We start from the raw sequence: 56,693 nt of genomic DNA, 5'->3' as shown, positions 1-56,693 counted from the left end.
TCTGCGCAGCCGCTGGGCATCGGAGAGACGGTAGGCGGTGTTCGCGTCAACCTGCAGCGCGATGTCGCCGAACCGCTCGCGCACCGCCTTGACCGGCTCGAGGTCCCACCCGGGCTGGATCTTGAGTTTGATGCGCGCGTAGCCCTGGTCGACGAAGTCGGCCACCCGGCCGAGCAGGTCGGGAATCGACTTCTCGATGCCGACGCTGACCCCCGAGGGCACCGAGACGCGGGTCACACCGAGCTGCGCTGCGAACGACATGTTCCGAAGCCGCAGCTGGGCATCCAGGATCGCCATCTCCAGAGCGCCCTTGGCCATGCGGTGGCCGACCACGTGCTCAAGTGCCGCGCCGACCGTCGATGCCGACACGGCGTGACCCGCGGCCTGCCACTCGAACAGCGCGGGCACGAGGAATCGCCGCAGGACCTCTCGTGCTCCCTCAAGGTATTCCGGCGAGTAGAACGGCTCGGCGAGGGCGACGCACTCACCCCACCCTGTCACGGTGCCGCCGTGGTCTGAGGCCGTGACCCGGATCAGGAGCGGAAGGCGCTCCGTCTGGGTGGAGAACGAGGTGGTGAACGGGTGGATCAGCGGCATCCGGACCGTGATGAGCTCGACACGCTCGATGTGCATTCTCAGGTGCTCCTCGTGAGGCAGTAGTGACCCCGGCGGTCGAAATCGACGACGACCCAGCCTTCTTCCAGCAGCCCACCCAGCGCCCGTCGTAGCGCGAGCCGCCATGAGATCGCGAGCTCGGGTTCGTGGCGCCGTAGAGCCTCGATGTCCGAGGGGATCTCCACGACGCATCGGGTCAGCGACTCCGCCCGGCCGAGGTCGAGCTGGGGTCGCCGGTCCACGGACCTCAGTACGGCGGGGCCGTGCTTCTTCTCGGCTCGTGAGGGCGCCGTGGCCTGCCCGATGTGCCAGGCCACCATGATCCGGTCGCTGTGCTGGCCCTGGTTGAGCCCGTCACCCATCGGTCCGTAGAAGTCGGGCAGGTAGACCTCGACCTCACAGCCGAGCTTGTGGAGGTTGAAGTACGCGTTCCGGGCCACCAGGGGGTCATAGGTCCACGTCACGCGAGTGACACCGCGGGCCAGGCACCAGTCGCGCTGGTGGTGCTTGAGGGCTCTGCCCCATCCTGTGCCCGCCGCGTCTGGTCGCACGCCGGCGATGTGGGAGTGCAGGGCATTCTCCCGGGGCGGGTAGAAGAACCCGACGCAGACCGCCATGAGCTCATGGCCGCGGAAACCACCGGCGACGTAGTTGCCCGCGTGCGCGAACGCCGTGAGGAGCTCCGGGCTGACATGCGACTGGGTGTTTTGGACCTTCCAGATCTGCGCCACGAGCTCGGAGGCGGCAGACATCTCCTCCGGGCGGTGAAGCAGCCGCAACTCCATGGAGGTCGAGCTCGGCGCCTGGGTCGTCATGAGCACTCCTGCCGCAGGAAGCGGGATCCGTTGTAGACGCCGCCGGCGACGGGCCGGAACTGCTTCTCCCCCGCGAGCTCAGCGGTGGTGTAGGCGTAGCCGCCCGGGATGTTCGAGGCATGCAGCGCGACGAACTCCGGCTCTGCTGCCGTGCCGTCGCGCAGATGCCCCTTCCGCTCCCACAGTGTCAGTCTGAGACCGTCCGCGTCGGGGGCCACCTCCGCGCGATAGCCAGCGCACTCCCAGGCGCCCTCCAGCGGTTCGGGCGGACGTGTCATGTCGGCCCGGACCCGGACCGGGGGCAGACTGCCGTCGATCGACGACGTGACGTCCGCGAACAGCTCGTAGAAGAGACCATCCGGTTGACCACCGCTGGTCAGCAACGCCACCGCGTAGTTCGTACCGGGGATCAAGCGCAGGTATGAACGTTGGCCGATCGTGCCGCCGTCATGGCCGTATACGAAGGTTCCCCGCCAGTCCTCGAGGAACCAGCCCAGTCCCCAGCCTTGGACGGTGGCGACGCTCTGTCTCAGATCGACATGCTCGATGGTCATCAGGCGAGCGCTGCCGGCTGACAGCAGACGAACGCCTTCCCGGGTCACCCCTCCGCGCAGTGACATCTCCGCGAACGTCAGCAGGTCGCCGACGCTCGCCACGATCAGGCCCGCGGGTCCCATGGATCGGGTGATCGACCACTGGGGCACCGGGGCCGACTCGTCGCCGAAGCCGGCGTGGCCGGTCGCCGTGGCGAACTTAGGTGCGTCCTCGCTCAGGGTGATGGTGTGCCGCAGGCCCATCGGCTTGATCAAATAGTGGAGCAGCGCCTCGTCCCACGTCATGTCGCGGAGCACCTCGACGATGCGGCCCGCGACGACGAAGCCGGCATTGCAGTAGGAGAACCTCTCTCCAAGCGGGTGGATGTGAGAGACGGCGGCGAGGTGCTCCACGTACCGCGCGACGCAGTCGTCTCCCCTCCCGGTGTCGGTGAAGACGTCCCCGTCGATGCCGCTGGTGTGGTTGAGCAACGCCCGTACCGTCACCGAGGGCGACTCGTCATCGGCCAGCCTGAAGTCCGGCAGGATTTCGCGCACGGGAGCGTCGAGATCGAGCAGCCCCTCGTCGACGAGCTGCATGACGAGCATCGTCGTCCAGACCTTCGTGATCGACCCGATCTGAAAGACGGCGTCGTCGATGACGGGTTCCCGGGTCGAGACGTTCAGGACCCCGGAGCTGACCGTGATGCGATCGAAGACCGTTCCGCTCCGATCGAGCTGCACGATCCCGAGTTGCGCCCCGACGACTCCGTGCCGTTCTCGGAGGAGGTCCAGACGGCGGCGCCAGTAGTGCTCCCCACGTGGGGCCGGCGACAGCGCGGCCGGCCGTGCGGCGGCGCGGGTGTGCAGCTCGACCCATTCCACGACCCGGGCGTGGTAGTCGACGCGGTGATCGACCTCGCCGTCGGCGATGAAGAGGTGGCTGCCTCCTGGATAGACCACCAGGCGAGTCGGCACACCCTGGATCCGCAGTGCCGAGAACCACTGCTGAGCCTGTCCGATCGGGCAGGTGTTGTCGTTCTCGCCGTGCAGCACGAGCGTGGGTGTCTTCACCTGCTCGACGCGTGCGATCGGAGAGCTCTCGATGAGCCGGACCACGTCTGTCGGCGCGGCACCTGCGGTCGCCGAGGCGAAGAAGCCTTCCGGCAGCAGTCGCTGACCGGCGATGGAGGCGAAGTCGCAGATCAGGCCGCCGGCCACCGCGGCCGCGAACCGGTCGGTGTGGGCGGTGAGGGCACAGGTCGCGACGCCGCCGTAGCTATAGCCGGCGACAGCGAGTCGCTCGGGGTCGGCGATCCCCTCGGCGATCAACTGGTCGATCGGCTCGATGAAGTCCGCCAGATCAGCTCGTCCCCAGCCGCCGTCGACGGCTCGGTAGAACTCCTCGCCGTACCCGTCGGATCCACGGGGGTTGAGCGTGAGGACACGCCACCCGCGTGCGGCGAGGAGCTGTTGGTACAGATGGATCTCGTCGGCCACACCGGCCCAGGCGTTGTGCGGCCCACCGTGGATGTCGAGCAGGAGCGGAGCGGTTCCGGTCGTGTCCGGTGCCGCCATCAGCCACCCGTGGACGACGACGCCATCGCTGATCGTGAACTCTCGTGGCTCCGGTCGACAGAGCTGGACCCCGGGGAGGCTCTCTTCCATCAGCGAGGTGAGGACCTCGACTTCGCCGGTGGCGAGGTCGACGATCGCGACCTCGGCGAACGACTCAGGAGTGGTCAGGACGATCGCGGCACGGGGTGCCTCGGCGGCCACCGAGAGCGCGGAGACGACCTGATGCGGCTCCGCGACGATCGGCCTGCCCTCTCCGCCATCCGGACCGACCCCGTACAGATGGGTCCAGCCACGGTCACGCAGGCAGAAGACGATCTCGCTGCCGTCGTGGCTTTGCGCCGGGTGGCCACCTGGGTAGCCCGTCGCGCCCGGCAGCACATTGCGGTCCAGCCCAGCCGTGACGTCGGTGTCGGGCCTGCCGTCGCCGTACAGCCGGAGAAGCCGGGCATGACCTGCCACCATCGCGGGTGATCCCACGGCGAGCAACGACGCGCCGTCGCGAGCCCACATGACCGGACCGGTCACTCCTGTGGCCTGTCCGAGCACCTGCACCGGAGCGAGCGGGTCGTCGACCTCGACCGCGTAGGCGCGGCGTTCGAGCTCGACGTCCGCGCGGTGGGCCATGGAGGCCGTGAATGCGAGGCGGTCGCCGTCGGGCGACCATGCCGGGCCGTCCGCGTCGTAGTCGCCGTCGGTGACCTGTCTGATCTGCCTGGATCCCAGGTCCATCACGAAGATCTGGCGGCGGACACTGCCGATCCAGCCGATCTCGTCCGCCTTCTGGTCGAGCGTGTCGATGACGATGGGCGCAGCGGCGTCGCCGGGCGCGCGGTTCACGGGTGCGGAGAACGCGACCCGGCGACCGTCCCGGCTGACGGCCGCGGCCCCGGCCCCCAGCGGCAGCTCGGTCAACCGCGTCGGCTCACCCATGTGCGGCAGGAGATGCAACTGCGGGAATCCGTCGACATCGCGCAGGAACATGATCCCCGTTGGGACGATGCGAGGTGCTCGATCCGTCGGCCCGTGGGTCAGCGGCTGTGGCTGAGAGTCGCGGGAAACCGCCCACAGCGAGGTCTCCGTGCGGTGGTCTGCCGCCTGGCGCCGCGTGAAGACGACCGTTCTTCCATCCGCCGTGATCGCAGTCTCGGGAACGGTGACGACCTGACGGACGTCATCGAGACTGCACAGGCGAGAGTTCATAGAGTGGTTCCTTTGCCGAAGAGAGGGGTGCCGATCCGGGGGACGGCACGGATCAGCTCACGTGTGTAGGGATGTTCGGGGTGGTCGATCACCTCGGTCGCCGATCCGACCTCGACGACCTGCCCGTCCTTCATGACCGCGACGTCGTCGCACAACTGCCTGACCACAGCGAGGTTGTGGCTGATGAAGAGAACCGTCAGATCGAGGTCCCGCTGGACACGCATCAGCAGATTCAGTACGGTTCCCTGCACCGAGACGTCCAGCGCTGAAGTGATCTCGTCAGCGAGCAGCACCCGGGGCTCGGCGGCAAGCGCCCGCGCGATCGCGACGCGTTGACGTTGACCCCCCGACAACTGCATGGGCAGATCGCCGGCACGGGCCGGGTCGAGCTCGACCATCTCGAGAAGTGCGGCCACCTCGCCGCGCCGGTGAGTGTGATCGCGTCGCGTGGATCTTCCGCGTACGGCAAGCGCCTCCTCGATCGAGGCGCCGATGGACATCCTTGGGTTCAGGCAGGAGTTGGCGTCCTGGAAGATCAGCTGCACGGTGCGGCGAACGGACGCGGCGCTCCCCCGGGCACCGACGACATCGGTGCCGTCGACCAGGATACGGCCCGTATGCGCCTCGTGCAGGCCGACGACGGCGCGAGCCAGCGTCGACTTGCCCGAACCTGACTCGCCCACCAGCCCCACCGTCCGGCCGCTCGGCACGTGGAGACTCACCCCACGAACCGCCTGATGGGCGGCGGGTCCGTGCCCGTACCTGACTCCCACGTTCTCGAAGGCGAGGTCGCTCACACCGACCCCTCCCTTACGGCGTCGAGGGGAAACTCGGCACCCTCGGTGATCGTGGCGAACTCGGTGCCCGGGACGGCGTCCATGTGCGGCACCGCCGCCACCAGCGCCCGGGTGTAGGGATGCGCCGCGCGTCCGCTCGCGAGATCCTCGGTGCTCAGGCTCTCCACGATGGCTCCCCGGTACATGACCAGGACCCGCGTGCAGAATGACGAGACCAGCGAAATGTCGTGCGAGACGAACATGACGGCCGTCCCATGCTCACGGTTCACCCTCCGCAAGAGCGCCAGGACCTCCCGCTGCACCGTGACGTCGAGGGCCGTTGTCGGCTCGTCGGCTATGACCAGCGCCGGTTCGCCCATGAGCCCCATCGCGATCGTGGCTCGTTGCCGCATGCCACCCGAGAACTCGTGGGGATACTGGCGGGCGCGGCGAGCCGGGTCGGAGAGCCGTACCGCGGCAAGCCGGTCGACCGCACGCCGGCGTGCCTCGCGCCGGCTGAGGCCGCCGTGCAGCAGACCGACCTCCGCGACCTGCGTACCGACGTGAAGGGCGGGGTTGAGCGAGGTCGAGGGATCTTGGAAGACGAATGCCAGCCGCGTACCGAGCTGTTGGGCCAGCGACTTGGAACGCGGTCTGCCGGGCACCTTGCCCCTGACGACCAGTTCCGTGCCGTCGAACTGGACCGATGACGCCGTCACGTGAAGTGGCTCTTCCAGGAGTGACGCGACCGCCATGCAGGTCAGTGACTTCCCCGAGCCCGACTCACCGACGATGCCGACGATCTCCCCTCGATCGATGTCGAAGCTGACGCCACGAACCGGCGTCGCCCATCCATCCCCCCGGGGCGCCTCCACGCGCAGGCCGCGGACGCGGAGCACGGGGTCCTCCGCGACCTGCGGGACCGGTGCCGCCGCCGTCGAGCCGGTGGTCTTCCGCCGCCGGCGGCGGCCGGAGGGCCGGTGCAGCCCGAATGCCCGGGCGAGCACCTCGCCGGCGAGCGCGAACGTCACGCCGGCGAACACGATGGCGGCGCCTAGCCCCAGAGACGGAGCGGGGTTCACGTAGATGGCTCCCATGCTCTCGTTGAGCATGCGGCCCCAGTCGTAGTCCGGCGCCTGTACGCCGAGGCCCAGGAAGGACAGCCCCGTCGCCGCGACCAGCGCGGTGCCGGCGCCGATGCTGGCGTTGACGATGAGCGGGTCTCGCATGTTGGGCAGGACGTGCCGTACCAGGATCCGCGCTCGGCTGACGCCGAGGATGCGAGCGGCGGCCACGAAGTCGCGCCCGGTCACCGACGCACTGAGGGTCTGAGTGAGCCGGGCGTAGGACGGCGCCATGGCCAGGCCGATCGCCAGTGTGACACTGGTGGCGCCCACACCGAGGGTGATCGACACGACGATGGCGAGCAGGAGAGCCGGAAAGGCGAGTGCCACGCCGATGGCGCTGTTGACCAACCGCCCCAGCCGCCGGGGCGCGATCGTCGGCAGCAGGCCGATGACCACACCGACGAACACGCCGAGGGCGGCCGATAGGAGGGCGGTGACGATCGAGAGCTGGGTCGCGGTCAGCACCCGCGCGAGAACGTCCCGGCCACCCGCGTCGGTGCCGAGGAGGTGGTCCGCGCTGGGCTTCGCGGACAGTTGGGTCAGATCGGCCTGCCGCGCGGCCTCGCCCCACAGCACCGGTCCGAACACCGCGAAGAACGCGACCACCATCAGGGCGGCCAGCGCGCCGATGCCGAGGGGAGAACGCAGGACGGTCAGGAACCTGCGGCGAGACGAGACCGCCATGGGCATCGGCTCGCCCACCGCGGCGGCCGGCCCCGCCAGCGCGGAGTCGGGAGAGGACATGCTTGTCACTGCCATCACGTGTCCTTCAGCGCTGAACGCGGGTCAAGGCAGACCAGGACGATGTCGATCAAGAGGTTGGAAACGAGGACGATCAAGCCGTAGACGATGACGATCCCCTGCGCGAGCGGAAAGTCCTTGCTCCGCACCGCGTCCACGATCGTGAGCCCGAGTCCGGGCCACGAAAAGATGGTCTCGATCAGCACCGTGCCCGCGACGAGGGAGCCGAGCACGATTCCGGCGACGGTGAGCGAGGAGGTCACCAGGTTCGGCAGAGCGTGGCGGAAGTACAGGCGCCACCTCGACATGCGCTTCGCCCGCGCCGTCCGGATGTAGTCCTGCTCGAACACGGTGAGCGCCTCGACCCGGACGATCCTCGAGACGCCCGCGGCGACCGCGATCGACAGTGCCAGGACGGGCAGCACGTACGAGCTCGGATCGGTTCGGCCCGCCACGGGCAGCAGGTGGCTCTGAACGGCGAAGAAGTACACCAGAGCGACTCCCATGAGGAACTCGGGGATGACGGCGAACAGGCCGCTCGCCGAGGTGTAGGCCAGGTCGACGGTGGGTCTGCGGCCGCCTCGGGTGAGCGCGGCGACGACGATGCCGAGCGGGATCGACACCAGGAGCACCAGCGCCAGCGACAGGAACGCGAGTTCCAGGGTCGCCGGCAGGCGCTGCTCGATGATCGTGGTCACCGGCAGGTGAAGGGAGAAAGAGTCTCCGAGATCCCACGTGAGCAGCCCCTTCCAGAAGTTCAGGTACTGCGTCCACAGCGGGTCGTTCAGTCCCAGGCTTTCGCGTTGTGCCTCCACGACCGCGGCCGTCGCGTTGATTCCGAGGGCATTGCGGACCGGGTCTCCTGGGATCAGCCGGACCATCAGGAAGACGACGGTCACCAGGGTGACCACCGAATACGCGAGCCGCACCAGCCGCCGCACGATGAAGGCCCCCAGTCGCCCACCTCTGCCCCGGAGCGTTCCGGTCGCGGAATCCGGTCCCGCCCCGGTTCCCGTCAGCAGGGTGACGGTCGGTTCCGTGGTCACTTCAGCACGCGGATCGCCGAGCCGCCGACGGGCAGGTAGAGCGCCGTCGCGCCATTGAAGTACATCTTGTACGGCGTGACGGACACCGGTATGAGGTCAGCGCTTGTCATCAGGGTTTTCTCCGCCTCGGCCCAGGCCTTGCAGGCATCGTCACCGGTCCGCCCGCCGGCCGCGGCGACGCTGCGGTTGTAGTCCTTGTTGTCGATGGAGGCGAAGTTTGTCCCCGCAGGGGCGGCAGGTCCGGAGAGGTACTGCGGGAAGATGGCCGGTGTGCCCGTCTGGAGGTTGAGCCCCAGCGATGCCGTCCAGCCCGACGGGTCTTTGCCCGCGAAGGTCCGGCTGATGATGTAGTTCTCGTCACCACCGTCGAGTTTCACGGCGGCGCCGGCGGTCTCCCACTGCTTCGCGACGTATTCCGCGGCGGCGCTGCCCGTGTCCGTGGAGTTGTCGTAGACAAGTGTGATGTCGACCGGCTTGCCCACCGCGCGCAGGGCCTGGCCGGCGGCGTTCGGGTCGTGGGAAGGCAGGTTGCCCTGGACGGTGTCGTAGGCGCACCGGCTCGGGTGTTCGGAGAGCAGCGATTTCGCCCGTTCGCCCTTGCCGCCGGTCAGAATCTTCGTGAGGGTGTCGAGGTCGATCGCCTGGGTCAGTGCGCGCCGTACGGCGGCCTCAGCGGTCGGGAGACCTTGATGGTGGTTGTAGACGATCATTCCGGACATGGCCGGCGTCGGCTGCGACTTGAGAGCGGCGAGGCGTTCCTCGTCCTTGCCGCTCACTATGGCCGCGTTGAGTTGACGGGACAGCAGCAGGTTCGCTCTGGTCGACGGGCTCGGCACGATCTTGGTCGTCACGGTCTTCGGCATCCCCGGCGTGTTCGAGGTGCTGTTCTTGGGGCCCCAGGTGTAGCCCTCTCGGCGGGTCATCGTGATCGAGTCTCCGGCCACGACGCGATCGATGACGAACGGGCCGGTGCCGTCGCTCCCCGCGGAGAGGCTCTTGGGGTCCTTCAGGCCGCGCTCGCACACCAGCTGCTGCTCGCCGATGTCGTACAGCATGAAGGGCCGCGGCTTGGAGGTGGTGACGGTGAGAACGTTCCCCTTCGCGCTCGCCTTGGCATCTGCCGGCACGACGGATTCCAGGCGCGGCGACTTGTTGGCGGGGTCGACAATCCAGTTGAGGTTGTCAGCGGCGGTCTGCGCGGTGAACGGCGTGCCGTCGGCGCAGGTGATGGCGTCGTTCAGGGTGTAGGTGACCTTGGTCGGGCTTTCGGTCCAGCTCTTCGCCAGGAAGGGCGCGGGCTTGGCCGTCTCGGCGTCGAGGAAGATCAGCGTGTCGTAGGAGTACATTCCGACGATCTGCGCGTTGACGAGGTTGGTGACGAGCGGATTCAGGTCGCCTGGGTCGGAGTCGATCGCGAACGCGAACGTGCCGTCCGTCGCGAAGCCCGCCTGGCCCCCGTCCGAGCCCGAGCCCGAGCCGCCGCAAGCCACAAGAGCTGGCAGAGCGATGAGGAGGGCTGCGAAAGCAGCGGCGCGTCGATTCATGGCAGGCCCGCCTTAAGGTCCGAGTCGGGGTGTGACGTGGAACACCAAGACTCACCTGCCTGGTCGGAGAGGCGCATCGTACGTCCGCCTGATCTGCGTGCACGGACCTTGGACGATCGACCAACCCGGGACCGGCTGATGCGGTCCCGGTCGCTACGCGGGTGGCCGCGGCGATCGCCGACCGGGGCCGAGTCGGAGTTGCAGCATCAGAGCGAATCGTTCGTCGGGGTCGGCCAGATCCACGCCGCCGATCGTCTCGATCCGGCCGAGCCGGTATCGGAACGTGTTCTTGTGCACGTGGACGGCTCGTGCCGCGGCGGCGACGTCCCCGAAGTGCTCGAGCCAGCTCTGGAGTGTCGGCACCAGCTGGGTGTCGTGTTCGGTGTCGTAGTCCTCCAGGTCGGCGAGCGGGCCGGTCAGTTCCATGCGGTCGGCTGCCATCAGGTCGCCGAGGCGGAGCAGGAGGAACTCGATCGCCACATCCGCCAGTGACGCGACGCGTCTGCCCGCGCGCGGATTGGAGCTCAGCACCCGCATCGCGGCATCGGCATCGCGCCGGGATGAGCCGAGTTCGCTGACGTCCTCGACGATGCCGCCGAGTCCGGCGCAGAACTCGGTGGCGGTGTCCAGACGGGCGATGAACTCGGCGGCCAGGTCCTTCATGGCGGCCAGCGCCGGGGCGGCCGCGGCACGCACAGGGACGACGGCGTAGACCGCGCCGCCGAGTTGGGCGACGATGGCCCGCGGATAGGTGGGCCTGAGGTGCGTCCGAAGCGCGGAGGCCGTTCGCTGGATGTCGGCCGCAGTGCGGACCTCGTCGTCGTACTGCAGCGGCCCCAGGACCAGGACGCATGCCGGCGACGAACCGAAGGCCAGCTGCTGCGCGGCTTCGCGCGCGCCGGTCCCTCCCTCAAGGAGCATGGACAGCAGGGCGACTCCGAGTCGTTGGGAGGCATCGGCGCTGACGCGGGCACGCAGCATCTCGAGCGCGATCACCCGTGCTGTCTCGATCATGGCGGCCTCCCGCTCGGGGGTGAGCGGCCCTGCCACGGCGGCCCAGATGGAGCCGAGAAGCTCATTGCCCGCCTGGACCCTCATCGCCGCCCGAGGACGGGTGCCGGGGGCGGGGTTCTGCATGAACACCGGTCGCTCCGAGGCGTACACGCGGCGGAACATGCCCTGTTTTCTCTGGTATTCGCTGTAGATCTGCGGCACCTGGAGGCCGAGGATCGTCAGGCGGCGCGGCTCGTCGGCGCCGGCCTGGTCAGCCGAGAAGGCGACCACCCGCGACGACAGATCCTCGATGGTGACCGGGGCGTCGAGGAGAGCCGACAGCGAGTTCGCCAGGGCGAACAGGTCTCGGTCCGCATCGCCGCCGACAGCGGGCGCCCCATCGGCACCGAGAAGCAGAGCGCCGTTCAGCAACGTCGCCACCTGGATCCACGATGCGCCCTGCACCAGGCCGAAGACGGACACCTTGCCGCGCTCCGCCTCGCGGGCGACCTCCTCGTCGACGGCCAGCGGCTCCCGGACCACGAGGGCCGTGGCCCCGGCTTCGCCCAGCGCTCTGACCAGGGTGACCAAGCTGTCGTCAGCCGCCACGCCGACGCCCAGCACCACTGCGTCCGGCGGGACGTCGGGTCGGTCCAGAGGATCGTGAAGGATGACGGTCGTCACGGCACGAGCCGGCTGACGTGGCCCCGCCTTGATGGTCAGCAGCGTCGAGCCGAGCCGCTCGACCACCCGCCCCAGGTCCGCTGGTCTGCTCCTACCGTCTTGCATTGTGTGATCGTACATCTGTGTCCGATTTGATTCGGTCGATCGACCCAGTGTTGGCGCGAAAGCCTCGACAACAATGGGAGTGACGCGTGGCACCGACGAAGGAGCAGCTCAGCGATGAAGGCGTACATCTCCGTCGACATGGAGGGCGTCGCCGGCATCGCGACCCTCGACCAGATCGTGCGCGGCGGGTACGGCTACCCACGAGCCCAGGAGCTCATGACCGAGGAGGCCAATGCCGCGATCGCGGGCGCCTTCGACGGCGGAGCGACGAGCGTGCTCGTGAACGACTCCCACGGGACGATGGACAACCTGATCCACGAGCGCCTCGACCCGAGGGCACGGCTGGTCTTCGGGCAGCCCAAGGCCCAGTGCATGGCCGAGGGCCTGACCGAGGACTGCGCCGTGGCGCTCTTCGTGGGCTACCACGCGCCGGCCGGCACGCCCGGGCTCTTGGCGCACACCTTCTCCGCCTACTTCGGTGAGGTCAGAGTCAACGGATCACCGGTGTCGGAGGCCGAGGTCAATGCCCTGTACGCGGCATCGCTCGGTGTCCCGGTGGGCCTGGTCACCGGGGATGACGTCATCGGCGCGATCGCGACCGAGATCTTCCCCGAGGCCACGATCGTGACCGTGAAGACAACACACGGATTCTCGGCCACGGACTCCGTCGCGCCGAGCGTGGCGAGGAACCTGGTGCGGGAAGGGGCCGCCGATGCCGTGGCCCGCGCGTCGGCACTGAGCTGTCCGCCGCCGCCCCCGTCGTTCGAGGTCGAGGTCGACCTGCCCTCGCCGGTGGCCGCCGAGCTCGCCGCCTGCATCCCCGGCTGCGCCCGGACGGCCGACCGGACGGTGTCGACAGTCCTCACGGCGTCGGCGGATCTCCTCGGATTCATCACAGTCCTGTACGAACTCGCGGCGAGCAGCGAGCGCGCGCGTCAGGTGCTCTCCGCCCGCCGTTAGAACTCTGCGAGTTCCTCGATGAGGGTGGTGAGCAGTCGCGTACGCGGGAGGATCCACGCGATCTCCGCGTGCTCGTCGCGGGCGTGGGCGCCGCCGCCGACGGCACCGAGCCCGTCCAGGGTGGGCACTCCCATACCCGCGGTGAAGTTCCCGTCCGATGCGCCGCCGACCGTCATCTCCTCCAGCGGAGGATGACCGAGGCGGCGTGCGATTCGTTGCGCCTGGCTGAACAGCGCCGCCGCCGCGCTCCGTTCCATGGGCGGCCGGTTGATTCCGCCCCGCACCCGGATCTCCGCCGGGACGAGAACCGGCGCGACCTCGCGGATCGCCCGGTCCACGCGGTGCTGCTCCTCGGCGGTGCCGGCCCGGACGTCGACAGCCACAGTGGCCGTCGCGGGCACGGTGTTGGGCGTCGTGCCCGCGCTCATCACCGTCGGGGTGACGGTCGTACCGGCCGCCGGGTCAGCGAGCTGGGCGATCGCCAGCACCACCTCGGCGATCGCGATGGTCGCGTTCACGCCCTTCTCCGGATCGAGACCGCTGTGCGCGGCACGACCGAGCACTTCGATCCGGTAGAGGGACACGCCTTTGCGCCCCGTCTTCAGTGCGCCGCCCGGGCCGGCCGCCTCCAGCACGAGGGCTGCCCGGCAGCGGCCTGCTTCCTGCTCGATCAGTGCCCGTGATGTCGTGGATCCCAGCTCCTCATCGCCCGTCATGAGAAGGGTCACCTGGTCGAGGACGCCGGTGCCGCGGCATCGCCGCAGCCACGCGAGAGCGTGGATCGCCTGGACGAGGCCGAGTTTCATGTCGAAGCAGCCCGGGCCACTGACGACGCCGGCAGTTTCGGTGTAGGGCAGCTCGTCCAACGTGCCGAGCGGCCAGACGGTGTCGTGGTGCCCGAGGAGCATGACCTTCGGATCGGCCCCGCGCAGCAGGACATGGTCGACTCCGTCGACGCACAGGATCTCTGGCCGACGCCCCAAGCGCTCATGAACCAAGTCCGCGACCACCCGCGCGGAGCGGCCGACCGCGTCCAGGTCCGTCGACGGCGACTCGGTACGAACGAGTCTGCTCAGATCCTCGAGGAGGAGCGACAGGTTCCCGGACACCTCCGGCCCGGTGGAATCCTCGGGTGTCGGCTTTTTCCTCATGAGCCGGCAGCGTTCGCGAGCCGGGTGCGCAGGAACGCGGCGAGCAGGTCCGCGGAGTGGTCGTCGAGGTTGGTGAGGACGACGACGGTCATCGCGGTCGCCGGATCGTGGCCGGCGAACGATTGGAATCCGGGCAGTTCGCCGTTGTGGCCCCACATGCCGTCGAAGTTCGCGATGCCGAGGCCGTAGGTGATGGTGCTGTCGGGCACCGGGTGGGTGCGCATGAGTTCACGCCGGGTCTGCTCCTGGAGGAGGTCGCCGCGCACCGATGCCTCGATGAGCAGTCTCAAGTCGCCCACGGTGGACACCGCGTTACCGGCGGTCCACGCCCAGGACGGGTTGACGCGCGTCGCGTCGACGAGTTCGCCGTCCCGGCGGTGGTACCCACGCAGCCGAGGATCCGGCAGGGCGGCGGCGTCGTGCGTCAGCGGCGGGAGCTCGGTCTCCCGCATGCCGAGGGGGTCGAAGACCAGCCGGCGCGCGACGTCCTCGACTCGTGCGCCGGTTACGTGCTCGATGAGCATTCCCAGCATGATGTAGCCGGCGTTGCAGTACGCCCAGGAGGTGCCGGGCTCGAACTGCTGCGGGTTCCGCAGGGCGACTTTGAGCAGCTCGGAGGGAGTCCAGAGCCGGTCGGGCTCGAGGAGCAGACCGGCGACGAACTCCTCCGAGGTGTAGTCGGGCAGGCCCGAGGTCATGTCGAGGAGACGGCGAACGGTGACTCCTCGCGGGATCTGCGGCTCTGCCAGATGGGCCTGTATCTCATCGTCCAAGGAGAGGTCTCCGGCTTCCACCAGGCGCAGGACGATCAGCGCCACGATGGTCTTCGTGAGGCTCCCGATCCTCATGCGGCTGCCGGCGGTGAGCCGCACCCCGGTGGCCAGATCGCAGACGCCGAGCGCACGGGTCCAACTGCCGTACGACGGACCGCTCACGTGGACGACGGCACCCGGGATGCCCAATCGCCGGCGCTCTCCGTCCAAGGCGCCGAGCAGGTCTGGAGTCGAGGACGCATACGCATCCGATGCATTCTCAGGCAAGCGGAATCCTCACTCGTGGGTGTTATGCCGACCTTCGCATCATTGTCCTCACCAGGTATCGGCGCATTGTGCCGAAGGCCGGAAGCGGCGCGAATCCCTCGTGCGATCGACCGAATGCCCGGGAGAGAGCTCTGACTACTGTGAGGCCCAGAAGACGGGGGCCGGTCACCTTGGGAGGAGAATCGCGTTGTCGAGCGTTGAGAAGGACGAGCTCGCGGAGTCCGGCGACACAGGGATCGTCGGACCGCCCGATTCCATCAGGCAGCTCCCGCGTTTCGCGGGGCCCTCCACGTTCGCCCGCCTGCCGCGGCTCGACGAGGTCTCCCGGGCCGACGTCGCGATCTTCGGCGTGCCGTTCGATGCCGGTACCACCTACCGGCCAGGCGCACGATTCGGCCCGGAGGCCATTCGCGCCGGCTCCAAACTCCTGAGGCCCTACCACCTCGGGCTCGAGATCGAGCCGTGGTCGAGGTTGCAGATCGCCGACGCCGGTGACGTCGGCGTGACTCCCTTCGACATCGCCGAGGCGGTGAGTCAGATCGAGTCGGCCGCTCAGCGGCTCTATCGAAGTGCTGACCGGATCATCACTCTGGGCGGCGACCACACCGTCGCCCTCCCGATGCTGCGAGCCGCCCATCGGCACCACGGCCCCGTGGCACTCATCCACTTCGACGCCCATCTCGACACCTGGGACAACATGTTCGGTGCGCGGCTCACTCACGGCACTCCGTTCCGCCGGGCCACCGAGGAGCGACTGCTGGCGGTGAACCACTGCGCCCATGTGGGCATCCGCCACACAACCCCGGCCGCCAAGGATCTGGAGGACGACAGGGAGCTGGGATTCGCGACGATCTCCACACTCGACGTCGCGCGGCGCGGCATCGAGCACGCCGCCGACCGGCTCCGGGAGAGAGTGGCTGATCGGCCGGTCTACATCAGCATCGACATCGACGTGCTCGATCCCGCCCATGCGCCCGCGACCGGCACCCCTGAGCCCGGCGGGCTGAGCACCCGGGAGCTTCAGCTGCTGCTGTACTCCCTCGCGGACCTCGACATCGTCGGTGCGGATGTCGTCGAGGTCTCACCCGCCTACGACCACGCTCAGATCACCGCGCTGGCCGCCGCCGGCCTCACGTTCGACCTCCTGGCCATGGTTGCCCGGGGAAGGTAGTCATCGGAACGGCCCCAGTCCGGGCCGCGATCTCGATGGCGGGCACGCCGTTTGTCAGCGCTCTTGGCGAACGCGACCACCGAAGGGGTCGTCCGCGAGCCCTCGGTGTTGGTGACAACGGTCGGCTCACCGCCTTCCAGCACGCACACGACCGAGTTCGTCGTGCCCAGGTCGATACCGACGGGTCGGGTCATCACCGGCCTCCTTCCTTGCGGCCCTCCTCCTCATGGCACCAGCTCCGCCTTGCGCGGTTCACCGCCACCACAGGCGCGCCGTGGGCCAGCCGAGCCGCGGCACCTCACGCGTATCCCTGCGAGTCAGGCCCCACCGGGTGGCGCCCATCCGCAGCAGCACATGTTCCAACGGCGCAACAGCAGAAGAACGCTCCACGATCACGACCGCCACATCAGCCGCGTGAGCAGGAACACGCCGGCGGACGGCGTGCGCGGACACGTCGAGGCCAAGGTCCGGCGTGTGGGTGACCCGGACAGAAACAGGCCGCCCTTCGAGTCGGGCGCCGCCTCCGCGCGTGGCGTCGTAGGCTGCGCGCCGGGCGGGGTCGCGCAGCACGGCATAGGCATCGATCACCTCAGCGAACCGTTCCCGTTCCGCCGGCCCGGCGGGGCGAACATCAGGATGCAGGACGCGCACCAGTCGGCGGTACGCGGAGGTGATCTGCTCCGCAGAGGCCGACGATTCCACACCGAGCACCCCGTAAGGGTTCCGCTGGGCTGCTTGGGTTCAGGATCCGGCGCGATAGCGGGTGAGCATGAGGGCGACGGCTTCGTCCACGATCGTGGTGTCGGTGGGGTCGGGCGGGACGAAGTCGGTCCGTACGAGTTGAGGCCACAGGAGCTGGCCGCAGATCATGCCGAGGAACTGTTCGGCCACTGCGGATGCCGGCTGTGTCTGTCCGTCGGCCGAACGGAAGTCGAGTGTGCCGGCCTGCGCTTCGGCGTCCAGGTAGTCGCGGAGCCGGTCGAAGAAGGGTCCGCGGTCGATGGCGAAGCCGGTGCCGACGATGTCGGCGAGTTCCGGCATCTGGGGAAGTTCGGTGATGATGAGGCGGCACAGCGCCGCCGTGCCGGGCCGCGAGACCAGGCAGGCGTAGTCGCGGCCGATGTGGTCCAGACCGTACCGGGGATCACCGGGCGGGGGCGGTTCGGCGTACTGCACATCCAGCTGCCACTGTTCGGAGGTGACGGCCGCGAACAGCGCAGCCTTGGAGGGGTACCGCTTGAAGAGGGTGCCGGTGGAGACGCGGGCCTCCCTGGCGATCTGGGCCAGGGATGTCTTGTCGTATCCCCGGGCGAGGAAGAGGTCGCGGGCGGCGCGGATGATGCGCGCGCGGTTCTCCGCTTTGATCTGCGCGTGATACCCGGCCTGGCACGTATCGCCACCGGTTTCCGCTCGGTCACGGTCCGCCGCCGTCATACCCACGCCCCTCGCCCGTCTCCCAGCCGTATCCTCGCTGTCAGAGGACGGTCTGGCCGCCGTCCAGGATAAGGTCCTGGCCCACAGTGAAGGCGGAGACATCGGAGGCCAGGTATACGACGGCTTCCGCGACCTCCTCGGGCATACCCATGCGGCCCAGCGGGATGCCGGAGCTGATCGCCTCCAGAACCGCCGTCTGCTGCGCGGGGTCCTCGATCCCGAGCTTAGAGTACAGCGGGGTGTCCACCGGGCCGGGACTGACCGCGTTGAACCGGATGCCGTGCGACCTGAGCAGGTCCGCGTTCCACGACCGCATCAGGGAGCCGACAGCCGCCTTCGTCGCGGCGTAGGCGTTCGACCGGCCATAGCCGCCGTGCGCGCTGCTGGACGCGTTGAGGATGACCGAGGACGGGTTGGCCAGCACGGGCATCAGGGCCTGCGTGAGAAAGAAGATGCTCTTGACGTTGATGTCGAAGAGCCGGTCGAAACTGTCCTCCGTGTGGTCCTCGAACGGCCGCCAGTCCGAGACGCCGGCGTTCAGGAACGCCACGTCCAGCTCCCCGAAGTGCTCACGCACCCGCTCCGCCAGGCCGCGCTGCGCATCGAGATCGCGGGCATCGGCCTGCACCACCGGCACCTTGTCCCCGAGGATCTGCCGCGCCTTGTCGATGCTGGCCGGGGTTACGCCTGTGACCAGCACGTCGGCCCCCTCCACGATAAAACGCTGCGCGGTCTCCAGACCGATCCCACTCGTGCCGCCGGTGATGAGGGCGCGCTTGCCCGCAAGACGATTCATGTTGATTGTTCCTTGCCGAGTCGTAAGGTAAGTCGATGGACTCACAACGCGAAGGTACGCCCGCACCATCCTTAAGGCAAGTCGATCAACTTACCATCGGTGGCCTGGGGCGGTTCGGCCACCCGGAGAAGGTGGGCGACACCGGCTCGAAGGCCATGTCGCCATCGTCGGCGAGGAGCCGGGTAATGATGGTGGTCTTCCCGACGACGTCTTTCAGCTTTGCGGGGCGCAGGCGGTCGGCGACTGGCCGGAGGGTTCCTCGTCGAAGAGCGGCAGGGTCACTACGGTCGGTTCCATCGGTCTCTCGAGTCGCAGGCGGGCGTGTGCGGACGGGGCGAGCCCTTGCACGGGACGCTGACGAGCGAGGGCTCGCCGTTCGCGGGGAAGCTCGCGGCGCTCATCGGTCGCGTCGCTGCGGCCGCTCGGCGACCAGGTCGTAGGAATCCTCGACCGCGTCGGTGATCAGCCGCTCGGTGATGCCGGGTCCCGGCCCCAGTGAGATCCAGTGGTGTTTGTCGAGGTAGCGGCCCGGTGTGATCGAGGCGTAGGCGCGCCATGACTTGACCATGACACGGCGCGGACAAGATGGCGACACGGCTGGTCGACAGTGGATTGCGGTTGACCGGCGGGTGAGTTGCCGAGCGTGCTGCGAGACCCGGTGGTGTGTCACGCGTGTTGTTGATGGTGATCCCTGGCATCTCCGACGCCTCCGTGGCGTCCCTCGGCGAGACGGCACGACAGGTCATCGCGTGATCCGCCCGCGCGCCGGGCTGACCCCTTTTCGTCCCCTCAAAGGAGTTGTTGTCTTGAAGCGCATGTCCGTTGCCGCCGCGACCGCGGCAGCCCTGCTGCTGGCCACCGCCTCACCCGCGACGGCCGCCGGCGCCGCTGGCGCCGCCGCGGTCGGCGACGCCCAGCAGGCCATGGAGAACCTCGCCAAGACGCCCGGCGTCGTGGGCGCGATCGGCGGCGCGTACGTGGACGGCAAGGCCGCCGGCCAGGGCACCGCAGGGTCGCGGCTGCTCAACGGCGAAGGCGGCACGATCCCGGCCGACTCCCGCTTCTACATCGGCTCACAGACCAAGGCGATGGTGGCCACCGTACTCCTCCAACTCGTCGAGAAGAGCAAGCTCGGCCTGGACGACAAACTCGCTGACCTGCTGCCGGAGGTGGCCGCCGACGGGCCGGTGGAACGAGCCGACGAGATCACCGTCCGGCAACTGATCCAGCACACCTCCGGCATCCCCGACTGGTGGTCCCTGAGCGGCTCGACCGAACCGGCGTTCGACGTCTTCGACTTCACCACCTACTACCGGCCCATCGACATCGTGGAGACGACGCGCGGCTTGCCGCGCACCGGCGAGCCGGGTGAGAAGTTCACCTACTCCAACACCAACTTCACCCTCATCGGCATGATCATCGAGCAGGTGACAGGTCACACCCTGGCCGACGAACTCGACCGGCGCCTGTTCCGCCCGCTCGGCATGACCCGGACCTACGCGCTCACCAAGCCCCCGGAGGGCATCAAGGGCCCGCACGGGCACGGCTATTACGCTGACTCCACCGGCACCCTGCGCGACATGCACCGCGCCAACGCCAGCTGGGGCTTTGGCGCCGGCAATGTCGTCTCGACCACGCGTGACGTCAGCATCTTCCAGCGGGCCTTCGACCAGGGCAGGCTGCTGCCACCGTCGCTACGGAAGGTCCTCGCCGGTGGCTCAGCCGGCGGCGATGGCAGCGGCAGCGCGCGGCAGGGCACGGAAACGTGCGAAGAAGACCTGAAGCTGCAGGGCGGCTCGGGACTCGGCTACACCACACTGATCCTTTACTCGACCGATGGCCGGCGGCAGTTCGAGATCTCCGTCACGCGGAGCACCACCGACGACGCCATCATCCCCGAAATGATCAAAGTCGGCCAAGCCGTCCTGTGCCCGACGGGTTGAGGCTCTCCGCGTCGACGACCATCTCACGCCGGGTGCATCTCCCCCCGCCCGGGCATCTCTCCCAAGTTCGACAAAGACAGGATCGCCCAGCCAGGCCAGGCGCGGGGATGAATTCCTGGATACCTGAGCTCCACACCCACTCCTCGTCCGCCCCGCCGCTGTCGATCAGCTCGGGGATCTCACCAAGCTGCCGCAGTCCTTCGGACGGGGCGGATGAGGAGGCGGGAGTACCTGGACGTCGAGATGGCATGGCCGAGCGGCGGGCGGCTGGGCCGCGTCGGAGTTTTGACCGGAACGACGCGCAGCCGGTCGACCGCGGCCGACTGGCGCCAGACTCGGGCTCGACCAGTCCACGCCGTTCCCCCAGCAGTACGACAAGTACAAGGCGATCCGGCTCGCGTACGTCTTCTCGGTGTTGAACGCTCGGCCCGCCGCGCTCCCGCCAGGTACGCGCACGCCTCGACATGCAACCCGAAGCTCTCATCGACCACCACCCACCACACCGACTCATCGGCGCCCCCACCGCCCGCTCAGGGCGGTAGTACCGAGGCAGCACGCCTGACATGCCTGAAGGGAGGAGCGACTGTGGTGATTAGGCGAGGAGGGTTCGGGTGAGGGCTTCCACCCGGGCTGCGGTGTCGCCGGCGAGTGCGGGATCGGCCAGCGCCTCCTCGACTGGAGGCTCGTTGATCGCGCCGGCGGTCGCGTCGATCAGCAGATGGTCCAGGCTCGGAAAGTACATGTGCGCCGTGTGCCGGGACACGGCGGCGGCCGTGATCTCGTCGATGGACGGTGTCGTTCAGGCGGACCCCCATGGCTGCCTTGGCGATCTGTAGTCCCTTGGCGTGGGAAAGCATGGGTGACGGCGAGTCGGGTCACCGTCACCCGAGCGTCGGGATGCTACGCGGGCGGCTGGAGGACGGTGACCACCTGGGTGGTGCGCGCTGACTCGATGGTCGAGTTGCCGAACAAGTGGACGGAGTACGTGTGTTCCCCGGCCGTGGCCGGCGTATCGGAGAAGCTGAACGACCCGTCGGCGGCGGAGGTCAACTTCACTAGGTGCTCCGAGGTGACGGTGCCATCCGGGCTGACGACCTTGCGCGAGACGGTGATGATCGCCCGCTGGAAGGTGAAGCCGTCGGCGCCGAAGGTGCCGCTGAACTCGAGTCGCTCGCCGACGTTGCCCGTCGCCGGTCCGGTCACGGTGAGCGTCGGCTCGTACAAGGCCACCGTGACGGTCACCGAGGAGCCACTACCCAGGAACCATGAGTTGCCCGGCCAGTACACCTGATACTTGAACGCCCCGGTGGACGGCGGGGCGTCGGTGAATTGGTAGGTCCCGTCCGCCGCCGTGGTGATCTCCTGGAACGGCCTGGAGGTGCCGTCGGGGAGCCAGCGGTACAGTTCGAGCGTCTGTACGCCGGGTGGCAGTCCGCTGCTCAGCGTGAGTCGTCCGCTGAGGGTCGACTGCTTGAGCGCGGTCACCTTGGAGGGAGCCGTCAAGGTCAGCGTGGAGGAGTGGTAGGGCGAGGGCGGCAGCCGCCAGAGGTGCATCCGCCCGGTGCCGGGCTCCTTCAAAACCGCGAAGGTGAGCGTGCCGTAGAACTCGATGCTGCCCGCCACCACCGCCTTCCCCTGCTGGGCGGCTGTGTAGATGACCTCCGCGGTGGTCGCGTCGTACACCACGAGCTCCGCCGCGTCGCCCGCGGAGGAGTTCCAGCCGCCCACCACATAGGCGCCGTTCGGGCTGGCCGCGACAGCGGTGGGGAGGCCGTGCTCGCCGAATCCGCTGCTGTCGTAGGCGCGGCCCTGAGTCATGGCTGTCGTGTCCCAGGCGTCGAACTGGCGGGTATCGTCCAACGTCGACAGCGCCGTCGACCCGTACTCGGCGAGTGCGAGATCCCGCAGGGCCGGCAGCCCGTTCGCGTCTCCGCGGATCTCGCCGCGCGAAGTGGCCGGCGTGGTGCTGATGTCGTACACCTTGACTGTGGCGGGGCTGACTCCCGGCTCCCCGGCCACCAGCGTGTTCCCGGCGACGGCGACGAGCGGAGCCTGGGTCGTGGCCGGCCCGACCCGGACGGGGGTGGGTATCGCCGCCGCCGGAATGAGACCGAGAACGCCTCCCCCGCCCGCTTCGCCGCAACCAAATCCGATCCACAGCCGGCCGTACGACTGCGCCAGGCTCGATGGGCACGGGTACGCGGTGAGGTCGATGCGTTTGGTGATGGCGAGCGTGGTGGTGTCGATCTCGATCACTTCATGCGAATCGCGCAGCGCCGCGTACACCTTCCTGCCGGTCTCCGGCGAGGCCAGGGCGACAGCACCGGACAGGCCGGGGATCGTGTTGATGACCTTGCCGTCGATGGACGCGACCACGATCTGGTCGCCGGCGGCGACGAAGACCTTGCCGCCGCGCGCCACCACGTCTCCGCCCTTCCCGGCGACGCCGAGGTCGGTGACGGTCGCGGCGGCCGAGGCGGTGGGCGCCTGAGTGACGAGCAGGGCCGCCGTCAGGAGCAGGGTCCCGGCCCAGGCGACTAATCGGCGGGACAGAGGAGCACGGGCAGAGGTTGATCGGCGCACAGGCACTCCGTTCTGGAGGAGGAGGGGAGCACCCCGGCATGACTACGGGACCCGCTCCCGCTGACGATCTTCGTAAATCGAACTCATATTCGCATAGTGCGGGATTGCCGTCTAGAGCATCGGTCATGAGGTGCCGGCAAGAAATGCGCCACGAGCCTGTTGATCTTGTTGTGACTTGCCTGGTCAATGGCGGGCGGACATGACACACCCCCGATGCACATCGACAAGTTGGTCGAGCACTGGACGATCCTGGGTGAAGAGCGCGACCTCGTCGCCGGCAAGCGCGGTGCCACGCGCCTCGCCTTCGCGATCTTGCTGAAGTTCTCCATGCAGTACGGCCGTTTCCCGCGCGGACGCTCGGAGCGCCCGACCAGGTCGTCGAAGACGTACCAGGGCCGGTGGCCGATGGAGTCCGCGTGCAGGGCCGTCTGCGCCAGGTGCTCGCCGACCTGGATGAGTGTCTGGTCGGGCAGGGCGACGCCGCATCATAGCCGGGACCGCCGGAGCTGTTCGCGCCATGGATCGCGGCACCCCCGACGACTGCAGCACGGCCGTGGACGCATACCCTATGTGACCGGTATGTGGGGCTTCGACACGACGACCGGCAGGTTCGCCGGCCCGACGAACCAGGATCGGACCCGCCAGGCGCTGATCAACTGCGAGCACGTCCTGCGGACCGGAGGCGCGACCCGGGAGGACGTGGTGGAGGTGCACGTACTGCTCGCGCGTGCGGGGAACTTCGAGGCGTTCAACAAGGAGTACGCGACGATCGAGTGAATCACGCCGGACTCGCGCCAGAGCCTCCGCTCGTCCTCGAAGGGCGAGCGGAGGCCCCTGATCGGTCAGCCAGCGCCCAGGTACTGGACGGCGCCGCTGCCCAGGAACTGGTAACTCCGAATCGGCTTCGAACGCGCAAGGCACGAGCCCCAGACGGGGTTATACGCATAGCACAGGCTCCACTGGGTCTTCACTCGGTAGAGGTTCCAGCCGACGCCATAGTTCGGGTAATTGCTGCAACCCTCGTAGTTGTAGGTCGTGTAGTCGTCATAGCCGTAGCAGAAGGAGTTGGCGTACCTGACCCATCGTCCGTCGCCGCACCAGTCCACGTCAGTTTTTCCGTACAGGCGCGGCCACGAGAACGTCCCGTACCCGAACCAGTAATGCCAGCAGCCATTGGCCTTCACGGCGGCTGTTCCGCCGATGCTCTCCTCAGGCTCCGTAGGCTTCATCCCCGACGTCGTGGCGTCTTCCAGCCTCGGCGTGGTCATGGTCAGGTTGTCCATGTCCACGTACTTGTCCAGGCCCTTCTCCTTGATCTCGTCCGCGGTGAGCGCCTGGGCAAAGTAGGTATCGCCCGCTTCGTCCGTCCAACTCACGACCGGCGGAGTGGGAGTGGGATCAGGTGTGTCATCCGCCGACGCTGCCCCGACCATGGCCGTCCCGGCTAAGAAGAGAGTCATCGCGAACGTGACCACCCGGCGTGCCAGCTTTTTCGTTTGATACATCTTTTGGCGCCTTTCTTTGTAACGGGTTCTCCGCTGATCTGGATATCAATTTCGACTTTTTGACGGTGGCGCCGGAGAGGGGCAGATATGCTCCCGCTCGGGCTACCTGGTGCTTGTACTGTTGATGATGAGACTGTGAGTGGACCGTCAACAGGGTGGTAACCGGCCATTTGCCGGTCATACAGAGGGGACGACCGGCCGCGCGCTCGCCCAGTACGACGGGATCGGGCAGCGCCACGGTCATCCAGATCGGCTCGCGGCGGTCCCGGGTCGCGTTGACAGCCAGGTCGATCTCGGTGAGCGAAAACCGGTGCGTGATCAACTGCTCGGCGTTCAGGGCGCCACCCGCCAATTGATCTTGCTGGTCATGATCTCTGATCGATCAAGGGTGGTCGTCGTGGACGGGCGACTGGTTACCGGCCAGAACCCGGCCAGCGCAACCCTGCTCGCCGAGCGCATCGTCGAACTGCTCGGGTAACTGACCGCACGAGGAAGTCGGCAGGCAGGATGTCGCACGGGCTGTAGTAAGGCTTGAGGGGCCGGGGACGGTACCGCCACCACGCGGCCGCGATCACGATCCACCGCCGCTGGCCCTCGAAAGGCCTGCTGTTCCTCGACTCGTTGCTGTCGCTGAACGAGCCCGTCCTCGACTATTCCAACACCGGTGATGTCCTGGCCGACCTGCGCCGGCACATCTATGCGGCTATAGACCTGCTGGCCAATCCGCCATGGGGGCCCGCCCTGCCAGGCTATGGTCGGTAATGCGTCCAGGACCAGGGGCAGGTCTCCCCCGGTTTCCGGCCTTGGGGCACAGCGGTTAACGCTAAGCCGGTGATCACGAGCTTGATGCAGGTCACGGGGTCTACCGCAGCTCGGTGTTCGGGTGCGGCTGGGCCTGAGGCCGTTCGCGCAGCTCGATCTCCTCGGCCTTGAGCGGCTCCCCGGGCCGGCGGATGCGTACGGCCTTGGGCCGAAGGGGCAGGATCTCGTCCACCGCGGCGGCCTCGGCTTCCGCGAGTGCCCGGTAGAGCCAGGCGACCGACGGCGACTTGCCCGCGTTCTTCCCGGCCTTGATGGTGAGCTTCTTCACGATGTCGGGGACGGGGACGCCCTTGTCCTTCAGTGCGACGGCGAAGGTGAGCATGTCGTCGTCGATGACCTTCGGCCGTCCGCCGTGGTTGCCCTTGGACGCGGCGATGACCTGGCCTTCGAGGGTCTTCTCGCGGATGTAGTTGCGCTCAATCTGCCCGGCGACGGCGAGCACGGCGAAGAACATGGCGCCCATGCCGTTGGGGTCGTAGATTCCGGTGAGCGGGCCGGTGAGGAGTTCGAGCTGGATGCGATCATTGGAAGGTAGTGATAGAGATTCCGGGTGACAACGACGCTCGAGTTCCCCGTTCTGCTGCGACTGATCGACGAACGGTCGACCGCCTTCCGCGCCGCGGTCGCCTCCGCGCCCAGCCTTGACGTACAGGTGCCGACCTGTCCCGAGTGGACGCTGTTCGATCTGGCGCAGCACATCGGCGAGGGGCGCCGCGACTGGGCCGCCACCGTCGCCGCAGGGCCTGCTCCGGCCAAGTCGGCAGCGGATGGCGCTTCCGTTGCGCCTCGGGAGCGCGAGGCGCTGCTGGCCTGGTTGGCGGAGTCCACAGAGCAACTGGTGGACGCACTGCGGAAGGCCGGCCCGGATCGCGGTTGCTGGACGTGGTGGGAGACGTCGCAGTCGCCGCAGACCTCAGGTGCCGTAGCTCGGCACCAGCTCCAGCAGATGGCGGTGCACACCTACGACGCCCAGATCACCGTGGGTGCCCCGCAGCCGCTGCCGGCCGAGGTGGCACTCGACGGTGTCGACGAGTTCCTGTCCACCTGCGTCGCAACAACGAGTGCCTGGCCACACAAGCCCGCTGTCGTCGACTTCCACGCCTCCGAGGGCCGCTCCTGGCGCCTCTCGCTCTCCGCCGACGGCGCACGGACCGCCCGTCTCCCCGGGCCCGGCACCATATCGGCCACCGCTGCCGACCAGGACCCGGACGCGGCCAACGCCTCCGCCTGGGGCACGGCCGACGAGCTGGTCCTCATCCTGCACGACCGTATCCCGATCGACTCGCTGAAGCTCGACGGCGACCGACGTGTCTTCGACCAGCTCAGCGCCTGGGACCCGGATGAGTAGGACGTGACGATGCGCCCCCTCGTACGCCCCGAGGCATGCCTCCCGGCAACGGCTACAGCCACGCCGTGGTGGCCTCGGGGCCGCTGGGGGCAGACCGCCACGGCTGCGAAGCGGCTGACCACGGGCGGCGGCCCACAAGCTGATCGGCGCGCCTGGTCGGCACCTGACGCCGTCAGTTCTCCGCGTCGTCCTCACTGGGCGTCGATGCAGCGGGGCGTCCAGAGCACGATGGCGTTGAGGACCAGGCCGAGCGCGCCGAGCTGGTCCGGCCACCACGTCTCGATTACGACAGTAACGGGCCGCGGGCAGCGCGGTAGTTGCTGGTCAGCGTCGTTGGCGTTGGGCGGCGCGGCATGTGTTGTTGGGCGGCTGGGATGCGGGTGGCGTATACCCGGTGCGCTTTGCGCGCGGTCAGTCCGGCGCCCTCGGTCGTGAGGGCGCTGCTTTGCTGTAATGCGGCACGGTGGAGCGCGAGCGGGGCGGTGACGAGACCAAGTGGCCCTGGCCGCGGTTGTGGAGTAGGACGCCAAGCCGCCCAGCTAGCTCGGCCGTTGCGCCAGGGTGCAGGACCAGCGGCCGTCGTGCCAGCCGCAGGTCTGCTCGTAGCCGGAGCGGAATGACCCTAGCCAGGGGATGTCGTCCTCGTAGCGCGTGGGCGGCGGTGTCGGTGCGAAGTTCCCCGCGTCGTCAATGCTGCCGCTCCCGTCGTAGCGTGCGACGGTTGGATAGGGGTAGACCGGCCGGGTTCGTACGACGGTGTCGTCCTGGCGCTTCGTGGCGACGAGCCGGTCGGGTGCGACGCCGTTCTCGACCCAGTCGAGGGTGGGGGTGAGCGCGTCGATCGCGTCCGGCCCCTGACCGTCACCGCAGTGGGCGACGCCCGGCAGCATGAACAGGCGGGCGAACCGCTGCGTGGCGTCCGTCCCGCCCATGCGCTCGGTGAGGGCGTGGTAGTAGGCGATCGTCCCGTACGGCGAGATCGCCTGGTCTGCCCAGCCGTGCCAGAGCAGGAGCTTGCCGCCCGCGGCGCGGAAGGCTGTCAGGTCGGGGTCGCTCGCGTCGTAGACGCCGGCCTGCCGGTAGATATCGCGGAACGTCGCCGAGTCGTAGTGCAGGTCGCGCAGTGTCGCCGACGGCCGGGCGGAGGGGTAGGCGAGGTACTTCAGCGCGTTCGTCGCGTTGCCCTCGGCCACGGCCGGGGCGCCGGTGGCGGTCGGGGTGACCCAGCGGGCCCAGTTCGCTTCCGAGCCCACGGGCTCGCCCCCCGGATACATCCGCCGGCCCCGCTCGTCGCGTGGCCCGTCGTACAGCTTGCGTACGGCATCGATCTGCGCGTCGGTGAGGCAGTCCGCGCTGTCGGTTCCTGTCGCGCAGCGCAGGCTCCGCGGATCGAACGCGCAGGCACGCGGGTCGTCGATCTGGCCGTCGGCCAGGCCGTCCCGTGCGTCGCACTCGCGCATGACGGCGGCGTGCAGCGCGGGAAGCTTGGCAGCGGTCATGATGGGCCGGCCCCGCGCGTCGGTGTTGGCCGTGGCGTGCCAGCCCGCGGACCACACGATGAGCGAGGTGAGCAACGACGCCGGGGCGCCGGCGATGATGCCGTCGAAGTCACGCGGGTAGCGCTGCGCCTCGGCCATCCCCTCGTGGCCGCCCTGCGAGCAGCCGTCGAAGTAGGAGTAGCGCGGGCCTTGCCCGTAGTAGAGCGCGATGAGCCGCTTGGCGACGAGCGCGACGACGTGGTCGGACCGGTAGCCGAAGTCGACCCGGAGCTGCGGATCGGCACCGAACGTGCCGTCGAAGCCGGAGACGCCGACGTGCCCCCCGTTGCCGGTGGCTATGACGAAGTCGCCGCGGGTCAGCGGCACGCACCCGTCCGTCGCGTCGGCGTAGATGTCGACGCTCCCGCAGAACGCCCCGCACCCGGTCTGCAGATACCGCTGCCGCCACGTCTCGGTGGGGAGGAGGACGTCGAACTGGATCTGCGGCGCCGCGGTTCCCTTGACTTCGCAGGCCGCCCAGCCGACCGGCGAGGTCGTCGCGGTCGCGGACCCGATGACCGCCGGAGCGCCGGGCGTCCCCGACAGGTCCTGCCCGGCGAGGGCCGCGCAGTCGATCCTCGGCAGCACCACGGGAGGGCCGGAGGACGAACCACGCGCCTCGGCGGGCGCCCCGGCCACGGCCGTACGGGCTGCGGCCTGGCCACCGCCGGCCATCACGAGGACGGCGAGGACGGCGAGCAGAACCGGTAGCGCCCGGACTCCAGCGGTGCGGCCGGCGCGGCCCGGCGTCCGACCCCGTACACAAGCGAGCAGTTCTTGCGTCATCGCCATACCTGATCATGACTGAAGGCGGGGATCGGCGCTACCGGGCGGCTGGGGACACGTTCGGGAGCGGCGGGCCTGGTAGGGACTTCGGACGGCATTCGCGCAGGTGAGCCCGTCGTCCGAGAACGTGTACGTTTCCGGACAGGCTGCGGCGGGACTCGCATCGTCGCAGGTCAGAGACCCTGCGGCCCGCATGCGCAGCTCGACCCCGGGGACGGCGACGGAACGCCGACCGGTGATCATCGCTGGTGTGTCGTGGGCGCGGGCCGGTCATGGCATCACGACGAGTCGCCTGCCTTTGAGGTCGGTTCGCTGCCAAGCGGCCGCGATGTCGCTCAGCGGGACCTTCTCCACGTCGAAGGTGAGCTCGCCGGACCGCGTCCACGTCACGACCTGCTGGTACGCCTGGTCCATGGTCTGCGGGTCGAGGCCCTTGGCCGCGCCGTAGATCTCCACGCCGGAGGTGCGCAGGCTCGACCCGGCGATGGCGACCTCGCTGCCGACCGACTCGCCGATCTGGACCACCCGGGTCGGCTTGCCGAACGCGAACGACCGCGGCACCAGGGCGCGCAGCAGGATCTCGGTGGGCCTGCCCCACAGGTAGTCCATGACGACGTCGTAGCCGTCTCCCCTGGCGTCGAGGTACGCCTGTGCCAGCGCCTCGTCGGAGACCGCGGTGTTGATCACCGTGTCGGCCCCGATGGCCTGTACCTCGCGCAACTGGTCGTCGTCGCGGCCGGTGGCCACGATCCGGCCGGCGCCCAGCAGCCGGGCCGCCTTGACCGCGAGCCGCCCGGCGACCCCGGTGGCGCCCTGCACCAGCACCGTCTCCCCGGGAACGAACCCCGCGGCCGTCTTCATCGACATCGCGGTGACGGCCGAGGCCATCACCGCGACCACGGCCGGGTCGATGCCGTCGGGGATCGGCAGGTAGGAGCCCTGGGGCACCACGGCCTTCTCAGCGAGCGCGCCGTAGGGCAGGCGGATGTTGCCGAACCCGACGAGCGTGCCGTCCGGGAGGGCGCCGATGCCGTCGAAGGCGGGGATCAACGGAAGCCGGCCGATGTACTTCTCGCTGGCGTAGTGCGTACCGGCCGCGATCGCCTTGTCGACGTTCTCGACGGCGACCGCCTTGACATCGATGATCACCTCACCGTCGCCGGCGACCGGATCGGGGAAGTCCTCATAGCGCGGGATGCCGCCGACCTCGTGGAGCACCGCTGCCTTCATCCCAGCTCCTGCCCGAACAAGCGAGCGATCCGCGTCTGCCACGCCGCCAGGACACGAGGCGGACGGGCCGACGAGTGGTTGAACCCGTGGTGGTGCGAACGGTGGTGGGTGAGCGAGTGCCGCCTCCCATGGCCGTGGCGGGCTTGGCCCTGGTGCCCGGCCGGCCGCTCGGTGTGCGCGGGAATCCCCGGAATGCGATGGGTCGCCCGGTGCAGCAGGTCGCGGAGCGAGTGCTGGTGTCTCATCGTTGCCTCCTCTGGCGCGTGGCTCTCTATCACTGATAGAGGACTCTATCACTGATAGACTCCGGAAGGGAGGTGCCGGAATTGGCTTTGGACAAGCAGCGGATCGTCACCGAGGCCGTCGCGCTACTGGACGCAGAGGGTCTCGACGGCGTGACCACGCGCAAACTGGCCGCCCGGCTCGGCGTACAGTCGCCGACCCTTTACTGGCACATCCCGAACAAGGCGGCGCTGGTCACCGCGATCGCCGAGGCGATCCTTGAGCAGCAGTTCCCCGAGCCGGCGCCGCCCGCGCCGCAGGAGCACTGGCCGGACTGGCTGATCGGCCTGGCCGAGCGGCTGCGCCGCGCGCTGCTGGCCCACCCGGACGGAGCCCGGATCATCGCGGCCTCCCAGCTGTCCCTCAAGATGGCCGCCATCTCCGAACTGGCAATGAGCACACTGGTCGGGCGGGGCATCCCCCTGCGGCAGGCTCGCCTGATCGTGTTGACGGTGTTGCGCTTCACCGTCGGCTACGTCCTGGAGGAACAGGCCGGCCGCCCCGACGCGGACGCCCTGGACGGCTTCGACATGGCCGCGTACGCCACGGCGTACCCCACCGTGATGGCCGGCGTGACAGAGTACTTCCAGGCCGGCCACAGCGTCGATGATCTGTTCCGCGACTGCCTGGAACAGATCATCCATGGTCCTGCGGCGCGGTCCGGGGCCTCACCGACGAAACCCGGACCCTGAACGAACGGCTTCAAGCCGCCCTCTCCAACGCCCGGTTCGCCGAACTCGAAGCTCAGGCGAAGAGCCTCGAACTGGTGATCGTAAGATCTACGCACATATATGTTCGTCGCCGAAGGCCAGACGAGGGGGCAGCCGTGGGGGTCTGCATCTACATCGACGTCGTCAGGGACGGAAAAAAGCTTGGCAGCTACGACCTCGACAATAGCGCGCACTACCTTCGCGTGGGGCTGGAGGCACTGGGGCTCGACGGCGACGAGATCGTTCACGGGGTGGGGGGTCCGGACGGCGTCGACACCGAGGGGTCGGAGGAAGGATTCGTGGGCCGACTCGCCCCCGAACAGGTCAGAGCCTTCTGGGAGCGCCTTTCGCCCATCACTGCCGAGCAGTTCATGACGGCCCTACGGACGAGCGAGAACGTCAACGGCGACGACGAGGAGTACTTCACGCTGTACTTCGCCGACCTCAAGGAGACATACAGCGCGGCCGTTCACGCGGACGCGGGTATGACGATGTCCTGGTACTGACGGCCCGCCCCGATCCCCAACACGCCGATCAAGAAAAAGGGATCTCGGATCAGCGCTCGGTCGGCCAAGCCGCGCCAGAAGAGCGCCGCACGGCAGAGCCTGGCCGGCGGCGGAGCCTGATCGCGCCCCGGCCCCCTCGCTGGGCCAACGAGCGCCGCGGGATCATCCGAGCAGGCGCGAGCGGCGGATTCGGGCGTCCGGGTCCACAGCGTCGGCGATCGCCGCGGCCCGCTTCCGGACATCGGCCGGTAGCGCGTCCGGCACGCCGGCCGCGCCCTCGACCCACGAGCCCGGCGTCGGCGATCGACCAGATGGATCGCGCCCGAGCGAACCCTGCTTCGATCCGTTCGCGGGAGAACAGGTTGAGCGGCGCGACCGCGTGGTAGATGAAGTCGCCCGGCGGGGCCACAACGGCCCCGGTGCGCCTGACCGGCGCGCCCGCCACGTGGCGGATCTCCATCATCACGATCGGGGCGTCGTCTGCCGCGGCTGTCGACAGGAGCGCTTCGGCGATGACAGGGGTCGATGCGTCGAGCCACCGCGCGTCACCGATGGCCGGGGTTGCCGTGGGTGGATCGAGGTGGATTCGAGCAAGTCCCGCCGCGTCGGTGGGGCCCCAGCTGTCGGAGACCGGCTGCGCTGCCGCCCGCATCGCCTCGAGCAGCGGAGTCGCCGCGACAGGCCCGTCAGGATCGGCGATCGCGAGGTGAACTGCGCTCCTCCCGTGCAGCTCCTGCGGGAACGGGGGCAGAGGCGGCACGTGAAGCACCGCGATGCTGGAGGAAACGCCGCTACCGACTGTTGCGATGGTGCTCGACCATGCTGCGAGGAGTTTCGGTAGCGCGTCGGCATGCCACAGCAGTGCTCCGGCGTGCAGGTCCGCCGCTGGGACGAGGTCGAACTCCAGCGTGTGAGCGATCCCGACTCCCCCCGCTCCGCGGAAGGCCCACATCGCCGCTCGATCGACCTCGTCGCCGGCATCGTCGGCAGCGGTACGGGAGCGACCGCCGCCGTCGACATAGTGGACGGCACGAAGCGCTCCACTGGCAAGTCCATCCCGCCGGACAAGCCAGCCGATGCCGCCGCCGAAGGTGTAACCGGACACGGACACACTCGGGGCTGAGCCGGCTAATCCGAGCAAACCGTGCTGTCCGGCGGCGGCGTTCACCGCAGACCAGGTCGCGCCGGCCCCGACCACGGCGACGCGCGACTCGGGGTCGATCGACACGTCGGTGAGCCTCGAGGTGTCGAGGAGGACCACCCCCTTGCCCACCGGCGCGCCGGCTCCGTGGCCGGTCGCCTGCGGCACGATCTCCAGTGGCGTGCCCGACGACCGCGCGAGCGCGGCCACCTCATCGAGCATGGGCGCGATGTCCTCCGGACGGGAGACGACCGCGACCCGCGCGGGCCGCTGCTTGATGGAGGAGTTGCGGGGCCGGGTGGCGGCGGCGTAACCGTCTGAGTCGGCGTCAACGAGCATGCGCTCATCGTACGGGAATAACGGAGGTTTTCCTCCGCTTTAAGGGTCATCTACTCAGATTGGATGACTCATGACTCAGTTTCAGCAGCCCATCGCCGTGATCGGTGCGACCGGACAGCAGGGCGGCAGCGTGGTGGATGCTCTGCTCGCGCGGAAGCAGGCGGTTCGCGCCCTGGTTCGCGACGCCGAAGCCGCGGGCGCACGTGCTCTCCGAGCCCGCGGCGTGGAGGTCGTCGCGGCCGACCAGGAGGACGGCGAATCGCTCCAGCGGGCACTCACCGAGGTCGCGGCACTGTTCTTGATGACGACGTTCGAGGGAGCGGACGGCACGGAGGGCGAGGCGCGCCGCGGTGTGACCGTCGCGGATGCCGCAGCACGCGCGGGCGTGCCGCACGTCGTGTACTCGTCGGTCGGCGGGGCGGAGCGAGCGACAGGGATCCCGCACTTCGAGAGCAAGCACCGGGTCGAACAGCGGCTTGGCGAGGTCGTAGCGACGAAGTTCGTCCGCCCGACGTTCTTCATGGAAAACCTGGCGCCGCAGCTCGCCGACGGCGGGAGTGGGGAGCTGGTGCTTCGCCTGCCGGTCGCGGGTGACGTTCCGCTCCAGATGATCGCTGTTCGCGACATCGGCGCCGCCGCCGCGCGTCTCTTGATCGCCCCTGATGTCATCGATGGTGACGCGGTCGAACTCGCCGGCGATGAGCTCACCATGGCTCAGGTGGCCGACCGGGTCGCATCCGAGCTCGGCCGGCCGACGCGATACGAGGGGCTGCCGATCGATGTGCTCCGTGATGACGAGGACATGCGAGCGATGTTCCAGTGGTTCGCCACCGTCCCCGCCTACCAGGCCGACTTCGACCTCACGCGCCACCTCGTCCCCGACGCGCGCGACTTCGCGGCATGGGTATCCGGCCAGGGTCCCGCGCGCGCCGGGAACTGACGCGTCGAACTAACCGCGATCGGGTGCGATGCCGCGCAGGAACACCGCGCGCAACTCGGCGGCCGCCTCGGCCCAGCCGGGCACGTTCGACATCGGCTGCGCGAGCATCGCCCCGAAACGCACCACAGTCCCCGCATTGACATCCGTGCGGACCGAACCGTCCTGATGGCCGCGCTCGAGGATGGCGCCCATGGTCTGCTGCATGCGCGCGCGCAGCTTCGCGGACTCGGTGCCCTCGGTCATGGGCGCTCCGTGGAGCGGAAGCACCAGTTCGTCGCGATGAGCGAAGGTTTGATGGAGGAACCGGCTGATCGAGTCATGACCGGTATCGCCGGACGTCAGCGCGTCCTCGGCCTCGGCCAGGATCAGACGGTAGGCGCGGACCGCCATCGCCTCAAGCAGCGCCTCCCGGTTCGGGTAGCGACGGTAGAGCGTCCCGATCCCGACCCCCGCCTCGGCGGCGATCTGCTCCAGCGGAACGAACTTACCCTCGGCCAGCCCCGCACGCACAGCTGCGGCGATCAGCCGCTCGGTGTTCTCCGCCGCATCCTTCCGGAGCTTGCGCGGTCGCGTGGAGGTCATGAACAACACATCCTACGTGAGTGTTCGCCCCCTCACCGGATCTGGATGACGTGCTTGCCGCGGACGCCACCGGCTTCCAGGGCCCGGTGGGCATCGGCGAGCCGGTCGAGAGGGTGGACGGTGTCCACGACGGGGACGATGTCGCCGTGCTCCGCGTAACGGGTGATCTGGGCCAGCAGTTCGGTGTCGGGGTTGCCGCTGAAGACGCGGATGCGTCTGCTGCCGTGGAGGGTCGAGGCGAGGATGGAGGCGAGGCCGGCGAGAGGGCTGTCGAAGTCAAGGTTTCCTCGAAGCCGCGCGCGAGGTGTTCGCGGCCCAGGGCGTTGACGCCCCTATGAGCGCCGTCGCCCGCCGCGCCGGCGTCGGCGTGGCCACCCTCTACCGCCACTTCCCCACCTGCACCGTGCTGGCCGGCGCCGCCTTCGCCGAGCAACTCGCGCTGTGCGCGGCGGAGTGTGCCGAAGAGGGTCTGGCGCGGCTGGTCCAGCGTGCCCGCGAGAGCGGACAGCTGCGCGACGACTTCGACCCCGCCGATATCACCCTCCTGCTCCTGGCCAACAGCGGCCTCGCCGGACAACCGAGACAAGCCGCCCTCGCGGCCTCCCGGCGCCTGCTGGCCTATCTCTTCCAGGCTTTCCAGGTACAGCGCCCTGGCTGTCTCCCGCCTCCCGCGGCGATGGGCCCTGCGCTCGCGTAGCTACGGCCGGCGGACCTCGAGGGCCCCGCGGCTACCTCGGCGACGTTTAGAGGGGAGCCTCCCAGGTGGCGGTGATGTCGCGGGCGACATCACGGAGGAGGTCGATGAGCATGTCTGCCAGTGGTGTGAGGCCGGCGTCGGCTTTGGTCACGGCGTAGAGGTGGCGGTAGGGCCTGGGGTGGGCCAGTTCGCGATGGGTGGTGCCGGGCGCATGGGTCAGGGCCAGGCGCGAGACCAGGGCCACGGCGATGCCGGTGCCGACGAGGGCCTGGGCGACGTCGTAGGACTCGGTCTCGAACCGCACGGTGGGAGTGAAGCCGGCCTCGCGGGCGGCGTCGTGGAACTGTTCGCGGGCGGCATGGCCGGCCAGGATGGAAACCCACGATTCGTCGCGCAGTTGTTCCAGGTGAAGTTCGGTGTCCGCGGGCTGCCCGGTGGCCAGTGGGTGGTCATCGGGGAGAACCACGACCATCGGGTCCAGCAGCAGCGAGTGGCCCCGTAGGTGTGGGAGCGGCGTGAGCGGTGCGCCCCAGGACGCGACGATGGCCAGGTCCAGGCGCCCCGCGCTGATCTCGTCCGCTCCGCGTCCGGACACCACGTCCACGACCGAGACGTCGGCGTCCGGATGGCGGTGCCGCAGGGCCGTCAGGGCGGGTGGCAGCAGGTGCAGGGCAGCCGCCTGGAACGTGCCGATCCGCAGACGGAGCGACAGGTGGCCGAGCAGTGCGGCCAGTTGCGCCTCGGCCTTGTCCGATGCCTCCTGCACGGTTCGGCCGTGGGAGGCCAGCAGCGCACCGGCCGCGGTGAGCGTTGCTCCGCGAGGACCACGGATGACCAGGGGCACCTGCCAGTCGCGTTCGGCCTTGGCCACCTGCTGGGTGACCGCCGCGGGCGTGAGTTGGAGCGCGTGAGCCGCCGCCGTCAGGGAGCCGTGCCGCTCGATCAACGCGAGAAGCCGCAGCTGTCCCGGATCCACCAGCATTCACTAATCCTAACGCTGCACCTTTCTCTTTTAACTTCTCTTACGGGTACGGGCGAGGAAGACTCGTGGGACACTCATCGGCCGCAATCCCCGGAAGGGGTTCTTTCTCCATGCCCACGCATGTGCCCGTTTTCATCGCCACCACCTTGCTGCTGGCGATGCTGCCAGGCGCGAGTCAAGCCCTGATGATCCGGCAGGTTCTGGAAGGCGGGCAACGCACGGTCCGAGGCACGCTCGCGGGCAACGCCACCGGCTTCCTGCTGTGGTCCACGGCCGCCGCGGCCGGGCTGTCCGCCGTCCTGCTGGCCAGCCCCACCGCGTACGCGGTGCTCCGGATCGCCGGCGGCATCGTGCTGATGATCCTCGGGGTGAACACCCTACGGACCGCGCTCACCACCGTCCCCACTCCCCCGGCCTACGAGGGCGGGCGCCGCACCGGCTTCACGGGCGGATATCTCACCGGCCTGATCACCAATCTCGGCAACCCCAAGGCGGGCGTGTTCGCCGTCTCGGTGCTGCCCCAGTTCGTGACCGCGAATGGCCCGGTGTTCCTGTCAACCGTCGCCCTGGGAGCCCTGTGGGCGCTCGTCAGCGCCTCCTGGTACACCTTGCTCACCTGGGCCGTCAGCCGAGGGCGCGCCCTGGTGTCGCGGCCGAGCGTCCTGCGGGGACTCAGCGTGACCACCGGCGTCGTCCTGCTGGGGCTGGGCGCCGCGGTGGCAGCGGGTTTCTGAGGGCCGGGCCGGCATTTCCTCCAGCGCCCGACTCGACTTGTGACCTACCGGCCGGCGGGCCGCCATCGGCTCAGGACCGTCCTGTCCCGCGGGCTGGTGGTTTCGCGGCCGGTTGTCGGTGAGGATGGGGGTGTGTCCGCGCGGCTGTCCTGGTTGGCTTCGATGCGACGCTCGCGCAGGGTTCCGGCCGCGGTCGCGATCGTCCTGGTGGTGCTGGGCGTCGTCGCGACCGCCGTCTCGCTGGACGCGCCGTCCGACGGCAGCATCGTGCGGCTGGGCTGGTCGACGTGGCGTCTCGACGGCGTCGTGGTGGACGTGCCGGCCGCGCCCTCGGGGCCTGGGCTGCGGACCGGGGACCTGGTGATCGCCGTCGCCGGCAGGCGCCTGGCCGACGGGCTCGGCGCCGTCTCTCGTCCCGGCCTGGGCGCGAGCGTCCCGTACGGCGTGGCCGGCCAGGACGCGGTCGTGGCGGTACGCGTCGATCGGCCCGATCCGTACCCGCTGCTCGTGCAGGGCTGGGGCAATCTCGTGTTCGTCCTGGCGCTGGCGGGACTGGCGGCCGCGCTGTACCTGCGGCGGCCCGAGGCGCCCGCGACGGCCCCGCTGCTCGTGCTCGCGGCCGGGCTGCTGGGCAGCACGCTCACCGTCGCCGTCGGGCTGCCCGCACTCGCGCTGGCCACCGGCGGCCCTCAGCTCTGGCTGTTCCACATCAACGCGATCGTGTCGTACTCCATCGGCTGGGGAGCGTTCCTGGCCTTCGTGCTCGCGTTCACGGCTCGCCAGCCTCTGTCGCCCCGTACCCGCAAGACGATCGCCGTCGCCTACGCCGCGCCCCTGGCCGCCATGGCCGCGTGGAGCGGGGTCGCGGCGCTGATGGCGCCCGACGCGCTGCGGTGGCTCGGCCTGCTGCACAGCGGTCAGACGGCGGTGGTGGCGCTGGTACTGGTGGCCGGGACGGTCTGGGGCGCGATCAGCTATCGCGGCAACCCGGATCCGCTGATGCGCGGGCGCACGCGCTGGATGCTGGGCGGCGGCGCGGCCGCGGCCGTACTCGGCATCGCGGGCTGGCACCTGCCGGAACTGATCACCGGAACGCAGCCGCTGCCGTGGGGCGCGCTCGGCCTGACGGGACTGCCGTTCGTGGCCGGGATCGGGGTCGCGCTGCGCCGCCACCGCCTGTTCAACGTCGAGAGGCTGGCCAACCGCTCACTGGTGTACGCCACCGTGGTCGCGATCCTCGTCGCCGGGTACGCGGCCGTGGTCGCGCTGCTGGTCAGCGTGCTGCGGCTGTCGGGCACCGTGGCCGCCGCGCTCGCCGCGGCCAGTGCGGCGCTCGCGCTGGCGCCGCTGCGCAACGCGGCGCAGAGCACCGTCAACCGGGTGATGTACGGCGACCGCCACGACCCGGAGGGGGCGCTGACCCGCCTCGGGACACGGCTGCAGGCGGTACTGCTGCCCGCCGAGATGCTACCGGCGATCGTGGAGACCGTGGCCCGGTCGTTACGCGTGCCGTACGTGGCGATCGACCTGGTGGACGGCGCGGGCGAGCGCCACCCGGCGGCCCGGCACGGCGTCGCGGCGGGCCAGGTGCACGCCGAGCCGCTGCGCTACCACGGGACGCTCGTCGGGCTCCTGCTGGTCTCGGCGCGCGGCTCGGACGACCCGCTCGATCCCATCGACCTCAGCCTGATCGCCTCGCTGGCGCAGCAGGTGGGAAGCGCGGTGCAGGCGGTACGGCTGCACGACGACCTGACCCGCTCCCGCGCCGAGGTGGTGGCCTCGCGGGAGGACGAACGCCGCCGGCTCCGCCGCGACCTGCACGACGGGCTGGGACCGACGCTGGCCGCGATCGGGCTCAAGGCCGCGCTGGCGGCCCGCGCCGTACCGGGTGACTCGGCGGCGCGTTCCCTGCTCGGCGAGATCTCCGCGGAGGCGAGCGCGTCGCTGAGCGACATCCGGCGCCTGGTCGAGGCGCTGCGCCCGCCCGCGCTGGACGAGCTGGGCATCGTCGGAGCGGTACGCTCCCGAGCGGCGAGCCTGGCGGGAGCGATGCCGATCGAGGTCATCGGCGAGGAAGGCTTGCCGCCGCTGCCCGCCGCGGTCGAGACGGCGGCCTACCGGATCGCCGTCGAGGCGATCACCAACGCGGTCCGGCACAGCGGCGCGACCGGCTGCACCGCCGAGATCGCGCTGGCGGCCGACGGCGTCGAGGTGACGGTACGCGACGACGGCCGCGGGCTCGATCCTGAGCGGGCACCCGGGGTGGGGCTGCGTTCCATGCGCGAGCGGGCCGCCGAGGTCGGCGGGCAATGGTCGATATGCTCCCTGCCCGAGGGCGGCACCTGTGTGCGCGCCTTCCTGCCGGCGGATCTGGGCGAGTCTGGGAGGGCACGATGATCCGGCTGATCCTTGCCGACGACCACCCCGTGTTCGCGTCGGGCCTGCGGGCCCTGCTCGACTCCGAGGAGGACATGACGGTGCTCGCCGTCGCCGCGACCGGCGAGGAAGCGCTGCGCTCGGCGATCGAGCACCGGCCCGACGTCGCGGTGCTCGACGTCAACATGCCCGGCGGCGACGGGCTCACGGTCACCTCCCGGATGCGGGCCGCCGGCCTGCCCACGCGTGCGCTGATCCTGACGATGTACGACGATGACGAGAACGTCCTGGCCGCTCTACGGGCCGGCGCCCACGGCTACGCGCTCAAGGGCGCCGGCCCCGAGGAGATCACGGCCACGGTCCGCGCGGTCGCCCGCGGCGAGGCGGTCTTCGGCGCCGGCGTGGCGACGCGGCTGCTCGCGCACTTCTCCAAGGCCGTCGTGGCTTCCCCGTTCCCGCAGCTCACCGAGCGGGAACATGAGGTGCTCGGGCTGGTGGCACGGGGCCTGGACAACACGGCGATCGCGCGGCGCCTCGGCGTGAGCGGCAAGACCGTGCGCAACCACGTCTCGAACGTACTGACCAAGTTGCAGCTGGCCGACCGGCCTGCGGCGATCGTACGGGCCCGCGAGGCGGGACTCGGCGGAGCGCCCGAATCCTCATGAAGGCCCCTTTCGCCCGGGAACAACCTCCCGGATCGACTGGGACCCGGGACCCATGACGACGGGACACGGTATCGCCCACCCTGAGGGTGACCGATCGACGAGCCACCCTCAGGAAAGGACGATCCCATGCGCGGGACCCGAAGGACACTGGGCGCCATATCGACCGCTGCGGCCCTGATCGCGGGGCTGACCTTCGCCACCACCGGAACCGCCCACGCGCAGGACACCACCGCCCTGGCCACCAAGACCTTCTACTTCGGAACGATGCGGGCGGGCGACTGCACGATGTTCTCGGGTGCCCGATGGACCCTGACCTCCACCGGCAAGGCCTCCTTCGACGGCACGGTCACCAGCAGTGATGACGGCGACGCCTGGCTGATGTGGGCGAAGATCAAGGACGAGAACGGCGCCGTGCTCGGCTGGCTGCGACACACCCGCTCTAACCCCACGAACCTGACGAAGTTCGTCATGAACATGCCCAGCCACACCGAGCCGTACCGGTGGCAGATCAAGGACACCGAGGCGGAGTTCGACCCCGGCCTGTTCCCGCTCATCAAGCACATGTCGCTGAGCAAGCACTGCTGAGCCCGCACCGCCGGCCCTGACGACGAACATGAGAGCGCGGGCGCTCGGCGGGCTGGGCCTGCTGGCCTCGGCGATGCTCTGCCTCGCCGGGACCCTGACCGCATGCGCCGAAGTGATGTGGGGGGCCGGCGCATGGGCCGGGGTGGCGGCGACCGCGACGGTGTACCGCGACATCGCGCGGCACGCCGGACGGGGGCGGGCCGCCGTCGCACTGGCCCTGCTCGGGGTGGTCGCCTCGGCCTGGATGGTCGAGGCGACGCTGCGGGTCGCCGGCGGGCGGTGGGTCGCGGCGCAGTCCGTCCCGCGGCTCACCTTGGCCTACGCCGCCGCCGCCGGCATCGCGCTGCTGGCGTACGGGCTCGCCCGCGCCGGACTGGTCCGGCCGGCGGCTGGAGCGGTCATCGCGTTCGCCGCTCTGCTCGGCCCGCTCACCGGCGATCCGGGAGCCCCCTACCTCCTGGGTGCCGGGCCCCTCGGCGCCGCTCTGCTCGCCGGCGCCATCCGAACACGCGTTTCGGCACGGAGGTCGCGGGACGGCCCGGCCTGATCCATACGATACGAAAGGAAAGATCGTCATGACCAACCCGAACTTCTCATCGTGGCAGAGCCAGAACAACGCCAACCAGAACGCGGCCAGGGCGGCCCAGTGGGCGCGCCAATCCGCTCAGGACTCGGCGCGGCTGGCGCGCCGCTCCGGCCGGTCGAGCTTCGTCGGCAACGTGATCGCGCTGCTGATCGTCATCGCCGTCCTCGTCGTCGCCGCGCCGTTCGTGCTGGAGATCATCGGCCGCGTCTAGCACCGACTCGGGAGTCAACGACGAGCGAGCTTTCCCATGGGTCCCTTTTATTCCCAAAGGTGATCCAAAAGTGAATGAGGTGCATCATGCGATGCTATTTCCGGATCTTGGTGGGACGGCTGGGTCGTGCTCGGGCCAACGGCGTCTATGCCCACGTGGAGTGCAGCAGCGACTGACGTGCCCAGGGGCGGCCGCGCGCCGCCCCACCCACGCTCCCCGAGGTTGGTATGAGCGAGACCGGAATCCCAGGCCCTCGCGGACAGTGGCCGGTCGGCCAACTCCCCGCCTACGAGCGCGACCGCATGTCCTGGCTGTGCCTCACTCGCGGGGGCCGCCCCGCCCCTCTGTCCCGGCTCCCCGGCTGTTTTGTCGGATCGGGCTGCGAGACACCGCGCATGCGTGATCACGTACGGTCGCTGCTCGTCCAAGGAGCACTACGCGAGCAGCGTTTCGACCTCGATCGCGGTCGGTGTTGCGTTCCGTGTGCAGCCCGTGCAGGTGTTGGCGGGTGGCCCTCAGGGTGGTCTTGGTCTCGTCCAGCTCGGCCTCCAGCCGAGCCCCGCGCTCGGTGGCCTGCTGTCGTTGCTCGGTCAGTCAGCGCTGCTCGGCGTGCGCGACCTGGAGCCGGGCGGAGTGCTCGGCGGCGGTCTGTCGAACTGGGTGCGCAGGTTTGTCTCGCGCTGGGAACAGCTGTGGCGTGGTGTGCCATGGAGCGTGCGTATGAACCCGGGCGTCAGGGAGGAGCTGCCGTTCTCTCCCGGGAACTGGGAGAAGAGCTCGCCCTCGCTCCGGGCCTGGGGACGGAGCCGGAACTGCTGTGGCTGATGGATGCGCGGGTAACACGGCCAGGAAAATCACCTTCGCCCCGCAAGCTCCACCTGATCTATCGCCTCCACGTCAGCGCGGAGGTTCGCCGCGCTCTGGCCTCCTGGATCTGACGCGTCCCGCCCAACCGAGAGGCCGTTCTTGAGGCGGCCGAGCTCCCGCAGTACGTCAAGGACCGCCTGCGCCGGCGGCGCCCCAGCGGACGATCTCGCCGTCCACGATCGTCCGTTCTGGGAGGTGTTCCCATACCGCGAACACGACTTCGGGAACATCTCGTTGAGCCGGGTGCCGTGCCGCGAGGAGAGCTGTACCCCGCCGTCGCCGTCGGACCTCGCTAGAGCCCTGTAGCCGTCATATCTCGGCTCGTAAAAGGCACCCCCGCGCCGAGCCGACGGGCTCAGGCAGGTAGCCGACGGCGAGTGCCAGCATAGGACCGGCAGTGCGAAGCGTAGCCATGATGCTCCCCCTCGGGTTCAACCGACACGGGGGTGCGATGAGGGAGTTTACCCAGGTCAAAAGCGGTGCGCAGTCAAGACATAGCAAAGGGGCCCCGCGGAACACCGCAACCCGCCGCCTCGCCGGCGTTACGGCTCATCGGCCACGTCAGCGTGGTGTATGGGCTGGCATTCGGCCCGGACGGCCGCATCCTGGCCAGCCCGTGCGTCGGTATCTGCCTCTGCCGCCATCGCGCGATCGGCCAAAACGCCCGGCCACGCTATCGATGCAACATGCCTTCAAGATCGGTCACACGCCTTACGAGCCTGAAAGGATCATCTCACCTCTGACCCTGCGAGAAGAGGCCAAGAACCCCAGATAGCGATCGATCGAGGTCGGCTGGGATGTGGTGCAGCGGTCGGAATCTGCTCCTGCTTAGTCTGCCGTGAGTCCGCGGTTCTTGACCGCCTGCACGGTTGAGTAGCCACTACTCATGCCGTACCGCCGCAAGGTCCTCATCGTTGGGCGCATGCGTCATCCACCACATTTCAGCCGATTGGTTGTCATCCCGCTGGTCGTGCTCTGTCTCATCGCGCTCAACACGGCGATCGTCTCGGTGGCCCGTGCCGCTACAGACGTCACCATCACGCTGACCATCAACCACGTCCAGCAGCACGAGAACCCGGACGACGACGGCGGGGACGGCGACTACTTCCCCGAGATCCGCATCGGCGACGGACCGGGCGATCCCGTCCTGCGCAAGCCGTACGTACAGGACGACGTCTTCGACCCCAGCACCTTCCCCGACCCCTGGATCTTCACCAGGACGGTCTCCGTGCCCGATGACAAATTCACCGTGCCGGTGCTCATCAGGCTGTGGGACTACGACGACGGCACCAACTTCGGCGACGATCTCATGGACATCAGCCCCGGCAACCAGGACGACGAGCTGAACCTGGACTTCGACCTCGGCACACGCTCCTGGCGCGGCGTCGCCGACGGGATCACACCGAGCCAGGGCCGGATCACCGGTGACGGTGACCCGAACTTCCCCGAGGTCAACGACGGCGTCGCGGCCACGATCGGCATCGACATCAAGGTGGATCCCGCCACCCTCCCCGACACCGACGAGGACGGCATCTACGACGTCATCGAGCGGTTCGGCATCAGGGAGGCGGACGGCACGATGCGCTACGACCTGGCAGCGATGGGCATCAACCCCTGCCGCAAGAGCGTCATCGTGACCATCGACTACATGACCTCGCCCGCCGAGAACCACAAACCCAAATCCGCCGCGATCGCCGAGGCCAAGAACGCGTTCGCGAACGCGCCGGTCGATCCCGTGCGACCCTGCCGGTACGCGGGGGTGCCCACCCCGGTCGGCGTGGACTTCATCTACATCGAGGGCAACCCGATCGCCGAACAGGCCACAATCGGGCTCGACAACGACTTCCGCAGGTTCCGGACAGCCAATCTCAGCCCGCTGCTGCGTCCCTACGCCCACTACGCGATCGCCGCTCACGACCAGCCCAACGCGGCCGGCGTGTCCGGGGTCTGCTGCGACGCCGACAAGGACTTCCTGATCACGCTCGGCTCCTGGCGCACCCTGTGCGTCGCGCCCGGGACGAACGGCGTCATCGACACCAAGCTCGGCGGCGACGACGTGCTGCTCGGCACCAACGAGATCGACGTCGGCACCAATGGCGACTGCGAGAGCAAAGTCGACACGACCCTCGTCCCCCGCCCCGACGACGAGCAGGTCCTGCCTCCGGGCACCGGCCGGGACAACGCCCGGGTCGGCACGGTCCGCGACCAGTCGGGCACGATCATGCACGAACTGGGCCACGCCCTCGGACTCGCCCACGGCGGCAGCATCCGCACCAATCACAAGCCCAACTACCTCAGCGTCATGAACTACTCCTTCGACCCGGGCGGCATCCCGATCGCCCCCGGCCGCGACGCCGCCCGCCGCCTCGACTACTCACGCGAGGACCTGCCCGACCTGGACAGGACCGCCCTCAACGAATCGATGGGCATCCAGGACGGCACCGACCTCACCCGCTGGCTGGACCCGATGCGCAACGAGAGGTTCGGGCCGGGGCGAGGGCCGCTGAACTGGAACGCGAACTTCGACACCGCCGGCCAGCCCATCATCGACCCGGCGACACCGCCCCTGGCCGTGGACATCAACGCCGACGACGACGTCTGCGTGCTAGGCGGCACGAACGGCCTCAACAGCACCGTCAACCCGAACGACGTCCGGATAGGCGACGACATCCTGGCGGGCGGGGACAACACCTGCCAGTCCACGCCCGGCGGCGGCGACAGCGGGCGGGAGACGGTCCTGACCGGGCACGACGACTGGGCCAGCCTGAAGTTCAAGGGCGCGGCCATCACCGGTTCGGGGCCGGAGATCTCGTTCCGGCAGGTGGTCAGCTCGGAGCTGGCGCGGCGCAACTTCTACGAGCCCGACGTCACGGTCGCCAAAACCGTCGACAAGGCGACCGCGCTACCCGGCGACACGCTCACCTACCAGGTGAAGACCAGCAACATCGGCAAGGGCCGCGCCGCCGCGGTAAGCCTCACCGACACCCTGCCCGACGGCACCGCAGTGAACCGGGCGCTGCCGGAACTGGCTGCGCAGGCCTCCCACACTGAGACCTTCACCTACCTGGTGCCCTGCACCACGGCCGACGCGACCGACCTCACCAACCGCGCCACCGTCACGGCAAAGAACCTGGCCGAGGAGCCCGAGACCGACACCGCCAACAACAGCGACTCCGCGACCACCCGGATCAAGGCCCCGAAGCTGACATTGACGGCCACCGCCACCCCGACGGCGAACGCGGCCGAGGCGGTGACCACCAAGCTCACCGCCGCCAACACCGGCAGCGCCACCGCCACCGGCGTCACCCTGCAGTACACGCTCCCCGAGGGCGTCTACTACAGCACCGCGCTCGACCAGGGCACCGGGCCGCGCCCGGCGAACGTCAACGGCCGGATCCTGACCTGGAACCTGGGCACGGCGGACGCCGGCGCCGCCAAGAGCGTGGAGTTCACCACCCGCTCCAGCCTGCTCACCGAGGGCGGCACCCGGCTGACCGGCCAGGCCAAGGTCACCTACGGCAACGCCAACGGCTGCGCCTACGACCCGGTCTCGGCCTCCAGCACCTCCACGGTCACCGAGGCGGCACCCAGCCGTAACCCGCAGATCTCCACCATCTGGGCGAGCCTCCCGGCGACGCGCACGGCCGAACTGCTGGCCAGGGTGCAGGCCACCGACACCCGCTTCGACACCTCCCCGGCCGACGGCCGACTGACCCAGCAGGAGGTCAACGACACCTTCCGGCTGCCGCTGCTACAGCCCAGAACCCTCAAGGCCGAACTGCTGGCCACCTACCTCAACCTGGCCGACCGCCGGATCAACGCCGCGACGGCCGTCCACACCGTGACCATCGAGCGGCTGGGCCTGCGGACCGTGGGCGACGCCGCCCGCCACGCACAAGCCACACTGCCGCTGCCACCGCTGAGCAACGTGGTCGCCTTCACCGACACCACGCTGGCGCTTGTCGAGATCAACTCCGGCATCGCCGAACGCTACTGATCCGCCGGCATCGCCCGGCCTGCGAGGCCGGGCCATGCCGACTGGCTGGCCGTCCAAGGCCGCAACAGCCTCCAGAGTGCCCTGGCGATCAACGCGGGTGTGGTAGCTGGTGATACTCGCCTGGTGGCAAGTACCGTGACCCAGCAGTGGCGCCTTGGCGCCCCGTCTCGAGACTCAGTCGGTGCGGAACTGGTCGGCCGGGTAGACCCCGAGGATCTTCACGTCCGTGGTGAAGAACGCCAACTCCTCCAGCGCGTTCTTCAGGCCGGGATCCTCGGGGTGCCCGTCGACCTCGGCGAGGAACTGGGTGGCCGCGAAGTGGCCGCCGACCATGTAGCTCTCCAGCTTGGTCATGTTGATGCCGTTGGTCGCGAACCCGCCGAGCGCCTTGTAGAGCGCGGCCGGCAGGTTGCGGACGTTGAAGACGAACGAGGTGACCACCGGGCCCTCGCCGCGCGGTGCCTGCACGAAGTCGGGGCTGAGCACCACGAACCGGGTGGTGTTGTGCTCCTCGTCCTCGACGTCGCGGGCGAGGATGTGCAGGCCGTAGATCTCCGCCGCGAGCGGCGGCGCGATCGCCGCCTGGGTCGGGTCGTCCGCCTCGGCCACCTCGCGCGCGGCGCCGGCGGTGTCACCGGCGATCATCGGCACCAGGTCGTGCTCGCGGATGATCCGGCGGCACTGGCCGAGGGCATGCACGTGGCTGTGCACGGCCTTGATCGTGTCCAGGGTCGCACCCGGCGGCGCCATCAGGTGGAACTGGATGCGCAGGAAGTGCTCGCCGATGATGTGCAGGCCCGAGGTCGGCAGGAAGTGGTGGATGTCGGCGACCCGACCGGCGATCGAGTTGTCGATCGGGATCATCGCCAGCTCGGCCTCGCCGTTCTCCACCACCGCGAACACATCCTCGAAGGACGCGCACGGCACCGTATGCCAGTCGGGGTAGTGCTGCTTGCACACCAAGTGGGAGTTCGAGCCGGGCTCCCCCTGGTAGGCGATACGTCGTGCGGTCACCCCAGCAGTGTCCCATGCAGCCGGGCGCGGCTGCATGGCCTCCCCGGGGGTCGATCGTCCAAGCGCAGGCCGAGAAGGCTGCGGCTTCATCGGATGAGCTCATCGCACTTCACGCGCAGGTGCTTGCGCACCGTGAACAGGTCCGCACGCTGAACCTGCCGACCCCGCGCCTGGCAGGCACTCGATCCGAGAGTTGGTGATCGGAGTTGAAGGTCCGCGAAGCCCTCAAACGAGGCTGGGCGCACCTGCGCCGGAGTGCGCATCTCCGGCCGCCTCGGCCGTAGCCGGCGCCCCAGGCATGCCGAGGCCGGCCCGCTGCTCATGACCATTCACGCCGGGGTGCGCGAGCTGTAAGTGGACCTCCGCTACTACATGAGCGGGCGCATGCCCGAGGGCCGCGGTGGCTCCAGCGGCAACACCACCGCGGCGCTCGGCTCCGTCGTACGCCTGGTGCATGGCGTCGACGACGAGATGGCCCGGGACGCCCGCCACCGCATCGACCGGTGGATCGAGGCGGTCCGTCAGGTGCGCGACATCGGCGAGTCCAAGGAGCGCAGGCCGACGCGGAGATCGACCGGATCATCTGGGTGGCCGCGATGATCGGCTGGGAGTGGGCAGGTGAGCCTGATGCCACGGACGACCAGCGGGATCTGCCATCGCCCGGTCCACTGCGTCGAACCGAGCTGGGTGGGAGCCGTGCTGTGGATGGAAGAACTCAAGCAACGCTGTCGTCGGGATGGGACAACGGAGACGGGTGGTCGCGTCCTGCATCCTGATCCGGTCGCGGTTGAGGCTGGTGTGCTCGCCTCCGGGCGGCTCCTGGGCCTCCAGCTGATCGAGAAGGTCTTCGAGCGCCTGCACCCGGCGTTCAGCCCGATACGTTCGTTCGCGGGCCAGTTTCAGCTGTCGCGTCAGCTGCGCGATCTCTTCTTGGTGGCGGGCACGGTCCTGTTGAGATAGCGCGACACGGTGCCCTTGTCGATCGGATGAAGCTTGGCGAACAGGCTGAGCGACATTCCCAAGAGAACAACCTGCCCCCCGTCGTCGCGCGCCATCATGGACCACCTCGACACCGAGACTCTGCGATGCCTGCTGCGGGTGACCACCCGGGTCCGCGAGGTCGCCGACCAGCTCTACCCGTGACCCTTCGTAAGCCTTCTGGGGCTAAATGAGGGTATTTATTCGATTATGTGTTTGGGTTTTTGCTCCGCCCGGACGCCTTTACAAAGTAGATTTTTGGAGATGCGAGACAAGACCGGCGGCAGGCCACCGTGAAGACCTGGGCGGCGGCGCGCTCCGGGCCCAGCCAGGAGGCAGTGCCTGGCGGATCGACATGATGGCGAGCGAGGCGTTGACCAGGACACCGTCCAGATCCGGCCCGTACGGGTGTTCCCGCCACAGGTACGCGAACGGCTCGAACACGGCGCCCTCCCCCGCCCTCATCCCCGCCCTATTGACGGCCAGCGCGTCCGGCAGACCGACGCGGCGGCGCCAGCCAAACTACTGCCGTTTCGGCATGTGACCTCCTGCGCAATCCAGGAAACCCTGACTCCGCCCGCACCGAACAAATCACCCCGCCTGGCACGACCAATACGCCCTCCGGTGCGGCATCGAGGCCACCATCCACTAAGCCGTCACCGGCACCGGCCTGCGCCGCACCCGCTACCGCGGCATCAAGAAGTCCGCCTCGAACACATCGTCTCCGCCATCGCTGTCAACGTCATCCGACTGGACGACTGGCGAAACGACCGCCCGCTGCGGAAACACGCCAGCCACCTGGCCCCATTCGAATGAGGACCCCGCTCCAGGCCGATGCCGAACTGTTCGCCCCAGCGCTATAGGACCGAACCTGCTCCCGCTGATCGTCTGTATGACGGCGCATACGTGACAGCCGGCCGTCGAAGAGGACCGCGCAGGACCCGACGGTCAGCAGCCCGCCGACGAGGAAGGTGCCCCGTCCCTCGGCGAGCGGCAGGACCAGTGCCCCAAGCGCGGCACCCGCCGCGATGCCGGCGTTGTAGGCGCCGGGGTTCGCCGCAAAGGCGATGTCTGTTAGTTACTCAGGGGCTGGTGGCGCGGACCCGAGCGGGGGCGCGGGAGGGGATTCCGGCTCGTTCCTCTCGGTCCGAGAGCGGCGGTCCGATCGCCCGCGTACGAGCATCACGGCGAGCGCCGCGCACCCCATGACCGCGATGGGCAACCATAGCGTCGCCCGCATGGCACCCACGAAGCCCTGCTGGAAGACGAGCGTGAAGAAGGTGTCCAGTTGGGCCCGTACCTGATCCGGGATCCCGGCAGGCAGGTGGGGGGCGATCTGTCCGCCGGCGATGTCCTGGCTGCCTGAGGCCACGTGGCTCAGTGTGTCGACAACCTGCGCCCTGTACTGCGCGGGCAGTTGACCGGCGTCGGCCGCGGCGGCGCTCTTGAGGTGGGTGGAGATCTGGGCCTGCAGCACCGCGCCCACGGCCGCCGACCCGATCACCCCGCCGAGCTGCCGGGTCGTATTGATCATGCCGGAGGCGGCGCCGGCCATTCGCGGCTCGACGTTGCGCATCGCGACAGCCTGCATCGGAGCGAACGTCATGCCCAGCCCGAAGCCGGCCACGATCAGCCCAGGCAGCAGATCGAGCCGGCTGGTATCCACATGAGAGGACGCGATCAGCACGCCCATGCCACCGGAGAACAGCGACAAACCGACGAACAAGATCCACTTGCCTCCGACCCGGTCTGCGGCACGCCCGGCCAGCGGCGCCACCACCATGGAGATCAGCGCCATCGGCGACAAGGTCAGGGCCGCCTGCAACGCGGACAGTTCCAGTACCGACTGCAGGAAGATGGTCAACGGCAGGAACAAGCCGAGCATGCCGAACGCGATCGACGCGGCCACGACGTTCATCACGGAGAAGTTCCGGTCCTGGAAGATCTGGAAGGGGACCAGCGGCTCCCGGCGCTGCTGCGCCCGTTGATGCACGAAGAAGAGACCGAGCATCACGACGCCGGCGATGAGGATCTCCACGATCGTGATCGGACCCCAGACCTTCCCCCAGGCATGGGATTGCCCCTCGATGAGACCGAACGTGATCAGAAAGAGCGCGACGGTGACCAACGCGGTGCCGGCCCAGTCCAGCCGGTGCCGGCGGTTCAGCCGCAGGTTCGGCATCACGATCCCGGCCAGCACCAGGGCGATCACGCCGACGGGCAGGTTCACGAAGAAGATCCAGCGCCATCCGAAGTCGGTGACCAGCCAGCCGCCCAGCAGCGGCCCGGCCAGCGTGGCCACACCGGCGACCGCGCCCCAGACGCCGAACGCCGCACCACGTTTCTCCGAGGGGAAGATCATCGTCAGGACGGAGAGAGTCTGCGGGGTGAGCAGTGCGCCGCCCAGCCCCTGGATCACCCGGAAGACGATGAGCTGTGCCGGGCTCTGGGCGAACCCGCATGCGGCCGACGCCCCGGTGAAGACCACGAGACCGATCATGAACAGCTGCTTGGGGCCGTACAGATCGCCCAGACGCCCGGCGGTGATCAGCAGGACCGCGTAGATCAGGATGTACGCGTTGATGACCCACAGGATGTCCGACAGGGACGCCTTGAGGTGATCACCCATCTGCGGGATCGCGATGTTCACGATCGTCGTGTCCAGAAGGATCATGAAAAAGCCGAGGCAGAGAACGAAGAGGACAAGCCAAGGGCTGTGCCTGCGCTCCGCCGCGGTGGCTGTGGGGAGTGTCATGTCGCGACTTCCTCGTCTTGGTACCACGACAGGTCTCCGGGTCGGATGCCCTCAGCAAATGTCCCACATCCGGATGAAGGCGCGCGGCGCCAAGAACGGCCCCTATTCCGGCTTGGGCTCGTGGTCGGCGAGGAACTGCTCCGGCACGGAACCGCGACAGTGTCCAGATTCACCGTGTCCGGCCGGCCGCGCGGGAGACTGGCGCCCGCGCGGCCGGAGTGCGGACCCGTCACCCGATGGCGTACGCCCGGGTGATGGTCTGCGTCACGCGGTCACCCGCCGCGTCCGTGACCTTGGCGCGCAGTGAGACGAACCCAGGTGCGGCCGGGTTCGCGATCCGGGCCGTCCATCCTGAGCCGGCGTGGGCCAGCCGGACCGGCCGCCAGTTCGCCCCGTCGTCGAAGGACGCCTCAAGCGTGATCGACGTGGCGCGCGGCGCGGAGGCGCCGGGGTTGCGCTGGAGGCTCACCGGGACGACGGTCGTGGACCCGGGCTTCGCGCGGTTGTGGTCGTCCAAACCCTCGGGGGCGTAGCGGACGGCGGTCAGGAACAGCGGCCGGGGTTCGGCCGTCCGCTGCGACCGGAACGTCCAGGCCGACTCGACCTTCGTGGACAGCGCCGACGGCCGCCGCGCCGACGCGGTCAGCGTGTAGGCCGCCGGCTCGGCGGGCAGGCGGACGTCCAGCCGGCAACTTTCCGTGTATCCGGGTTCGCAGGTCGCCAGATCGGTCTCGGCCAGTTTCTCCTCGCCGCGGGCCAGGGCGATGCTGCCGGTGATGTCGTAGTCGCCGCCCATCAGCCCGGCCCGCCCGTCGGCGAGGATGCCGTCGACGTTGAAGTTCAGCCAGTCGCCGTCGCGGCTGCCCGCGGACGTGCCGAAGGCGGGGCCGGTCACGGCGGCGTTCCACAGCTCGGTGACGGGCCGCCGGCCGAGCACCTGGCTCACGCCGGACACCCAGTGGGTGCCCGTCGTGATGCCGGTCTCCCAGGCGAAGCCGGGAGTGCGGTAGTGCGTCATGGTGGCCGGCAGATTCAGGCTCGGGCTCTCGGACAGCCAGGCGCCCCCTGCCCAGGACCCGCCGGGGAGTAGCGGCCCCACGATCACGTCGGCCGTGCCGGGCACGCCGGGCGCCCGGTACGTCGCGCTCACCTTCACCAGGTCACGCGTGCGCGCCGTGTACGACAGGTCGTCCGGAATTCCGCCGGTGCGATAGTCGACCAGATCGTAGCGGTACGGGCTCGGCGCGGCGTCCTTCTTGTGCCAGGTGCTCCCGGCCAGGTACTTCAGGCCGGGCTGGCGCACCGGCAGAGCGTAGACGTCATCACCGAAGCTGGCCCAGCCTTGGCTGAACCAGCCGTTGGCCAGGGTGATCTCCTCACTGCCGTCCTGGACGGCGGTCGGCTCGTCCACCGTGAACGTGATCTCCTTACCCTGGCGCGCGTCCACCGTCACTTCCTGGTCCGCGCCGTCGATGGTCACGGGCCGATGCGCGGTCGTGGATTGGTCCGAGTTGTAGACGTTGACGTAGAGGTTCCACTCGCCCTTGGGCACCCGTACTCTTGCGACGCCTTGGTCGTCGAACGAGAGCGTCTTCTGGGTATCGGTCTCGAGCTGATAGAGATAACCCATGGCGGCGCGGGGTGTCTGGCCGTTCCTCTCAATGGTCTTGACGGTCAGGGTGTGGGTCTCGGGCTCCACGTACGCGCCCGCGAGCGTGCGCACAACGGTGTCGCCCGACCTGGCGGTGACGACGCCGGGATAGTCCCCGGGCGCCTTGCCCACCGCGCGGATCGTCAGCTCGACCGACGCCTCGCCCTTGGCGGGCAGCTCCAGCCGCTTGGACCCCAGCTCCAGTCCCTCGCCGTCCGCGGCGAGGTCCAGGGTGAGCGGGGTGTCGCCGGAGTTGGCGTACGTGAGCGTCTTGGTCGCCACGCGCTCGCCAGTGCCGTTCCAGGGGAAGGAGGCCCAGACGTTGCCGGTCGTCGCGGCCACCTGCTGGGAGACCGCGCGGGCCACGTCCACGCGTCCGGCGCCCTCCTCGTAGATTTTGGCGCTCCCGTTGGGGGCGGCGCTGCCGATGAGGGCCGCCTTGAGCCGCTGTCCGCTCCAGTCGGGATGGCGCTGGGCGAGGATCGCGGCGGCTCCCGCCACGTGGGGCGAGGCCATCGAGGTGCCGCTCCTGGCGACGTACGGGGCGTCGGCACCGCCATTGGCGTTGGCCGCCTTGATGGCGACGCCGGGGGCGGTGAGGTCCGGCTTGATGGCATGGTCGTTGAGCCGGGGGCCCTTGCTGGAGAAGTCGGCCACCTTGTCGTCCCGGCCGACGGCACCGACCGTGAGGGCCGCGTCGGCGCTGCCGGGGCTCAAGACCGTACCGGGCTTGGCGTCGTTGCCCGCGGCCACGACGAAGAGCGCGCCGGTACGCTCCGACAGGGTGTTGACCGCCTGCTCGACCGGGTCCACGTCGACCGTGTCCGGGCCGCCGATGCTCATGTTGATGACCTTGGCCTTGACCTCGGCCGCGGCCCACTCCATGCCGGCGACGATGTCGGACTCCTGCATCACGATGTCGCCGATCTTGCCGATGGCGAGTTTCGCGCCGGGCGCCACGCCGCGCTGTTTCTCTCCCGCTCCCGCGATGATCGACGCGACGTGCGTGCCGTGCCCGTTCCTGTCGCGGATGTCGTCGCGACCGGTGAAGTCGCGTGCCTGCGTGACGACGTTCTTCAGGTCGGGATGTGTGAGGTCGTAGCCGCTGTCGAGCACGGCGACCGTGACACCCTCGCCGGTGAAGCCCTGCTTCCACGCCTCGGTGGCGCCGATCTGCTTGACGCTCTGGTCGAGGGTGAAGGAGCGGTGGCCGTCCAGCCAGATCTTCGTCCGGCCGGCGGTCAGGGTCTGGACGCCGTCCGTTATGCCCTTCCACGTCTCGGCGGCGCTCTTCTTGGGCACCTCAGCGGCAGACATGCCGAGGGAGGACAGCCGCCGGTCCTGGCGGGCGCTCCGGAGCGCGGGCGCCTCCCCCTTGGCAGACTGCGTGATCAGCGGGATGTCGCTCCGCTTCGCGTCACCGTACCCCCAGGCCAGGAGCTGCGTGACGTCGAACAGCCGCTCGTCCACAACGCCCTTGGCCACCAGCGGATGGGCGTCGGACGGGTAGACGTACAGATGGCCGTCGCGGTACTGGCTGCTGCAGTGCACCTGCCTGCCCGCTCCCGGCTCCACCCGATGCCCGGCGGCGGTGACGATGACGCGGTCGCCGGTGATCAGCGTCACCGTGCCGGTCGGCCGGTTCGTCGTGCCTTCTTGCCTCGCGACCCACGGGGTCGGGGCCGGCGTCGCGGCGGCGGGTGCCGGGGCGGTCGTGACGCCGGCCGTCACTGCCAGGATGGCGGCCAGCAGGCCCTTGCCTAACCTCATGCGTTTCCTCTCCATCGGCTGCATGACCGATCGCCGCCGACGACGCTCAGGTACGTTCAGCGGCAACGCATGAGCAAATGTCCGGATACGGAAGGGTGTTACTGGGTCTCCGGTGAAACCTTTCGGGAAAATAGGCCTTCTTATGAAACAGAGCCGCTAAGCCGGACATCTGCTGAGATGTGTCCAAACAACGGAGAGAAGGCGACATCGGGCCCCCGGCGCCGGAGCAACGCTTCGAGCAGCTCTACCTGGCGCACTATCCCGCCATCGCCGCCTATGTGGCGCGACGTACCGAGTCCACGGACGACATCGCCGACGTGATCGCCGAGACGTTCACGACCGCCTGGCGCCGGCTGGACGACATTCCCGCGGGGGACGAGGCCCGGCTGTGGCTGTACGCCGTCGCCCGGCGGGTCCTCGCCAACCACTTCCGCGCCGAGGAGCGCCGATCGGCGCTGGCCGCGCAGCTGCGCGCGGAACTGTCCACCTGGTCCAGGCCGGTGGCCGAGCAGTACGGCGAGGCCACCCACCAGGCGTTCAGACGACTGTCGCCCGACGACCGGGAACTGCTCGCCCTGGTCGGCTGGGAAGGGCTGAGCAGCGCCGAGATCGCCAAGGTGCTCGGCTGCTCGCGCGGAGCGGCGCGGCTGCGCCTGCACCGCGCCCGCCAGCGGCTGGCCAAGGAACTGGCGGCCGCCGACCTCGACCTGACCACCTACGGCCTGCGCGCCGTCGCACTCGCGGAGGGAAAATCATGAAGAACAGCGTGGACCGCGTGGTCGCCCACCTGTCCCCCGGCGCCGGGCCCGGCATGACCGAGGCGGCCCACGAGCTCATGCGCGACATCATGGCCGCCGAGCCCGCCACAGCCAGGGCCGTCGCACCGGCAGGGCGGCGCGCGCACCGGCCGCTGATCCTGCGCGCCGCGGTGCCGGGCGTGGCCCTGCTGACCGCCGCGTTCCTCGCTCTGAGCTGGCTCTTGCCCACCGGGCTCGGCCTCGGACCCGGGACGGCCGCGGCGCTCGACATCAGGAAGGAGGACGGGTACTACGTCATCGAGATCAAGGACCTGTACGCCGACGCCGGCACGTACCAGGCGCAGCTCCGTGACGCAGGGCTGAACGTGACCCTCAGGCTCATCCCCTCGACGCCGTCGTGGGTGGGCTCCATCTTCCCCACCTCGCCCACCGAGCACCGGTACCTCGACGAGATCAAGACCATCGACCAGCCGGGGACCTGCGACAAGATGGGCGGCTGCCCCATCGGGGTGAAGATCCCGGAGAACTTCCAGGGACCCGCCGAGATCACGCTCGGGCGCGAGGCCCGGCCCGGCGAGCCGTTCGAGAACGGCACCACGATCGACGGCCTGGGCGAGCCGCTGCACTGCCAGCCCTACATCGGCCGGACCGTGGCCGAGGTGCGCGGCATGCTGCAGGAGCGCGGCGTGACCATCCAGAACTTCGAGGACATGGATCCCCTAACCGGCGGAACGAAGCAGTCGGTGCCGGACTCGTGGCTGGTGGAGAACGGCTCCATGACGGAGCCGGGCAAGGCGACCCTGAACGTGTACGAGGGGTCCGAGCCGCAGGAGCCAGGAGGCCGCCGCGGCGAGAACTGCCCGACCTCCTAGGCCCGCGAGCGCGCACAGCAACACCACCTTGATCGCGCCTGAACTCGACATCTCTCCCCGTGACTCTCCGTAAGCCGGTTAGCTCTAAATGAGGGTATTTATTCGATTATGTGTTTGGGTTTTTGTTTCCGCCCGAGCGCCTTTACAAAGTAGATTTTTCCCTTCCTGCCTCATCGTCATCGTCCGGCACGGCGGCCTGATAGGCCTTGAGCGGATGTGGCACGAAGGGCTTGAGTTCGCGGGGCGGGACTCGGCCGGCCCGAGCCCGCTTCTCCTCCGTCGAAGGGCCGAGATTCAGAGGGAGGGACATGCTGTCCGTGGTGAAGTCGTACCAGAGCCCTGGCACCGTGGAGGACGTACCTCCTGAGCCCTCATCGCGCCACAAGCTTTGACGTGCTCCTCCACGTGAATGTGGAGGATTCCTGTGCTGCTTACGCAGCAGCTCGCAGCGCGGGTGCGGGCGAGACTGTGGGACAGGATGCTTGACGCTTCGCAGGCCCCGGTATCCCGGAGTCTCCACGTCCTGTGACCGCCCGTCCGGCGGCGGAGTTGTACCGATGAAGCTGGTTTCGGGCGGCGTTGGTATCAGCGTTGCCGATCCATCCGCACGCCAGGTTCTTGCACGCGAACC

At 69.1% G+C, this 56,693-nt stretch carries 52 protein-coding genes and 1 pseudogene (1 of these 53 running past the window's edge); 24 read left to right on the top strand and 29 right to left on the bottom strand.

Annotated features, from left to right (window positions below; translation table 11 throughout):
- From menC to ACGFJ2_RS57455, 8 genes are all read right to left on the bottom strand, one after another.
- A protein-coding gene (gene menC / locus ACGFJ2_RS57490) for an o-succinylbenzoate synthase (RefSeq protein ID WP_225301994.1) crosses the window boundary here: on the bottom strand, positions 1-633 show its 5' portion. The gene continues 495 nt to the left of window position 1, outside the view; only the first 633 of its 1,128 coding nucleotides appear in the window; it begins with the start codon at positions 631-633; its stop codon lies off the left edge, out of view.
- 2 nt (positions 634-635) lie between these two features.
- Positions 636-1,430 carry a GNAT family N-acetyltransferase gene (locus ACGFJ2_RS57485; RefSeq protein ID WP_192791886.1) on the bottom strand — a complete coding sequence of 265 codons (795 nt, stop codon included), beginning with the start codon at positions 1,428-1,430 and terminating at the stop codon, positions 636-638.
- Positions 1,427-4,522 carry a serine hydrolase gene (locus ACGFJ2_RS57480; protein ID WP_393483614.1) on the bottom strand — a complete coding sequence of 1,032 codons (3,096 nt, stop codon included), beginning with the start codon at positions 4,520-4,522 and terminating at the stop codon, positions 1,427-1,429. Before ACGFJ2_RS57480 ends, ACGFJ2_RS57485 begins: the two co-directional genes overlap by 4 nt.
- Positions 4,523-4,737: 215 nt before the next feature.
- Positions 4,738-5,514, bottom strand: a complete 777-nt coding sequence (locus tag ACGFJ2_RS57475; protein ID WP_393483652.1) for an ABC transporter ATP-binding protein — start codon at positions 5,512-5,514, stop codon at positions 4,738-4,740.
- Between the two features lie 20 nt (positions 5,515-5,534).
- Positions 5,535-7,403, bottom strand: a complete 1,869-nt coding sequence (locus tag ACGFJ2_RS57470) for a dipeptide/oligopeptide/nickel ABC transporter permease/ATP-binding protein (RefSeq protein WP_393483611.1) — start codon at positions 7,401-7,403, stop codon at positions 5,535-5,537.
- Entirely contained in the window at positions 7,403-8,431 is a 1,029-nt protein-coding gene (locus ACGFJ2_RS57465) for an ABC transporter permease (protein WP_357961208.1), read from the bottom strand. The genes ACGFJ2_RS57470 and ACGFJ2_RS57465 overlap by 1 nt, the downstream gene beginning before the upstream one ends.
- Positions 8,428-9,975, bottom strand: coding sequence for an ABC transporter substrate-binding protein (locus tag ACGFJ2_RS57460; protein WP_393483606.1), 1,548 nt, complete (start codon positions 9,973-9,975; stop codon positions 8,428-8,430). The genes ACGFJ2_RS57465 and ACGFJ2_RS57460 overlap by 4 nt, the downstream gene beginning before the upstream one ends.
- Before the next feature lie 153 nt (positions 9,976-10,128).
- A complete protein-coding gene (locus ACGFJ2_RS57455) occupies positions 10,129-11,757 on the bottom strand; it encodes a helix-turn-helix domain-containing protein (protein WP_357961215.1) in 1,629 nt (542 codons plus the stop codon).
- A 114-nt stretch (positions 11,758-11,871) separates the two neighbouring features.
- On the opposite strand from ACGFJ2_RS57455, the gene ACGFJ2_RS57450 reads away from it, so the two are divergent.
- Positions 11,872-12,717 carry a M55 family metallopeptidase gene (locus ACGFJ2_RS57450; protein WP_393483602.1) on the top strand — a complete coding sequence of 282 codons (846 nt, stop codon included), beginning with the start codon at positions 11,872-11,874 and terminating at the stop codon, positions 12,715-12,717.
- On the opposite strand, the gene ACGFJ2_RS57445 is transcribed toward ACGFJ2_RS57450, so the two are convergent.
- Together ACGFJ2_RS57445 and ACGFJ2_RS57440 are read right to left on the bottom strand one after the other, a co-directional pair.
- On the bottom strand, positions 12,714-13,868 hold the full coding sequence (locus ACGFJ2_RS57445) for a M20 family metallopeptidase (RefSeq protein ID WP_393483599.1): 1,155 nt from the start codon (positions 13,866-13,868) through the stop codon (positions 12,714-12,716). The genes ACGFJ2_RS57450 and ACGFJ2_RS57445 overlap by 4 nt on opposite strands.
- Positions 13,865-14,830: a serine hydrolase domain-containing protein gene (locus ACGFJ2_RS57440; RefSeq protein ID WP_393483596.1), complete on the bottom strand. Its 966-nt coding sequence runs from the start codon at positions 14,828-14,830 to the stop codon at positions 13,865-13,867. Before ACGFJ2_RS57440 ends, ACGFJ2_RS57445 begins: the two co-directional genes overlap by 4 nt.
- Before the next feature lie 265 nt (positions 14,831-15,095).
- Here ACGFJ2_RS57440 and speB point away from each other — a divergent pair, with 265 nt between their 5' ends.
- Complete coding sequence (speB, locus tag ACGFJ2_RS57435) at positions 15,096-16,079, top strand: agmatinase (protein WP_225301984.1); 984 nt, start codon at positions 15,096-15,098, stop codon at positions 16,077-16,079.
- 53 nt (positions 16,080-16,132) lie between these two features.
- Here speB and ACGFJ2_RS57430 read toward each other — a convergent pair.
- The 5 genes and pseudogenes from ACGFJ2_RS57430 to ACGFJ2_RS57410 form a co-directional block, all read right to left on the bottom strand.
- Positions 16,133-16,273: pseudogene (locus ACGFJ2_RS57430) on the bottom strand (Hsp70 family protein); the annotation flags it as partial.
- A gap of 58 nt (positions 16,274-16,331) precedes the next feature.
- Positions 16,332-16,790, bottom strand: a complete 459-nt coding sequence (locus ACGFJ2_RS57425; protein ID WP_393483593.1) for a J domain-containing protein — start codon at positions 16,788-16,790, stop codon at positions 16,332-16,334.
- Between the two features lie 30 nt (positions 16,791-16,820).
- Positions 16,821-17,513, bottom strand: a complete 693-nt coding sequence (locus tag ACGFJ2_RS57420; protein ID WP_358203275.1) for a TetR/AcrR family transcriptional regulator — start codon at positions 17,511-17,513, stop codon at positions 16,821-16,823.
- Between the two features lie 40 nt (positions 17,514-17,553).
- Positions 17,554-18,309, bottom strand: coding sequence for an SDR family oxidoreductase (locus ACGFJ2_RS57415; RefSeq protein ID WP_393483590.1), 756 nt, complete (start codon positions 18,307-18,309; stop codon positions 17,554-17,556).
- Positions 18,310-18,706: 397 nt separating this feature from the next.
- The gene (locus ACGFJ2_RS57410; protein ID WP_357961232.1) at positions 18,707-18,877 is read right to left on the bottom strand and encodes a hypothetical protein; all 171 of its coding nucleotides are present in this window, start codon (positions 18,875-18,877) and stop codon (positions 18,707-18,709) included.
- Between the two features lie 247 nt (positions 18,878-19,124).
- On the opposite strand from ACGFJ2_RS57410, the gene ACGFJ2_RS57405 reads away from it, so the two are divergent.
- Positions 19,125-20,252 carry a serine hydrolase domain-containing protein gene (locus tag ACGFJ2_RS57405; RefSeq protein WP_393483649.1) on the top strand — a complete coding sequence of 376 codons (1,128 nt, stop codon included), beginning with the start codon at positions 19,125-19,127 and terminating at the stop codon, positions 20,250-20,252.
- 592 nt (positions 20,253-20,844) lie between these two features.
- Here ACGFJ2_RS57405 and ACGFJ2_RS57400 read toward each other — a convergent pair.
- Together ACGFJ2_RS57400 and ACGFJ2_RS57395 are read right to left on the bottom strand one after the other, a co-directional pair.
- The gene (locus tag ACGFJ2_RS57400) at positions 20,845-20,994 is read right to left on the bottom strand and encodes a hypothetical protein (RefSeq protein WP_393483587.1); all 150 of its coding nucleotides are present in this window, start codon (positions 20,992-20,994) and stop codon (positions 20,845-20,847) included.
- Between the two features lie 158 nt (positions 20,995-21,152).
- Complete coding sequence (locus ACGFJ2_RS57395; protein WP_393483584.1) at positions 21,153-22,835, bottom strand: YncE family protein; 1,683 nt, start codon at positions 22,833-22,835, stop codon at positions 21,153-21,155.
- Between the two features lie 213 nt (positions 22,836-23,048).
- On the opposite strand from ACGFJ2_RS57395, the gene ACGFJ2_RS57390 reads away from it, so the two are divergent.
- Positions 23,049-23,612, top strand: a complete 564-nt coding sequence (locus ACGFJ2_RS57390; RefSeq protein ID WP_393483581.1) for a Rid family hydrolase — start codon at positions 23,049-23,051, stop codon at positions 23,610-23,612.
- Between the two features lie 65 nt (positions 23,613-23,677).
- Here the strand turns inward: ACGFJ2_RS57390 and ACGFJ2_RS57385 are convergent, their stop codons facing one another.
- Positions 23,678-24,340, bottom strand: a complete 663-nt coding sequence (locus tag ACGFJ2_RS57385; RefSeq protein ID WP_393483578.1) for a hypothetical protein — start codon at positions 24,338-24,340, stop codon at positions 23,678-23,680.
- 139 nt (positions 24,341-24,479) lie between these two features.
- Here ACGFJ2_RS57385 and ACGFJ2_RS57380 point away from each other — a divergent pair, with 139 nt between their 5' ends.
- Positions 24,480-24,818 carry a hypothetical protein gene (locus tag ACGFJ2_RS57380; protein WP_393483575.1) on the top strand — a complete coding sequence of 113 codons (339 nt, stop codon included), beginning with the start codon at positions 24,480-24,482 and terminating at the stop codon, positions 24,816-24,818.
- A gap of 53 nt (positions 24,819-24,871) precedes the next feature.
- Complete coding sequence (locus ACGFJ2_RS57375; protein ID WP_393483573.1) at positions 24,872-25,102, top strand: hypothetical protein; 231 nt, start codon at positions 24,872-24,874, stop codon at positions 25,100-25,102.
- Positions 25,103-25,202: 100 nt separating this feature from the next.
- Here ACGFJ2_RS57375 and ACGFJ2_RS57370 read toward each other — a convergent pair whose 3' ends face one another.
- Positions 25,203-25,625, bottom strand: a complete 423-nt coding sequence (locus ACGFJ2_RS57370) for a hypothetical protein (protein ID WP_393483570.1) — start codon at positions 25,623-25,625, stop codon at positions 25,203-25,205.
- An 87-nt stretch (positions 25,626-25,712) separates the two neighbouring features.
- On the opposite strand from ACGFJ2_RS57370, the gene ACGFJ2_RS57365 reads away from it, so the two are divergent.
- Positions 25,713-26,510, top strand: a complete 798-nt coding sequence (locus ACGFJ2_RS57365; RefSeq protein ID WP_357956359.1) for a maleylpyruvate isomerase family mycothiol-dependent enzyme — start codon at positions 25,713-25,715, stop codon at positions 26,508-26,510.
- Between the two features lie 539 nt (positions 26,511-27,049).
- On the opposite strand, the gene ACGFJ2_RS57360 is transcribed toward ACGFJ2_RS57365, so the two are convergent.
- From ACGFJ2_RS57360 to ACGFJ2_RS57350, 3 genes are all read right to left on the bottom strand, one after another.
- Positions 27,050-28,834 (bottom strand): tannase/feruloyl esterase family alpha/beta hydrolase, encoded by a 1,785-nt coding sequence (locus ACGFJ2_RS57360; protein ID WP_393483567.1) that lies wholly within the window; start codon positions 28,832-28,834, stop codon positions 27,050-27,052.
- 270 nt (positions 28,835-29,104) lie between these two features.
- Positions 29,105-30,064: a zinc-binding alcohol dehydrogenase family protein gene (locus ACGFJ2_RS57355; RefSeq protein WP_393483564.1), complete on the bottom strand. Its 960-nt coding sequence runs from the start codon at positions 30,062-30,064 to the stop codon at positions 29,105-29,107.
- Positions 30,061-30,309 carry a hypothetical protein gene (locus tag ACGFJ2_RS57350; protein WP_357956365.1) on the bottom strand — a complete coding sequence of 83 codons (249 nt, stop codon included), beginning with the start codon at positions 30,307-30,309 and terminating at the stop codon, positions 30,061-30,063. The genes ACGFJ2_RS57355 and ACGFJ2_RS57350 overlap by 4 nt, the downstream gene beginning before the upstream one ends.
- Before the next feature lie 81 nt (positions 30,310-30,390).
- Between ACGFJ2_RS57350 and ACGFJ2_RS57345 the strand changes: the two genes are divergently transcribed.
- Together ACGFJ2_RS57345 and ACGFJ2_RS57340 are read left to right on the top strand one after the other, a co-directional pair.
- Entirely contained in the window at positions 30,391-31,038 is a 648-nt protein-coding gene (locus ACGFJ2_RS57345; RefSeq protein ID WP_358183553.1) for a TetR/AcrR family transcriptional regulator C-terminal domain-containing protein, read from the top strand.
- Between the two features lie 134 nt (positions 31,039-31,172).
- Positions 31,173-31,562, top strand: coding sequence for a DUF1877 family protein (locus tag ACGFJ2_RS57340; protein WP_393483561.1), 390 nt, complete (start codon positions 31,173-31,175; stop codon positions 31,560-31,562).
- A gap of 49 nt (positions 31,563-31,611) precedes the next feature.
- Here ACGFJ2_RS57340 and ACGFJ2_RS57335 read toward each other — a convergent pair whose 3' ends face one another.
- A complete protein-coding gene (locus ACGFJ2_RS57335; RefSeq protein ID WP_393483558.1) occupies positions 31,612-33,042 on the bottom strand; it encodes an FAD-binding oxidoreductase in 1,431 nt (476 codons plus the stop codon).
- 70 nt (positions 33,043-33,112) lie between these two features.
- On the opposite strand from ACGFJ2_RS57335, the gene ACGFJ2_RS57330 reads away from it, so the two are divergent.
- Positions 33,113-33,982, top strand: coding sequence for an NmrA/HSCARG family protein (locus tag ACGFJ2_RS57330; RefSeq protein WP_393483555.1), 870 nt, complete (start codon positions 33,113-33,115; stop codon positions 33,980-33,982).
- Between the two features lie 9 nt (positions 33,983-33,991).
- Here the strand turns inward: ACGFJ2_RS57330 and ACGFJ2_RS57325 are convergent, their stop codons facing one another.
- Both ACGFJ2_RS57325 and ACGFJ2_RS57320 read right to left on the bottom strand, forming a co-directional pair.
- Positions 33,992-34,564 (bottom strand): helix-turn-helix domain-containing protein, encoded by a 573-nt coding sequence (locus ACGFJ2_RS57325; protein ID WP_358183563.1) that lies wholly within the window; start codon positions 34,562-34,564, stop codon positions 33,992-33,994.
- A gap of 32 nt (positions 34,565-34,596) precedes the next feature.
- The gene (locus ACGFJ2_RS57320) at positions 34,597-34,704 is read right to left on the bottom strand and encodes a zinc-binding dehydrogenase (RefSeq protein WP_393483646.1); all 108 of its coding nucleotides are present in this window, start codon (positions 34,702-34,704) and stop codon (positions 34,597-34,599) included.
- Between the two features lie 194 nt (positions 34,705-34,898).
- Between ACGFJ2_RS57320 and ACGFJ2_RS57315 the strand changes: the two genes are divergently transcribed.
- On the top strand, positions 34,899-35,261 hold the full coding sequence (locus tag ACGFJ2_RS57315; protein ID WP_393483552.1) for a TetR family transcriptional regulator: 363 nt from the start codon (positions 34,899-34,901) through the stop codon (positions 35,259-35,261).
- A 46-nt stretch (positions 35,262-35,307) separates the two neighbouring features.
- On the opposite strand, the gene ACGFJ2_RS57310 is transcribed toward ACGFJ2_RS57315, so the two are convergent.
- On the bottom strand, positions 35,308-36,243 hold the full coding sequence (locus ACGFJ2_RS57310) for a LysR family transcriptional regulator (protein WP_393483549.1): 936 nt from the start codon (positions 36,241-36,243) through the stop codon (positions 35,308-35,310).
- Positions 36,244-36,353: 110 nt separating this feature from the next.
- Between ACGFJ2_RS57310 and ACGFJ2_RS57305 the strand changes: the two genes are divergently transcribed.
- The 8 genes from ACGFJ2_RS57305 (at position 36,354) to ACGFJ2_RS57270 (ending at position 46,264) form a co-directional block, all read left to right on the top strand.
- The gene (locus ACGFJ2_RS57305) at positions 36,354-36,977 is read left to right on the top strand and encodes a LysE family translocator (RefSeq protein WP_393483546.1); all 624 of its coding nucleotides are present in this window, start codon (positions 36,354-36,356) and stop codon (positions 36,975-36,977) included.
- A gap of 132 nt (positions 36,978-37,109) precedes the next feature.
- The gene (locus ACGFJ2_RS57300; protein WP_393483543.1) at positions 37,110-39,374 is read left to right on the top strand and encodes a sensor histidine kinase; all 2,265 of its coding nucleotides are present in this window, start codon (positions 37,110-37,112) and stop codon (positions 39,372-39,374) included.
- Positions 39,371-40,018, top strand: coding sequence for a response regulator transcription factor (locus ACGFJ2_RS57295; protein WP_358183573.1), 648 nt, complete (start codon positions 39,371-39,373; stop codon positions 40,016-40,018). The genes ACGFJ2_RS57300 and ACGFJ2_RS57295 overlap by 4 nt, the downstream gene beginning before the upstream one ends.
- 126 nt (positions 40,019-40,144) lie before the next feature.
- Positions 40,145-40,603: a DUF6294 family protein gene (locus ACGFJ2_RS57290; RefSeq protein ID WP_393483539.1), complete on the top strand. Its 459-nt coding sequence runs from the start codon at positions 40,145-40,147 to the stop codon at positions 40,601-40,603.
- Positions 40,604-40,631: 28 nt separating this feature from the next.
- On the top strand, positions 40,632-41,150 hold the full coding sequence (locus tag ACGFJ2_RS57285) for a hypothetical protein (protein WP_393483536.1): 519 nt from the start codon (positions 40,632-40,634) through the stop codon (positions 41,148-41,150).
- A 28-nt stretch (positions 41,151-41,178) separates the two neighbouring features.
- The gene (locus ACGFJ2_RS57280) at positions 41,179-41,400 is read left to right on the top strand and encodes a hypothetical protein (protein WP_358183579.1); all 222 of its coding nucleotides are present in this window, start codon (positions 41,179-41,181) and stop codon (positions 41,398-41,400) included.
- A 399-nt stretch (positions 41,401-41,799) separates the two neighbouring features.
- Positions 41,800-42,225: a hypothetical protein gene (locus ACGFJ2_RS57275; protein WP_393483533.1), complete on the top strand. Its 426-nt coding sequence runs from the start codon at positions 41,800-41,802 to the stop codon at positions 42,223-42,225.
- Positions 42,226-43,189: 964 nt separating this feature from the next.
- Positions 43,190-46,264: a CARDB domain-containing protein gene (locus ACGFJ2_RS57270; RefSeq protein WP_393483530.1), complete on the top strand. Its 3,075-nt coding sequence runs from the start codon at positions 43,190-43,192 to the stop codon at positions 46,262-46,264.
- Positions 46,265-46,438: 174 nt separating this feature from the next.
- On the opposite strand, the gene ACGFJ2_RS57265 is transcribed toward ACGFJ2_RS57270, so the two are convergent.
- The gene (locus ACGFJ2_RS57265) at positions 46,439-47,278 is read right to left on the bottom strand and encodes a prephenate dehydratase (protein ID WP_358183588.1); all 840 of its coding nucleotides are present in this window, start codon (positions 47,276-47,278) and stop codon (positions 46,439-46,441) included.
- A 354-nt stretch (positions 47,279-47,632) separates the two neighbouring features.
- On the opposite strand from ACGFJ2_RS57265, the gene ACGFJ2_RS57260 reads away from it, so the two are divergent.
- The 3 genes from ACGFJ2_RS57260 (at position 47,633) to ACGFJ2_RS57250 (ending at position 48,421) form a co-directional block, all read left to right on the top strand.
- Positions 47,633-47,878: a hypothetical protein gene (locus ACGFJ2_RS57260; protein ID WP_393483527.1), complete on the top strand. Its 246-nt coding sequence runs from the start codon at positions 47,633-47,635 to the stop codon at positions 47,876-47,878.
- 105 nt (positions 47,879-47,983) lie between these two features.
- Positions 47,984-48,238 carry a hypothetical protein gene (locus ACGFJ2_RS57255; protein WP_357956402.1) on the top strand — a complete coding sequence of 85 codons (255 nt, stop codon included), beginning with the start codon at positions 47,984-47,986 and terminating at the stop codon, positions 48,236-48,238.
- Positions 48,239-48,271: 33 nt separating this feature from the next.
- Complete coding sequence (locus ACGFJ2_RS57250) at positions 48,272-48,421, top strand: hypothetical protein (RefSeq protein ID WP_357956403.1); 150 nt, start codon at positions 48,272-48,274, stop codon at positions 48,419-48,421.
- Between the two features lie 913 nt (positions 48,422-49,334).
- On the opposite strand, the gene ACGFJ2_RS57245 is transcribed toward ACGFJ2_RS57250, so the two are convergent.
- Together ACGFJ2_RS57245 and ACGFJ2_RS57240 are read right to left on the bottom strand one after the other, a co-directional pair.
- Complete coding sequence (locus ACGFJ2_RS57245) at positions 49,335-51,011, bottom strand: MFS transporter (protein ID WP_393483523.1); 1,677 nt, start codon at positions 51,009-51,011, stop codon at positions 49,335-49,337.
- Between the two features lie 229 nt (positions 51,012-51,240).
- Positions 51,241-54,432 carry a S8 family serine peptidase gene (locus tag ACGFJ2_RS57240; RefSeq protein ID WP_393483520.1) on the bottom strand — a complete coding sequence of 1,064 codons (3,192 nt, stop codon included), beginning with the start codon at positions 54,430-54,432 and terminating at the stop codon, positions 51,241-51,243.
- 179 nt (positions 54,433-54,611) lie between these two features.
- Here ACGFJ2_RS57240 and ACGFJ2_RS57235 point away from each other — a divergent pair, with 179 nt between their 5' ends.
- Positions 54,612-55,190, top strand: coding sequence for an RNA polymerase sigma factor (locus ACGFJ2_RS57235; protein ID WP_393483517.1), 579 nt, complete (start codon positions 54,612-54,614; stop codon positions 55,188-55,190).
- A complete protein-coding gene (locus ACGFJ2_RS57230; RefSeq protein ID WP_393483514.1) occupies positions 55,187-56,062 on the top strand; it encodes a hypothetical protein in 876 nt (291 codons plus the stop codon). Before ACGFJ2_RS57235 ends, ACGFJ2_RS57230 begins: the two co-directional genes overlap by 4 nt.
- The last annotated feature ends 631 nt before the right edge of the window (positions 56,063-56,693 follow it).

It is taken from the genome of Nonomuraea sp. NPDC049028 (assembly GCF_043197735.1).
In the GTDB taxonomy this organism is placed as follows: Bacteria; Actinomycetota; Actinomycetes; order Streptosporangiales; family Streptosporangiaceae; genus Nonomuraea.
This window is presented reverse-complemented; position numbering and strand designations above follow the sequence as displayed.

Bases quoted from the DNA above. Each gene is read 5' to 3' on its own strand.
- ACGFJ2_RS57310 (WP_393483549.1), bottom strand. From the start codon at position 36,243: ATGCTGGTGGATCCGGGACAGCTGCGGCTTCTCGCGTTGATCGAGCGG.
- ACGFJ2_RS57450 (WP_393483602.1), top strand. From the start codon at position 11,872: ATGAAGGCGTACATCTCCGTCGACATGGAGGGCGTCGCCGGCATCGCG.
- ACGFJ2_RS57240 (WP_393483520.1), bottom strand. From the start codon at position 54,432: ATGAGGTTAGGCAAGGGCCTGCTGGCCGCCATCCTGGCAGTGACGGCC.
- ACGFJ2_RS57485 (WP_192791886.1), bottom strand. From the start codon at position 1,430: ATGACGACCCAGGCGCCGAGCTCGACCTCCATGGAGTTGCGGCTGCTT.
- ACGFJ2_RS57405 (WP_393483649.1), top strand. From the start codon at position 19,125: ATGTCCGTTGCCGCCGCGACCGCGGCAGCCCTGCTGCTGGCCACCGCC.
- ACGFJ2_RS57255 (WP_357956402.1), top strand. From the start codon at position 47,984: ATGGAAGAACTCAAGCAACGCTGTCGTCGGGATGGGACAACGGAGACG.
- ACGFJ2_RS57290 (WP_393483539.1), top strand. From the start codon at position 40,145: ATGCGCGGGACCCGAAGGACACTGGGCGCCATATCGACCGCTGCGGCC.
- ACGFJ2_RS57315 (WP_393483552.1), top strand. From the start codon at position 34,899: ATGAGCGCCGTCGCCCGCCGCGCCGGCGTCGGCGTGGCCACCCTCTAC.
- ACGFJ2_RS57385 (WP_393483578.1), bottom strand. From the start codon at position 24,340: ATGTATCAAACGAAAAAGCTGGCACGCCGGGTGGTCACGTTCGCGATG.
- ACGFJ2_RS57350 (WP_357956365.1), bottom strand. From the start codon at position 30,309: ATGAGACACCAGCACTCGCTCCGCGACCTGCTGCACCGGGCGACCCAT.
- ACGFJ2_RS57420 (WP_358203275.1), bottom strand. From the start codon at position 17,513: ATGACGGCGGCGGACCGTGACCGAGCGGAAACCGGTGGCGATACGTGC.
- ACGFJ2_RS57410 (WP_357961232.1), bottom strand. From the start codon at position 18,877: ATGGTCAAGTCATGGCGCGCCTACGCCTCGATCACACCGGGCCGCTAC.
- ACGFJ2_RS57280 (WP_358183579.1), top strand. From the start codon at position 41,179: ATGACCAACCCGAACTTCTCATCGTGGCAGAGCCAGAACAACGCCAAC.
- ACGFJ2_RS57400 (WP_393483587.1), bottom strand. From the start codon at position 20,994: ATGTACTTTCCGAGCCTGGACCATCTGCTGATCGACGCGACCGCCGGC.
- ACGFJ2_RS57305 (WP_393483546.1), top strand. From the start codon at position 36,354: ATGCCCACGCATGTGCCCGTTTTCATCGCCACCACCTTGCTGCTGGCG.
- ACGFJ2_RS57330 (WP_393483555.1), top strand. From the start codon at position 33,113: ATGACTCAGTTTCAGCAGCCCATCGCCGTGATCGGTGCGACCGGACAG.
- ACGFJ2_RS57455 (WP_357961215.1), bottom strand. From the start codon at position 11,757: ATGCAAGACGGTAGGAGCAGACCAGCGGACCTGGGGCGGGTGGTCGAG.
- ACGFJ2_RS57460 (WP_393483606.1), bottom strand. From the start codon at position 9,975: ATGAATCGACGCGCCGCTGCTTTCGCAGCCCTCCTCATCGCTCTGCCA.
- ACGFJ2_RS57270 (WP_393483530.1), top strand. From the start codon at position 43,190: ATGCGTCATCCACCACATTTCAGCCGATTGGTTGTCATCCCGCTGGTC.
- ACGFJ2_RS57295 (WP_358183573.1), top strand. From the start codon at position 39,371: ATGATCCGGCTGATCCTTGCCGACGACCACCCCGTGTTCGCGTCGGGC.
- ACGFJ2_RS57470 (WP_393483611.1), bottom strand. From the start codon at position 7,403: ATGGCAGTGACAAGCATGTCCTCTCCCGACTCCGCGCTGGCGGGGCCG.
- ACGFJ2_RS57480 (WP_393483614.1), bottom strand. From the start codon at position 4,522: ATGTTCCTGCGCGATGTCGACGGATTCCCGCAGTTGCATCTCCTGCCG.
- ACGFJ2_RS57230 (WP_393483514.1), top strand. From the start codon at position 55,187: ATGAAGAACAGCGTGGACCGCGTGGTCGCCCACCTGTCCCCCGGCGCC.
- ACGFJ2_RS57360 (WP_393483567.1), bottom strand. From the start codon at position 28,834: ATGACGCAAGAACTGCTCGCTTGTGTACGGGGTCGGACGCCGGGCCGC.
- ACGFJ2_RS57415 (WP_393483590.1), bottom strand. From the start codon at position 18,309: ATGAATCGTCTTGCGGGCAAGCGCGCCCTCATCACCGGCGGCACGAGT.
- ACGFJ2_RS57245 (WP_393483523.1), bottom strand. From the start codon at position 51,011: ATGACACTCCCCACAGCCACCGCGGCGGAGCGCAGGCACAGCCCTTGG.
- ACGFJ2_RS57335 (WP_393483558.1), bottom strand. From the start codon at position 33,042: ATGCTCGTTGACGCCGACTCAGACGGTTACGCCGCCGCCACCCGGCCC.
- ACGFJ2_RS57390 (WP_393483581.1), top strand. From the start codon at position 23,049: ATGCACATCGACAAGTTGGTCGAGCACTGGACGATCCTGGGTGAAGAG.
- ACGFJ2_RS57325 (WP_358183563.1), bottom strand. From the start codon at position 34,564: ATGACCTCCACGCGACCGCGCAAGCTCCGGAAGGATGCGGCGGAGAAC.
- ACGFJ2_RS57285 (WP_393483536.1), top strand. From the start codon at position 40,632: ATGAGAGCGCGGGCGCTCGGCGGGCTGGGCCTGCTGGCCTCGGCGATG.
- ACGFJ2_RS57370 (WP_393483570.1), bottom strand. From the start codon at position 25,625: ATGGGCGCCATGTTCTTCGCCGTGCTCGCCGTCGCCGGGCAGATTGAG.
- ACGFJ2_RS57445 (WP_393483599.1), bottom strand. From the start codon at position 13,868: ATGAGGAAAAAGCCGACACCCGAGGATTCCACCGGGCCGGAGGTGTCC.
- ACGFJ2_RS57355 (WP_393483564.1), bottom strand. From the start codon at position 30,064: ATGAAGGCAGCGGTGCTCCACGAGGTCGGCGGCATCCCGCGCTATGAG.